This window comes from Pedobacter sp. B4419 (assembly GCF_059693725.1).
Genome location: NZ_JCASSL010000002.1, coordinates 2127632 through 2185302, shown reverse-complemented (window position 1 = coordinate 2185302; position 57671 = coordinate 2127632). Strand labels below are relative to the sequence as shown.

49 protein-coding genes (1 of these 49 cut by a window edge) are annotated in these 57671 nt (G+C 43.3%); 10 read left to right on the top strand and 39 right to left on the bottom strand.

All coding sequences use genetic code 11. The features are described from left to right. The first annotated feature begins 175 nt into the window (after positions 1–175). The 3 genes from AC570H_RS20965 to AC570H_RS20955 all read left to right on the top strand — a co-directional run bounded on the left by AC570H_RS20965 (position 176) and on the right by AC570H_RS20955 (position 3188). Positions 176–1297 (top strand): helix-turn-helix domain-containing protein, encoded by a 1122-nt coding sequence (locus tag AC570H_RS20965; protein ID WP_497358592.1) that lies wholly within the window; start codon positions 176–178, stop codon positions 1295–1297. Positions 1298–1509: 212 nt separating this feature from the next. After that, positions 1510–2517 carry an alpha/beta fold hydrolase gene (locus tag AC570H_RS20960; protein ID WP_497358590.1) on the top strand — a complete coding sequence of 336 codons (1008 nt, stop codon included), beginning with the start codon at positions 1510–1512 and terminating at the stop codon, positions 2515–2517. A gap of 5 nt (positions 2518–2522) precedes the next feature. Next, positions 2523–3188, top strand: a complete 666-nt coding sequence (locus AC570H_RS20955) for a hypothetical protein (RefSeq protein WP_497358588.1) — start codon at positions 2523–2525, stop codon at positions 3186–3188. Positions 3189–3258: 70 nt separating this feature from the next. On the opposite strand, the gene AC570H_RS20950 is transcribed toward AC570H_RS20955, so the two are convergent. From AC570H_RS20950 to AC570H_RS20930, 5 genes are all read right to left on the bottom strand, one after another. Then, positions 3259–5640 (bottom strand): TonB-dependent receptor, encoded by a 2382-nt coding sequence (locus tag AC570H_RS20950; RefSeq protein ID WP_497358586.1) that lies wholly within the window; start codon positions 5638–5640, stop codon positions 3259–3261. Positions 5641–5773: 133 nt separating this feature from the next. Further along, positions 5774–6916 carry a helix-turn-helix domain-containing protein gene (locus tag AC570H_RS20945; protein WP_497358584.1) on the bottom strand — a complete coding sequence of 381 codons (1143 nt, stop codon included), beginning with the start codon at positions 6914–6916 and terminating at the stop codon, positions 5774–5776. Positions 6917–7002: 86 nt separating this feature from the next. Beyond that, entirely contained in the window at positions 7003–7572 is a 570-nt protein-coding gene (locus AC570H_RS20940) for a dihydrofolate reductase family protein (protein ID WP_497358582.1), read from the bottom strand. A gap of 88 nt (positions 7573–7660) precedes the next feature. Continuing rightward, positions 7661–8677 carry a hypothetical protein gene (locus AC570H_RS20935; RefSeq protein WP_497358579.1) on the bottom strand — a complete coding sequence of 339 codons (1017 nt, stop codon included), beginning with the start codon at positions 8675–8677 and terminating at the stop codon, positions 7661–7663. Between the two features lie 448 nt (positions 8678–9125). Further along, positions 9126–9824 (bottom strand): GNAT family N-acetyltransferase, encoded by a 699-nt coding sequence (locus AC570H_RS20930; protein WP_497358578.1) that lies wholly within the window; start codon positions 9822–9824, stop codon positions 9126–9128. A 180-nt stretch (positions 9825–10004) separates the two neighbouring features. Here AC570H_RS20930 and AC570H_RS20925 point away from each other — a divergent pair, with 180 nt between their 5' ends. Genes AC570H_RS20925 through AC570H_RS20915 form a run of 3 tightly spaced genes read left to right on the top strand, consistent with a single transcriptional unit; the run spans position 10005 to position 11611 of the window. Beyond that, positions 10005–10580, top strand: a complete 576-nt coding sequence (locus tag AC570H_RS20925; protein ID WP_497358576.1) for a hypothetical protein — start codon at positions 10005–10007, stop codon at positions 10578–10580. A 45-nt stretch (positions 10581–10625) separates the two neighbouring features. Further along, positions 10626–11129: a GNAT family N-acetyltransferase gene (locus AC570H_RS20920; protein WP_497358574.1), complete on the top strand. Its 504-nt coding sequence runs from the start codon at positions 10626–10628 to the stop codon at positions 11127–11129. Continuing rightward, on the top strand, positions 11126–11611 hold the full coding sequence (locus AC570H_RS20915; RefSeq protein ID WP_497358572.1) for a MarR family winged helix-turn-helix transcriptional regulator: 486 nt from the start codon (positions 11126–11128) through the stop codon (positions 11609–11611). The genes AC570H_RS20920 and AC570H_RS20915 overlap by 4 nt, the downstream gene beginning before the upstream one ends. A 112-nt stretch (positions 11612–11723) precedes the next feature. Here the strand turns inward: AC570H_RS20915 and AC570H_RS20910 are convergent, their stop codons facing one another. The 20 genes from AC570H_RS20910 to AC570H_RS20815 form a co-directional block, all read right to left on the bottom strand. Then, a complete protein-coding gene (locus AC570H_RS20910; RefSeq protein ID WP_497358569.1) occupies positions 11724–12623 on the bottom strand; it encodes a helix-turn-helix domain-containing protein in 900 nt (299 codons plus the stop codon). Positions 12624–12732: 109 nt separating this feature from the next. Next, complete coding sequence (locus tag AC570H_RS20905; protein WP_497358566.1) at positions 12733–13578, bottom strand: oxidoreductase; 846 nt, start codon at positions 13576–13578, stop codon at positions 12733–12735. A 94-nt stretch (positions 13579–13672) separates the two neighbouring features. After that, positions 13673–15265 carry an ABC-F family ATP-binding cassette domain-containing protein gene (locus tag AC570H_RS20900; RefSeq protein WP_497358564.1) on the bottom strand — a complete coding sequence of 531 codons (1593 nt, stop codon included), beginning with the start codon at positions 15263–15265 and terminating at the stop codon, positions 13673–13675. A 159-nt stretch (positions 15266–15424) separates the two neighbouring features. Continuing rightward, a complete protein-coding gene (locus AC570H_RS20895) occupies positions 15425–16318 on the bottom strand; it encodes a hypothetical protein (RefSeq protein ID WP_497358562.1) in 894 nt (297 codons plus the stop codon). Between the two features lie 194 nt (positions 16319–16512). After that, positions 16513–17160, bottom strand: a complete 648-nt coding sequence (locus AC570H_RS20890) for a hypothetical protein (RefSeq protein ID WP_497358560.1) — start codon at positions 17158–17160, stop codon at positions 16513–16515. Between the two features lie 48 nt (positions 17161–17208). Continuing rightward, the gene (locus AC570H_RS20885) at positions 17209–18126 is read right to left on the bottom strand and encodes a helix-turn-helix domain-containing protein (protein WP_497358558.1); all 918 of its coding nucleotides are present in this window, start codon (positions 18124–18126) and stop codon (positions 17209–17211) included. Between the two features lie 80 nt (positions 18127–18206). Next, a complete protein-coding gene (locus AC570H_RS20880) occupies positions 18207–18950 on the bottom strand; it encodes an SDR family oxidoreductase (RefSeq protein WP_497358556.1) in 744 nt (247 codons plus the stop codon). A 186-nt stretch (positions 18951–19136) separates the two neighbouring features. After that, on the bottom strand, positions 19137–19961 hold the full coding sequence (locus AC570H_RS20875) for a hypothetical protein (RefSeq protein ID WP_497358554.1): 825 nt from the start codon (positions 19959–19961) through the stop codon (positions 19137–19139). A 62-nt stretch (positions 19962–20023) separates the two neighbouring features. Beyond that, on the bottom strand, positions 20024–21280 hold the full coding sequence (locus AC570H_RS20870) for a DUF2264 domain-containing protein (RefSeq protein WP_497358552.1): 1257 nt from the start codon (positions 21278–21280) through the stop codon (positions 20024–20026). Between the two features lies 1 nt (position 21281). After that, positions 21282–22472, bottom strand: coding sequence for a glycoside hydrolase family 88 protein (locus AC570H_RS20865; protein WP_497358550.1), 1191 nt, complete (start codon positions 22470–22472; stop codon positions 21282–21284). A gap of 34 nt (positions 22473–22506) precedes the next feature. Continuing rightward, entirely contained in the window at positions 22507–24003 is a 1497-nt protein-coding gene (locus AC570H_RS20860; protein WP_497358548.1) for an alpha-L-fucosidase, read from the bottom strand. A 38-nt stretch (positions 24004–24041) separates the two neighbouring features. Further along, complete coding sequence (locus AC570H_RS20855; protein WP_497358546.1) at positions 24042–26294, bottom strand: glycosyl hydrolase family 95 catalytic domain-containing protein; 2253 nt, start codon at positions 26292–26294, stop codon at positions 24042–24044. Continuing rightward, positions 26294–27898 carry a beta-N-acetylhexosaminidase gene (locus AC570H_RS20850; RefSeq protein ID WP_497358544.1) on the bottom strand — a complete coding sequence of 535 codons (1605 nt, stop codon included), beginning with the start codon at positions 27896–27898 and terminating at the stop codon, positions 26294–26296. The genes AC570H_RS20855 and AC570H_RS20850 overlap by 1 nt, the downstream gene beginning before the upstream one ends. 83 nt (positions 27899–27981) lie before the next feature. Continuing rightward, entirely contained in the window at positions 27982–29415 is a 1434-nt protein-coding gene (locus AC570H_RS20845; protein ID WP_497358542.1) for a hypothetical protein, read from the bottom strand. 88 nt (positions 29416–29503) lie between these two features. Next, the gene (locus AC570H_RS20840) at positions 29504–29965 is read right to left on the bottom strand and encodes a hypothetical protein (protein ID WP_497358540.1); all 462 of its coding nucleotides are present in this window, start codon (positions 29963–29965) and stop codon (positions 29504–29506) included. Positions 29966–30047: 82 nt separating this feature from the next. After that, positions 30048–31874: a RagB/SusD family nutrient uptake outer membrane protein gene (locus tag AC570H_RS20835; RefSeq protein WP_497358538.1), complete on the bottom strand. Its 1827-nt coding sequence runs from the start codon at positions 31872–31874 to the stop codon at positions 30048–30050. 17 nt (positions 31875–31891) lie between these two features. After that, the gene (locus AC570H_RS20830; RefSeq protein ID WP_497358536.1) at positions 31892–35011 is read right to left on the bottom strand and encodes a SusC/RagA family TonB-linked outer membrane protein; all 3120 of its coding nucleotides are present in this window, start codon (positions 35009–35011) and stop codon (positions 31892–31894) included. A 2-nt stretch (positions 35012–35013) separates the two neighbouring features. Beyond that, positions 35014–36765, bottom strand: coding sequence for a RagB/SusD family nutrient uptake outer membrane protein (locus AC570H_RS20825; RefSeq protein ID WP_497358534.1), 1752 nt, complete (start codon positions 36763–36765; stop codon positions 35014–35016). A gap of 10 nt (positions 36766–36775) precedes the next feature. Continuing rightward, entirely contained in the window at positions 36776–39583 is a 2808-nt protein-coding gene (locus tag AC570H_RS20820; RefSeq protein ID WP_497358532.1) for a SusC/RagA family TonB-linked outer membrane protein, read from the bottom strand. 16 nt (positions 39584–39599) lie between these two features. Further along, positions 39600–40097, bottom strand: coding sequence for a CHRD domain-containing protein (locus tag AC570H_RS20815; RefSeq protein WP_497358530.1), 498 nt, complete (start codon positions 40095–40097; stop codon positions 39600–39602). Positions 40098–40369: 272 nt separating this feature from the next. Here AC570H_RS20815 and AC570H_RS20810 point away from each other — a divergent pair, with 272 nt between their 5' ends. Continuing rightward, the gene (locus tag AC570H_RS20810) at positions 40370–44410 is read left to right on the top strand and encodes a hybrid sensor histidine kinase/response regulator (protein ID WP_497358528.1); all 4041 of its coding nucleotides are present in this window, start codon (positions 40370–40372) and stop codon (positions 44408–44410) included. A gap of 525 nt (positions 44411–44935) precedes the next feature. Here AC570H_RS20810 and AC570H_RS20805 read toward each other — a convergent pair. From AC570H_RS20805 to AC570H_RS20770, 8 genes are all read right to left on the bottom strand, one after another. Next, entirely contained in the window at positions 44936–45862 is a 927-nt protein-coding gene (locus AC570H_RS20805; protein WP_497358526.1) for a sugar phosphate isomerase/epimerase family protein, read from the bottom strand. Between the two features lie 383 nt (positions 45863–46245). After that, positions 46246–46950 carry a hypothetical protein gene (locus tag AC570H_RS20800; protein ID WP_497358524.1) on the bottom strand — a complete coding sequence of 235 codons (705 nt, stop codon included), beginning with the start codon at positions 46948–46950 and terminating at the stop codon, positions 46246–46248. 169 nt (positions 46951–47119) lie between these two features. Then, a complete protein-coding gene (locus AC570H_RS20795; protein ID WP_497358522.1) occupies positions 47120–48193 on the bottom strand; it encodes an NAD(P)H-dependent flavin oxidoreductase in 1074 nt (357 codons plus the stop codon). Between the two features lie 10 nt (positions 48194–48203). After that, the gene (locus tag AC570H_RS20790) at positions 48204–48653 is read right to left on the bottom strand and encodes a nuclear transport factor 2 family protein (RefSeq protein WP_497358520.1); all 450 of its coding nucleotides are present in this window, start codon (positions 48651–48653) and stop codon (positions 48204–48206) included. A gap of 1 nt (position 48654) precedes the next feature. Further along, positions 48655–49389, bottom strand: coding sequence for an SDR family NAD(P)-dependent oxidoreductase (locus AC570H_RS20785; RefSeq protein ID WP_497358518.1), 735 nt, complete (start codon positions 49387–49389; stop codon positions 48655–48657). Positions 49390–49720: 331 nt separating this feature from the next. Next, positions 49721–49939: a tautomerase family protein gene (locus tag AC570H_RS20780; RefSeq protein WP_497358516.1), complete on the bottom strand. Its 219-nt coding sequence runs from the start codon at positions 49937–49939 to the stop codon at positions 49721–49723. Positions 49940–49950: 11 nt separating this feature from the next. Then, entirely contained in the window at positions 49951–50472 is a 522-nt protein-coding gene (locus AC570H_RS20775; protein WP_497358514.1) for a YceI family protein, read from the bottom strand. Positions 50473–50574: 102 nt separating this feature from the next. After that, positions 50575–51153, bottom strand: a complete 579-nt coding sequence (locus AC570H_RS20770; protein WP_497358512.1) for a Crp/Fnr family transcriptional regulator — start codon at positions 51151–51153, stop codon at positions 50575–50577. Positions 51154–51255: 102 nt separating this feature from the next. Between AC570H_RS20770 and AC570H_RS20765 the strand changes: the two genes are divergently transcribed. After that, positions 51256–51441: a DUF2188 domain-containing protein gene (locus tag AC570H_RS20765; RefSeq protein ID WP_497358510.1), complete on the top strand. Its 186-nt coding sequence runs from the start codon at positions 51256–51258 to the stop codon at positions 51439–51441. An 80-nt stretch (positions 51442–51521) separates the two neighbouring features. On the opposite strand, the gene AC570H_RS20760 is transcribed toward AC570H_RS20765, so the two are convergent. The 3 genes from AC570H_RS20760 to AC570H_RS20750 form a co-directional block, all read right to left on the bottom strand. Further along, entirely contained in the window at positions 51522–52154 is a 633-nt protein-coding gene (locus tag AC570H_RS20760; protein WP_497358508.1) for a nitroreductase family protein, read from the bottom strand. Between the two features lie 61 nt (positions 52155–52215). Beyond that, positions 52216–53073 (bottom strand): SDR family oxidoreductase, encoded by an 858-nt coding sequence (locus AC570H_RS20755; protein ID WP_497358506.1) that lies wholly within the window; start codon positions 53071–53073, stop codon positions 52216–52218. 96 nt (positions 53074–53169) lie between these two features. After that, the gene (locus tag AC570H_RS20750) at positions 53170–53748 is read right to left on the bottom strand and encodes a Crp/Fnr family transcriptional regulator (RefSeq protein ID WP_497358504.1); all 579 of its coding nucleotides are present in this window, start codon (positions 53746–53748) and stop codon (positions 53170–53172) included. A gap of 309 nt (positions 53749–54057) precedes the next feature. Here AC570H_RS20750 and AC570H_RS20745 point away from each other — a divergent pair, with 309 nt between their 5' ends. Next, positions 54058–54435: a VOC family protein gene (locus AC570H_RS20745; protein WP_497358502.1), complete on the top strand. Its 378-nt coding sequence runs from the start codon at positions 54058–54060 to the stop codon at positions 54433–54435. 66 nt (positions 54436–54501) lie between these two features. Here AC570H_RS20745 and AC570H_RS20740 read toward each other — a convergent pair whose 3' ends face one another. After that, a complete protein-coding gene (locus AC570H_RS20740; protein ID WP_497358500.1) occupies positions 54502–55845 on the bottom strand; it encodes a deoxyguanosinetriphosphate triphosphohydrolase in 1344 nt (447 codons plus the stop codon). A 253-nt stretch (positions 55846–56098) separates the two neighbouring features. On the opposite strand from AC570H_RS20740, the gene AC570H_RS20735 reads away from it, so the two are divergent. Then, entirely contained in the window at positions 56099–56773 is a 675-nt protein-coding gene (locus AC570H_RS20735) for a dihydrofolate reductase family protein (RefSeq protein WP_497358498.1), read from the top strand. An 84-nt stretch (positions 56774–56857) separates the two neighbouring features. Here AC570H_RS20735 and AC570H_RS20730 read toward each other — a convergent pair whose 3' ends face one another. Both AC570H_RS20730 and AC570H_RS20725 read right to left on the bottom strand, forming a co-directional pair. Next, the gene (locus AC570H_RS20730; protein ID WP_497358496.1) at positions 56858–57406 is read right to left on the bottom strand and encodes a hypothetical protein; all 549 of its coding nucleotides are present in this window, start codon (positions 57404–57406) and stop codon (positions 56858–56860) included. Between the two features lie 72 nt (positions 57407–57478). After that, on the bottom strand, positions 57479–57671 hold the final stretch of the coding sequence (locus tag AC570H_RS20725) for a DUF2306 domain-containing protein (RefSeq protein ID WP_497358494.1). It continues 467 nt past the right edge of the window; the window shows 193 of its 660 coding nt (coding positions 468–660); the start codon falls outside the window, past its right edge — the gene reads right to left on this strand; its stop codon occupies positions 57479–57481.

Below are 57671 nucleotides of genomic sequence, written 5' to 3'. Positions count from 1 at the left end.
GGTTTTCAATTTGTCATTCCGAGCTTAACGAGGAATCTATTTCGAGAATAGATGCTTCGCACTGCCCTGCATAACAAACCATTCTTTCACAAGGCTAGGCAAACCAATGACAAATGAACCAATGAATTAATAAATACTATCTTTGACCCAAGATAAGGCGCCAAAACTACCACTTATGATTTACCTGATCGGGATCATCATATCATTTTACCTTTCTATTTTGCTCATCACCAAAAAGGGGAAGGCTTCGTCGGATATTTGCCTAGCCATTTGGCTATTTGTGGTAGGCATCCACATGACATTCTTTTACATCGTGATCACTGGGCGTTACCTCAACACTCCTTATTTCTTGGGATTTGAAATTGCCTTACCGCTTGTTCATGGTCCGTTTTTGTTTCTATATACCGCGTTGCTTACCAATCAGGTTTCCAAAAAACTGAATTGGCTATGGCATTTTTTGCCTTTTGTATTGGCCAATATCGCCATCTCCAAATTTCTTGTAGCACCAACAGCCCATAAAATAGATGTTTACCAGCACAATGGAGCAGGCTATACAGAACTGGTTCTCTATATCAACCTTTGTGTAATTGCTTCAGGTATAGTTTACGTAATGTTATCCCTCTGGTTGCTCAACAAGCATAAAAAGAAAATCACCAACGAATTTTCAGATATAGACCGGATCAACCTGAACTGGTTACGCTACCTCATTTGGGGAATTATTGCGATTTGGATTGTAGTGATCTTCACCGAAGATTACCTGATTTTTAGCGTTGTAACCTTGTTCACTTTCTTTATCGGCTATTTTGGCATCAGGCAGGTAGGCATATTCAACCATGCACCCAAAAACAACAAGTTAACGGTACCAAATTCATTGGCCACTGTAGAGCCTACCGAAGAACTTGTGCCCAAAACAAAATACGAGAAATCGACCTTAACCGAGCTTTCGGCTAAGGAAATCCATTCGAGATTAACCGAACAAATGGAAACGGCAAAGCTGTTTAAAGATCCAGAACTAACCTTGGGCGAGCTTTCTACATTGCTTAATGTACATTCTAATGTATTATCACAGGTTATCAATTCTATTGAAAACAAAAACTTCTACGATTACATCAATCAAAAAAGAGTGGAAGAACTGAGGCGGATAATCACTTTGCCCCAAAATAAAAACTTCACCTTATTATCGCTGGCATTTGATTGCGGCTTCAATTCTAAGACCTCGTTTAACCGCAACTTTAAAAAAGTAACCGGACTTTCTCCTACCGAATACCTCAAACAGCAGCAGTTGACTTTTGCCTAGCTCAATTGACGTTTACAACTCACCAAATAGGCTTAATAATCGTCATTGCAAGCTCGCCAAGCAATCTTACTCGAGACAAGCCTTGTGCAAAGGGCTTTTTCGAAGGATCAAGTCTAGGATGACGAACAGAAATTGGTGCCAACCTACCTATTGGGGCGCTGTACAATAACTACAGGCACATCTTTGTCAAAAAAAATTAAATCAGCACAAAGATGAAACACCTTAAACTAATGGCCTTCGCTGCCATTATTCTTTCTCTGCTCGCATCATGCATGAAAGAAAGATCAATTAACGAACCTGGCAACCTGGTGCCAAAAACGGTAGACCAAGACCTGAGCCTACCAGCAATTACAGTGAACGGTGCCCGTTTACATTCTGAAGCATTTGGCAATCCTAACGATCCCATTATTCTGGTTTTACATGGCGGTCCGGCAGGCGACTACCGTTACCTGCTCAATTGCAAGGAATTTGCCAGCCATGGCTATCGCGTTGTTTTTTACGATCAACGAGGCACTGGTTTATCACAGCGATTCCCTTATTCGCATTACCAGCGCATAGATCAAAGCTATGATGATATTAATGCAATTATCAGCCATTACAAAACCTCGCCCAATCAAAAGGTTTTCTTGTTGGGTCATTCATGGGGAGCGATGTTGGCAGGAGCTTACCTTAACAAATACCCCACCACAGACCCATCACATCCAACGATTAGCGGAGCGGTACTAGGCGAGCCTGGTGGTTTGATTTGGAAAGATGTGGAAGACTATGTAGAAAGATCACGCAAGATGATAATCACCAGCGAGGCACTCAACAATGCCACCTATATGGATCAGTTTATTACGGGCAAACGCGATGAACATGCCATTCTCGATTACAAATATGCATTGCTTACCACTGGCGAAGCATCAAATGTGGGCAACGAAGCTGATTTGCCTTTTTGGAGATCTGGCGCCATTTTACAAGAGGCCTACTTTGATATCGGCGACAGGGAACAACCCAATTGGACTACAAACCTGCGCCAGTACACCACCAAAATATTCTTTATTTATAGTGACAGAAACAAAAGCTATGGCTTGGCGCATGCGCAAAAAGTTTCGTCGGCTTTTCCAAATGTAGCCTTGTTTAAAACCATGGGCGCCGGACACGATATGCTTTCGTTCCCAACGGGATGGCAAAACACATTCCCCGCAATGCTCAATTACTTCAATTCGCTCAAATAATCCCTATGAAAAATACGATCATCGCAATCATTATTGCACTTTTTTTAAATAGCTCTTATACCAAGGCCCAAGTAAATTGGGGCGCCTTAAACAAAGAAACCAGTCACTTGCTTAACGTGAATGTAGGCGTAGAATATGGTCTTATCTATGGCATTGGCTATGGCTACCATTTAAAAACCAAAATGCCCATTTTGTTAAACTTAGAATATTCCTTCCCTTCGGGTAGCAGCCTTACCGACGATTTTAAGACCAAATTTGGTGGACAGATCAACGTATTAGAACTGAACAGCTTTAGGTTCAGCGCCAAAGTTTACGGCATATTTAGGCGTTACCAAAACAATTATGTCCGCATTGCCAATTTTGGCAGCGACATGGCCGTAAATTTCGGACTTTATAAAAAGCGTTGGTTTATTGCAGGCGAGGTTGGTTTTGACAAGGCCATTGTCAGCAATTTCAAACATACCGATCAATTCAAGCAAAATTTTCCATCGGTTCAAGATGGCTGGTACGAGCCAGCAACAGGTGGCAACTTTTACTATGGACTACAAGGCGGCTACTCGCTTAACAAGCACGACATTTACCTTAAAGCAGGAATGGCAACCCAACAAGATTTCAAGACAAAACCTACCGTGCCTTTTATGGTACAATTGGGCTACAATTTGAGGTTTTAAAAGGAAATGCATCAACTGTCCCCTTTGGACATTCCATTGGGGGCAGTTTAATTCACTAATCAGCCAATGGCTAGTTACTCCTTTTACGCTCTTCCTCATTACCGAAAGCCCTGTTTTTTCCTTCCATTTTGTTGTTGCCAAAACTATAGGTTAAAGAAAGCCTAAAGAAACGACTGCTGTTGTTTTCGCTGTACACTTGTTTAATGCCGTTTACTACCGAGGTATAGTCTTTCAGGTAAGCGGTATTGAAAATATCATTGGCCAAAGCCGCTGCTTGCAGTTTGCCTTTAAACAAATCCTGTCTGAGTCCTAAATTCAATCCATAAATGTTGCCTACTTCATACAAGCCTCTTTTTACACGAGAACTGTAAAAGGCATCGGCCTGGAGTTTTAGCGTTTTACCTAAGGAAAAGGTATGGTCAGAAGTTAAATAAAGCTGTACATTGTTAACAGGAACTGCATTGATTCCGTTGGCGAACCTGCTTTTTGAGCCCAAAAGGTAAATCAGGTTTTCGCTCTGCCACCAAGAGGCAATGTCGGCCGAATAATTCTCGCCAATGCCATAATAATATTCTCTAAAATAGTTCTGTCTGCTGATAATTTGGGTGTTGGTTTGAGGGTCTGAGCTAAATATGACACCAAAGCCATCTGTAGTAACATTAAAGAAAATATTGGTTCTCAACTTGCCTTTATACACATAGCTCCAATCAAAATTATCGTTAAACGATGGCCTTAAAAAAGGATTGCCTTCCGAATAGCTGTTGCTGTTGATATAAGAACGGAAAGGATTTAAATTGGCAAAGCTCGGTCTGTTTATTCTTCGGCCATAATTAAACAAAAAGTTATGATTAGCCGTCGCTTTGTAAGCCATATAAAAAGTTGGGAACAGTTTCGGGTAGTTATTGGTATGCTTTTGACCTAAGGTGCTCGAATAGCCTTCGGTTTGAGTGTTTTCTAGCCTTAAGCCCAATTGTAGACTCAATTTTTCATTCAATTGCTTAGTGCCGCTCAAGTAAATAGCCTGATTGTTTTCTTGGTATTCGAAAGCATTTGAACGGTTTGGATCGAGTACCGGATTGCCGCTAACGGTATTAAAGTATTGGATATTGGCATTGCTTTTAATGAAGCTCGCTTTTGCCCCATAAGACAGGTTTGCAAATTTCAAAGGTTGCTCCACATCTACCTTTATACTGGTATTTACGATATGTTGCATCGATGCATTTTTAGCCGCCTGATTCACGTTCAGGAAATGACCATCAGGCAGATAGGTTTTGGCCACAAAGTTGTTATCTACGCCTGACTTGTAGGTAAAATGATCTACATCTACAGACAGCTTTCTGCCTAAGGTATCCAGCTTTGAAAGCAGGTGGGCATTATAGGTATTGCTTCTGTTGTACAAATCATTTTGAGCGGTATTGGTCAGTAGTGAATCGATGCCATGGCCAGCATTATAAATATTGGTTTTGGTGAAGTCGCTGCGATCTGGGCTGTTAAAATTCCCGAGGTACTGAACCCCAATTGTGGTACGATTGGAAAGGTCGTAATCGAAAGCCACACCAGTTGAAGCATTATCCTGCTTTTGTTTTCCGGCAGTCTGCAGCTCCCAATTACCTTTTGGATAATAGGTATCCAGCGTTTCTTTTGACTTTTGATAACCAATCCTTCCGCCTGCATTAACCGAAAACTTAACTTTGTTTTTGTTGTAGAAGAAACTATTGCGCAGGCTTAAAAAACCATAGGCATTTTGATCGTAGGCTAAGTTGCTGGTGTTTTTCCATGAGTTTTGCATTCCTTTCTTCAAAATAATATTGATCAGCCCGCCATCTCCACCGGCTTCGTATTTAGCGGGAGGATTAGCAATCACCTCGATGCTTTTGATATCGCTAGCCGCGATCGAATTGAGGTAACTGATCAGTTCTGTACCGCTAAGCTCCAACAAACGCCCGTTGATCATTATCCTCGAAGTGCCTTTACCCAATAGGCTAATTGATCCATTTTGTACCATTACGCCTGGCGCAACACTTAAAGCATTAAGGGCATTCCCACCTGTTGCAGTTATGTTTCCCTCTACATTAAAGATCAAGCGATCTGCTTTATATTCTATCATTTTTCTTTTGGAAACAATCACTACTTCATTCAATTTGCCTTGTTGTTCTTTGAGCTGAACGACGCCTAAATCGGTATTTTTCTCTAGCTGTATTTCTTTTTCCCAAGTATCAAAACCCAAAAAGCTGATCTTGATTTTATAAAGACCCGGCTTCAATTGCAATTCGAAAGAACCATCTTCTTTAGTTAAGGTGCCCGAAGCAATTTTGCCTTGCTGATCTGATAAAACTACATTAGCCCAGCCAATAGGTGCTTCATTGTTTTTAACGTTTCCCCTTAATTGTACTTGTGCCTTTGCCCAGAATGGAAGCAGGATGAAAAAGGCAATGATTTGAATTCTGTTCATGATGTTGTTGTGATTTGTTGGATCAAAGTTGTCCAAGCGAAACCGCAAAAACGTCCGACAAAAAAAGTCGAACCTTTTTAATGGGTTCGACTTTCTTTTTTACCTCGTACGACTTTTTTCAAGCCATTATCAATCAGCCAGTTCTATATTGTGTTGGTGTTTGATTGGTATATTTTTTAAATGCCGTATTAAAAGAAGATTTGGAGTTAAAACCTACTGCATACAAGATTTCCTGCACATTGAGATTGCGCTTGGCCGGATCTTTTAAGAGTTGCATTGCTTTTTGGATACGGTATTCGTTTACAAAATCGAAAAAATGCTGGTCTTGGTAATGGTTAATCAAAACAGAAAGCTCTTTTACCGGCATCTTCGTTTGATCTGCCAAATCTTGTATGCTTAAAGATGGCGCTAAAAAAGGCTCGTCTCTCTCCATAAATGCTTTAAGCTCGCTAATTTTCCTGCCTATCTCCTGTTGTTCTTCACTTACTTCACGATTAGCGGTGCCGTTTTGAGTTCCCGGCAGGATATCTTTAACCAATTCCAGTTTAGAATCGACGCCCCTAAAAAGCTCAGGATGATACAATGCTTTTAAAACAAACCAGCATAATACGCCAAGGGCAATCACTCCAACCAATAAACTTGCCCAAACAGAAACCTCGGTGTTGGTATAGATAAGCACATTTTTAATAGTTACAATGCTATGGGCGATTACCGAAATCATGGCCAACTGAAAAAGCCACTTGTAGGTGATAATGGTAGGATCGGTATAGTTCTCCTGATAGATTTTCTTGTATTTTTTTAAGGTGAGGAAAATAGCCACGATATAACCAATAAACTGCAGATCATTTAAAATCCGCAAGGCAATATTTTCTAGCTGGCTCATGTAATTTTCGAAAAACTGCGTTTTCGTAGCTACATCTGCAAAATACAAGCCTTTGCTCACTACCATGTTTGCAATAAGGAAAGGAATGATGTGCAGAAGGTGTTTAGGCTTTAGTTTAAAATCAGCATAACAGGCGGCCAGCACATAAAGGTAAAAAAAGGGCATGATCAGCAGGGAAGAGTTGCTCCTCAGCATCTCCCAATTGAGGTGGTTCAGCAAAAAATAGTAGCTAAAGAACCCGCTGATATCTATTGCGCTAAGAATGATAAAAACCGCAAATAGAATGTTGGGCAATTTGTTTTTTGTCTTGACCGTAAGCAGAAAAAGGGACAGGATGAACGATACGAAAACCGTAACAAAACTAATAATCCCTACTAAAATGCCTTTGTCCATTTGCCTGCTGCTTGCTTAGCACGCTAAAATAATACAATTTTCAACGTTGCGCCATATACAAGCCAAATATTGGGCAGAAAATAAGATTAGGCATTTAACACATAGCGAAGCAAGGTGGCCCTACCGTCGAACACCTGGGCATCGATTAGTTTCAGCTCTTTAGGCAGGCCTGCTTCAGGGAAAAAGCGCAAGCCCGTACCTATAACCGAAGGATATACAATGAGATGCAATTCATCTACACATTGTGCATCGAGCAATTGTTGAACGATGGAAAGGCTTCCCCATAAAATGATGTCTCCGCCTGCTTGTCGCTTTAGATTATCCAGTTCAGTTGCCGGATCGTTTTTGCTGATGCTTGCAGGACTTAAATGACCACGTGGAGCCTCACTTAAGGTATTAGAGAAGATGAGCCAAGGTGTTTTTTGGATAGGCATTGCGATAGGCTCTTCTTTCGGATCGGCCTTTGGCCAATAAGGCGCAAACATTTCATAGGTTTTACGGCCCAATATGATCAGGTCTACATTTTCCATTAATTTGCATTGCGCGTGTTCGAGTGGTTGGTTTACGCCCTGCAGTTCCATAAACCTGATGCCTCCATCAAGCGATGCCGCAAATCCGTCAATGGTTACAAACTCCTGTACAATTAGCTTTCTCATGGTTTTAAATTGAACAACTAAGTTCTCGAAAAGTTTAACAAACAAAGCTGTACAAAAGAGACAAATAAGGAGGGTAAACGAGCCGAATCTATTTCAGCTCAATCCCTCTCGCCTTTAACACGCCATTTTTTTTAATCTCCAGCAAATCTTCTGAATAAACCCCAGTTAAAGGATATGCCTTGTTCTTTTCGATCCGGAAATAAGGTGTGGGATATTCTTCTTTAACCACATGGTCATACTCGTCTTCAATGTCAAAAGACAGGTTGTTTTTGAAGGCCAGCTTAACGGTTTTGATGTCCTGTTGCCAATGCCTATCAAAGCGATAGGGATCGCCCGGCCTCGCCCAACGTCCATCTTTTGTAGGGTAAACATCAAAGAACTGATATTTTTCATGATAGAGTTTGCCACAATACTCGCTCAAAAAGAGCATTACGTACTTATAGCTGGCAAACTTTGGTGTTCCATAATGGTCAAATGCCGTAAAATTAATGGTATCTGGCAAAGTGCTGCCATACATGGTTTTGAGCAATTTATATTTTGATACATACTGTCCATCGAAAGGGAAAGACTGATCGCAATAATAAGGATCAATCCGTTTAATGTCTATCTTTTCGGCAATGACCACGTAGTGTTTCGGATTTTTATCCTCGCATTTTTCACGCTCCATACAAACTTCTGGCTCTAAAAGGATATTTATTTTATCCATTTTGATCAAATCTGCCACCGCATATTTTTGGGTAATGTACCTATACGCACTAAAGTAAAGACTGTCTTTCAAATCTGCCTTGATTTGGAATGTCCGGTCGGGTTTTGTTTTCACCACCAAATTGGTATCCCGACTTAGCTGCATAGACTTTTTCATATTCCCATCTATCAGTTTTATAAATTGGGTTGCACTGTCTTTTTTATATTTTTTGCTCAAAGATGAAATCATAGCTGAGTTTGCCTTGTTCCATTTACTAAGCGTATCGTTTAAGATCACCCTCACTGCATTAAATTCGTTATACCTAGCCGAGGTATCGCGTGCGGTTCCCTTGATGAGTACGGTTTGTGAAAAGGAAATATTGAAGCATAGCAACAGTAAAAGCGTAAAGAAAATTTTCATCGCATTAAATTAATGGTTTGGATTGAGGCTTTCAAAATTTTAACAGGTCTTAACAAAAGTAGTTCTAAACTATGATGCGTTTTTCTTGTGAATTGCATACTTGTTATAAAATAATAGATTAGTCCAGCAATCTTAATCGTTTATTTGGGAGCGAAATGCCATTGCCAAAGATTAAGGGCAGTCCAGCTTTTCGTTGTATCTTTTTCGTTTTAACAACGAAAAAGGATGCCGTTGCAATCTGGGCTATTTGACTTGGGGTAGTGTAAGAAACCTTACTTACCTGTTGGCCTTTTTCCCTCTCCTAGCCGGCGGGGCTATGAAACCAAAATAGCGACAGGGCTCCAAGTTCCTTAAACCTGATGGGAGCGGACACGAAGTAAAGCGGACAGCAGGACTGTACCAGCCCAAGAACATTAGACCTTGCTTTTCTAGAAAACAATAAAGTCCACTATTGGTTTGGGCTTGTGGTTTCCTTCCGAATTACATAGGCAAACATATCGCCACGCTTGGTAAAACCCAGTTTTTCGTATAGTTTGATGGCACCAACATTGTCGTTGCGCACATGCAGAAAAGGTGTTTCGCCTTTGGCCAAGATCCTTTTGATCTGTTCGCGGATGAGCATATAGGCATAGCCTTTGCCCAAATGATCGGGATGGGTGCACACGGCACTTACCTCTATGTAGGGCGTAGGATTAAACCGATGCCCGGCCATGGCAACCAGCTGCTTATCGTCGATGATGCCGGTATAATTGCTCAGTTCTATGGTCCTTTCCCTAAATGGTCCGGGCTGGGTCAGTTCTACCAAGGCAATCATTTCGCTTACATGTTCTTTATCCAATTCTGTCAACACCGCATCCTCACCTGCCGGGATAGTTGGATGCTCATAAACGAATTGAAACATGTCAATATGGGCAATCAGTTTCCAGTTTTCGGGAATGGCCAATCTCGTTGGACTAAAAACCACAAAAGTGCTCGCAGCCGGACTGATCTGATAAAGTTCGTTAAATTCTTCTCCGCTGTTCTGCTTGAGGCCGGCAAAAGAAGCCACCTCTTCTTGATAATACTTTACGTTTTCGGTTCCTTTTGCAAAAACGCCATGCGCCGATTTCAGGGCATGGTAGATCGGATTGTCCAACAAGTGTTCCATTACACAAAGATACCGAAAAGCAAGATTTGTTGCCACCCGTTTCTTGCTAGAACTACCAACAAAACGGCACTTGTCTACTAGTCGACCACAAGTCACTTTCTGTCGACGATAAGTCGCTATTCGGCTGTTTACTAAATTTTGCATTCGATTACCTGCTAGTTTTACAGAAAAAGCAAACAGATGAAAACGACCTTAATCGCCCTGATTTTTTCTTTATGGACAAGCGTTCCATTTGATACACCTGATCTAGTTCAAGACACAGACATCCAAACCCGCAAAGAACTCGGAAAAGTGGTGCAGGATTTTATGGACAGCATCAAAGAAAGAGACAGCGTAAAATTTTATGGTCTTTTTTTCGATGGTCCGGTAACGTGGGTTGGCGTTGACAAAGAAAAAAGCTACCAATCGTTTGTAAAAAAGAACAGCAAGGTTAACAAAAACTATTTCAAAAGCAGTCCGCAAAGTTTTATCCGCAGCATTATAGCGGAAGGCGGAGGCGAGGAAGAAAAATTCTACAATGTACGCATGGATGGCGATGAGCGCATGGCTACCATTACCTTCGATTACAGTTATTGGTCAAAAGGTAAAAAGCTGAACTGGGGAGAAGAAAGTTGGGGCCTGATTAGAGCAAACGGACAGTGGAAAATTGCCAGTGTCATCTTCTCTGCCGAGATGGAAAATGTTGCCTCAGAGCCTGCTAGGCAACAGAAAAGCCATAAAAAGTCAACCGAGCTAAAATCAGTCAGAAAAAATTGACAATTTATATTTAAATATACGTAGTTAACTACGTATATTTGGTTCATGAAATTACAGGAACAGATCAAACCCTTAGACAACAGCTTTGTGGATCAGGTTGTTGAACTGATTTTACCCATCCAGCAACTGGAATTTAACGTATCGATAACCGTTAACGATCAGCCCGACCTGCTAGACATCGAAACCTATTACCAGCAACCCGGCGGTAATTTTTGGGGCGCCTTTAGCAACGATGAACTGGTAGGTACCATTGCCCTCCTCTCTATTGGTCATCAGGCCGGTGCCATTCGGAAAATGTTTGTGAAGGAGGAATTTAGGGGCAAGGAAAAAAGCATTGCCCAACAACTGCTCAACAATTTGATCGCTTATTGCGAAGCCGAAAATATTACAGATATTTACCTCGGAACGATAGCACAAATGAATGCGGCCCAGCGTTTTTACGAGCGCAATGGTTTTCAAAAAATCGAGGCCGATCATTTGCCTTCATATTTTCCGAGGATGCAGGTAGATAATCTTTTTTATCACCTGAACTTAAAGAAACAGCAATGAATGTAATAGACGAGGCGGGTATTTTAGCCCTTTCAACAAGGCTCCAGCGGCTGAGCGACCGTATCCGTAAAGACGGTCTGGAAATTTACAAGGAGATGGGCATCAGCTTCGAGCCCAAATGGTTTCCGGTGATTTACGTGTTGCATAAAAAGAATGTGCTGAGCGTTGTAGAAATTGCTGCCGAAATCGGTTATACCCACCCCTCTACCATTACTTTGCTCAAAGAATTGGAGAAAGAAAAAATCATTCGCTCCAAAAAAGACAAAAGCGATGAGCGCAAACGCCTATTGCAACTGAGCAGCAAGGGCCAACAACTGATTGACCAAATGGGTCCTGCCTGGGAAGTGATTACCGAAGCCACCGCCGACCTGATCAACACCCAAAATAACCTGATGCAAGCCATTTTAGAGGTGGAAGAACAACTCAAAATGAAAAGCTTTTTACAAAGGGCGTTGGTGCTGATCAAGGAGAGACAAGGATAGTTTTTACGTAAAATCCCACAAGGCTATTGCCCAATGGGATTTAATCAAGTCTATGTTTTGGCTTTAGTTTTTGATCTGGCGTATTAAATGATGCGCTCTCTTTCGACCTTATTTATACCCTAAATGCCCTTGGGGTTTGCTGGGTATGTTTCCTGAAAAAATTATTGAAATGCGCAGGTGCTTCAAAGCCCAGACAATAACTTATTTCGGCCACGTTCCAGCTCGTATGCTTTAACAAGGCGATGGCTTCGGCCACCAATCGTTCGGCAATGTGTGCCGTAGTGGTTTTTCCGGTAACCAATTTAATGGCCCTGTTGAGATGATTGGTGTGCACATTGAGCTTGCTGGCAAAATCTTTGGCCGATCTTAAGGCAAACTGCTGTGAAGGCGATTCGATAGGAAACTGGCGTTCCAGCAATTCGGTAAAAACACTGGCAATGCGTGCGTTGGCATCGGCATGCTGATACAGTTTTTCAGAAGGTTCTAACTTTAGCGCCCCGTGGATCATCTCCATGATATAATTGCGGATCAAATCGAACTTAAATGCGTAATCAGATTTGATTTCCTCAAGCATTTTCTCGAAGATACTGGCCATCAGCTCATCTTGCTTGGCATTGAGCAAATAGGCGGGTTTGCCCGTCGGAGAATACATGGGCAGTTCTTTTAGGCTTCCGCGGATATGCTCAGTAAAGAAGGCATCCTTAAAAATGCAGAAAAAACCGCTGGCATCTTCAGTCAGTGCCTCAAAGGTATAAGGTGTTTGCGGATTAAAGAACATCAGCGTACTGCCATTAACCTCTAGGGTTTTATCGCCATAATGGTAAAGGTGCCTGCCACGCATAAGCGCGATCTTGTAAAAATCACGCCTGCTGTATTCAACTGGTGGCTTGCCTGGTCCAGCGCAATCTTCCAGCCTAAATACGTTAAAATGGCCCAGATCCGCATTCACATTTTCGTCCTTTAAATTGAACTTGCGTTGGTAAAAATCTTCCAGTGTTTCTACAGTACCCATATTGTAAATTTAAAACATTTTAAACAGAATCTGTCATTCCGAGTGCAACGAGGAATCTCTTTATAATGGATTCTTCGCTGTGCTCAGAATGACAAATTGCTCAAGTCTTTTAATCGCTAAATGAAGTTGAAGTAGCCAATTGGCGGTAAAACTCCATGTCTTTTTGCACAAGTTCTATTTTCTGTTCGGCCGCTTTATAAGCATCTTCGCCAAGGAACAAATGCAAAGGCGCATTTTCTTGATTAGCCACATTGATCATGGCCGCAGCAGCTTTATCTGGATCGCCAGGCTGATTGGCATTGATCTGGTTTTGATGGGCCAATTGTACTTCGCGCACATTTTTATAGGCCTCGATCTCTTGTTTTGGCGCTGCAATAGAACCTTCTCCCAAGAAATTGGTCCTGAAATAGCCCGGCATCACCAAGGTTACATCAATTCCAAAAGGCTTGGCTTCATGGTAAAGCGATTCAGTAAATCCATGAACGGCAAACTTCGATGCGCAGTAGATACCAAATGCCGGAAAACCGCCAGAAAAACCTCCGATTGAAGAAATATTGAAAATATGTCCGCTTTTTTGTGCTCTCAAATACGGCAAAGCCTGACGGATGACATTCAGTGATCCAAAAACGTTCACGTCAAAATTGGCTCTCGATTCGGCGTCGCTCAATTCTTCCAAGCCACCAATCTGGCCATAGCCTGCATTGTTCACCACCACATCGATACTCCCGAAATGTGTAGCTGCTTCTGCTATTTTTTGTTGTACATCTTTTTCATCCAAAAGATCCATTGCCAAAGGCAAGAAATTTTCACTTGTTGTGTTTACGGCTGCTTTTAATCCTTCAACGGTTCTTGAAGTCGCTGCCACTTGATAGCCTTCCTGCAAAAGCCTATTTACCAAAGCCAAGCCTAAACCTTTAGAGGCTCCAGTGATTAACCATGTTTTTTTAGTACTCATCTTTTTGTTTTTTTATGATACAAAGTTGCCGAGTTCATGGATGGCAGCGTTAGCTTGTTTCAAACAGATGATTGCAAAATTCAAACAATGCTCATTATCCTTCCAGCATAAGGGTATCGCTTACGCCTATCTGCTCCAAGAAATATTCATCGTGAGACACGACCAATAGCGTACCCTGATATTCGTTGATGGCCGTAGTTAGGATGGCGATGTGCTGCAAATCGAGGTTATTCGTAGGCTCGTCTAATACGATTAAATCGGGTGCCTGGTTGGCAATGGTTAAAGAACAAAGCATGAGCCGCATTTTCTCGCCTCCGCTTAATGCGCTACAAGGTTTATCCCAATCTGCTTTGCCAAACAAAAACCTGTTGAGCCGGATCTTCACCTCATGTTCTTGCAGGGCGCCGGTATTGAAAAATTGTGCCTGTTCGTACACGCTGAGCTTGTTGTTGATGAGGGTATAATCCTGATCGATGTAAATGGCTTGTACCATTGCCCTTTCCATTGTTCCTTGCGAAGGATCCAATTGGCCCAGCATCATTTTAAGCAAAGTAGTTTTGCCTGAGCCATTTGCGCCTTTAATCGCCCAACGTTCACCGCTACTTAGCTTAAAGCTGACGGGATTCTTCCACAACAAATGATCGCTAAAAGCAAAATTAATTGCATTCGCCTCAATTAACATTTTTCCTTTATGCAGGGAAGCATGGACCAAATCGAGCTTCATTTGGTCGGTTTGAGACCTATGCTGGCGCAACTGTTGCAGTTCTTGTGCAATCGCGCCAACCTTTTCGGCATGTACACCTTTCATTTGGGCCGTACTTCTTTCGGCACTGTTGCGCAAGCTGTTCATTACAATGGTGGGCATCCCGGCCTTTTCTTGTTTTTTCTTGCCCCGGGCATCGAGCTTTTGTTGGCGTTCCAAGGCTTCTTTTTCTATTTCCTTCGCCTTGCGCAAAGCTTTTTCCTTACTTTTAAGATCATTGTTCAAAGCCTCGCTGGCAATTGCCTTTTGTTCGGTATAAAAATCGTAATTGCCACCATATACGGCAATGCCTTGCGGGCTCAATTCGTACACGGTATCGAGCTTATTTAACAATGTCCGATCGTGGCTTACCACCACCAAGGTATTTTTAGTGGTTTGTATATAATCATAAAGCAGCTTTCTGCCTTGGGCATCTAAATGATTGCTGGGCTCATCGAGCAATACAATTTCTGGCCGATGCACCCAAATACCCGCCAAGAAAATCTTTGTTTTTTGTCCCCCGCTTAGGCTTTCCATCGTTTGCGACAATGAAATCCCATCCAGTTTCCAGTGTTCAAAAGCCATTTGGCAACGTTCTTCAATGGCCCAGTCGTTATCGAGCAGGTTCATGTTTTCGTCGCTTGCCTCGCCTGCCAGTATTTGGTTAAGCGCATCAAGTTTGGGCGCAACTCCTAAGGCTGATGCTACAGTGTAATGGTTAAACTGTCCGAAAACCTGAGGTACGAGATAAGGTTCGGCCTCTGTTTGTACCCTTCCACCAAGCGGCATTAAGCGGCCTGCCAAAATTTGCAGCAGAGTAGATTTTCCGCTGCCATTGTTCCCCAACAGGGCAATTTTATCGTGTTTGTTAACGACGAGGTTTAACTCATCGAATAATATATCTTTATTGGGATGTGCATAGACTACATCTTGAAGCGTAAGCATAAATTCCTTTCTTTTAAACGTGAACAAATACAGGCTTGATAGCAGCCTTGTTTATTTTTCGTGAAAGAAATTAAATCCTACATTGATGTTTGCTTTTGTTGGAGGATACAAAAGTAAGAAAAAATCGGCCATGTCACAAAGACCACTTGACAATAAGGGCTATCCGAAGGCATTACCTACAAAGCGGGTGCCGTTAAAAACCAGCTTTCTAACTACTCGTTTTTGTTTTTCTCCTTCTGCACGCTGGATAGGCGTCAAGTCATCAGTCAGGTAAATAAGGGTAAGGGTTTGGGTTTTCGGATCGAAGGCAAAAGTTTCAATGTCTTCAAGCCTTGCTCCCAATGTAAGGCAGGAGCTGTTGTTTTCGCCATAAGAGATCGCATCATCACTAGGGGCATCAAATGCATCGTAGTTAAAGTTTGCCTTGTCTTGTTCCAGCTCAACCACTACCGCCGTTTGAAAAATGCAAGTATTGCAGCCTATACCTGAACCTAAGCACAAGTACAGGTTCTTTTTAGACCTCAGCTTATAAATTTTATCGAACCAAGCGCCTGCAGAAGGAAAAAGATTTCCTTGTTCTGTTCCGATGATATCATCGTAGGCTGCTTTTGCCTGCCCCGATTGTGTTTTATAATGCACCATGCTGATGTTGCTCTTGAAACTGCCACCTGTATTCTCGTACCAGTTAAACAGCCAAAGTTTTTCATCGTCAGAATGGATGATATTTAATCCAGGAGCCTGCAGTAAAGCCTTGAGGTTTTGTCTGGTAATTTCAGGGTCTTGGAGGACAGTTTCTAATGTGGATGCAATGGTGGCGTTAAGGTTGGCGACCCTGTCTACGGTATCGTTTTCGTACATGGGCTGTAGGGTATCTGCAACGGCGAAAAGCTTTTTCAAACTGTCTACTATTACAAAAGACTGGCCCTTAGCTGAGGTAGTTGAGGATGAAGTGGCTGCATTAGAATCCCTAGCTCCCGATTTTGGGTCTGGCGAACAAGCATAGAAGCCCGTTAGCAACAAAAGCATTAGGGGAACCACTTTACAGGACATCATATAGAGAGTTAACGGATGCACGAAGATGGCAAACCTTGTGCAAAAAAAAAAGCCACCAAGCCATTTAAAGGAACTAGGCCCAAAAGACAAAAACGTTTTAGTGCAAATAACTATCGTAACAGCACATATTTACAGCCATTTAAACAAAAAAAGGTGTTTTCTGCACTTTCGTAAATTATTCATTACCATTCAGATCACGGTTGGCTTCTCCACTGTTCTAGGCTAAGCTCCTTGTCGCTTACAGGATCATAAAACCTAATCTCATAGATCGGATAGGTATATACCCTTAAAGAAAAAAGCCTTGATACAATATCTTCCCCTCTTGTTGAAGTTTCTACCTGGTAATAGGGTTTATCGCTACTTGGTTTTGAAACTATGACCACATTGTCTGCATTTTCTTTCACTTCTATCAGGTTTCCAACGTCATGCAGCACTTTCTTATCGCTTACTGGTGCCGCAAAGGGTTTACCGACAATCGTTTTAAAATCGACCATTCGGTTAGCGGTGTACTTGCTATCATTGTCGCCAGCTTCTGTCAGCGTATCTAAGCGCCAACGCACCACGAAGAGCTTGTTGAGCAGTTTATCGGCTACAATATCATCGGCAACCAGTTGAATTGTATCTTTTTTGGCATCTAAAAATACGGCATACCAGTAGTCCATATTGCCATTAAAGTGAATAAACTGCAAGGTATCAGTATTGATTTGAAGTGTTTGTGGCGTTTGCAGAACGGCAACCTGTGTACTGTCTTTAGGTGGTTGATTAGCAAATTCTTTCTTGTGACCAGAACAAGCCACAATAAAAGCAAGGAATACAGCTAGAGCGATATATTGAAGCTTCATTTTTTAGTTTAAAATTCTACAGCAAAATCCTTGCCTCAACCATAGGCATTAGTTAAAAGACCGCTTAAACTGCACTGGCGTAAGATTGGTTTTCTTTTTAAAGATCTTATTGAATGACTGCGGGTGTTCAAAGCCCAATTGATAGGCCACTTCTGCTACCGACAAATTGCCTCTGGTCAGGTAATCTTTTGCCTTGTCGATCAGTTTTTGATGGATATGTTGCTGTGCGTTCATCCCGGTTAGGTTACGGAGGAGATCGCTGAGGTAACTTGCCGACACATTGAGCTCGTTGGCCAAATACTGCACAGTAGGCAGGCCTTTTTGCAGGGCACTTTCATTGTTAAAGTATTGTTCTAGCAATGTCTCCATCTGACTGAGTACATCATTGTTAATGGCCTTATGGGTAATGAACTGCCTGTTATAAAAGCGATTACTGTAATTCAGCAGCAATTCTACCAAACTAAGGGTTACATCTTGGCTAAAATGATCGATCCGTTGCTCTAATTCATCTTGTATGTTTTTAAAAACACCAAAAATGATTTCCTTTTCGTTTTCTGAGAGCTGCAAGGCCTCATTGGCATGATAAGAGAAAAAGCCATAATTTTTAATGTTCTTTGCCAGTGCGTGACCGAGAAAGAAATCGGGATGGATCAACAAGGTAAAGCCTTCACACTCCCCGCTGTTCTCGTCGTTGGCAATCAATTGGTTGGGCGAAATAAACGATAGGCCACCTTCATTAAAGTCATAATAATGCTGTCCGTACCTGATCTTGCCACTGAGGTACTTTTTATAGGAGATTTTATAGAAATCCATCAGCATCCCTTTGGCAATATCAGAAATATCGCCACTAATGTTTTTATAATCGTTGAGCGCAATTAAGGGGTGGGAAGGCGGAGGCATACCCAAGGCCTTGTTCATTTGGGCAATGGAATGAAAAACGTAAGGCTGGTGTGCTGATTTTTTCATGCTACAAAATGTGGTGATGCAATTTACGAAATTGAAGAGGAGAATGTTCAATTAAAACATTCTCCCCTCCCTTAATTGGTTTAAGGCAACTGGGCTGTAGGCCTGATGATCATTTCGTTCACATCTACTTCGGCCGGCTGGCCAATTGCATAGGCTATTGCGCTGGCCATGCTTTCGGCAGGAATGGCCAAGTGCTTAAACGAAGGAACCATAGCCTTAACCTGTTCATCGGTAATGGCATTGGTCAATTCGCTATGGGTAATACCTGGGGAGATGATGGTGGTGCGGATGTTGTAAGGCTTTACTTCTTGGCGCAAACCTTCGCTAATGGCTCTAACGGCAAATTTGGTACCTGAATATACCGCACTTGATGGAGCCACAATGTGTCCAGCTACTGATGATATATTGATAAAATGGCCGCTCATTTGTGCTTTGAAGTGTGGCAAAGCTGCGCCAATTCCATAGAGCACGCCTTTAATATTGATATCGATCATGCTTTCCCACTCTTCATAATGCAGGTTTTCGAGCATTGAGATCGGCATTACACCGGCGTTGTTTATCAAAACATCTATCTTGCCAAATTCGGCTATCGTGTTGTTGATAAGGGCTTCCACTTCTTGGCGTTTGCTTACATCTGTGGCGAACGCCTTGGCTTTACCACCGGTGGCAGTGATTTCGGTCACCAACTGGTCTAATTTTCCTTTGCGTCTGGCCGCTAAACTTACCTGCGCGCCTAACGAAGCCAAATGCTTGGCTGTAGCCAATCCGATGCCACTGCTAGCTCCGGTAATGACCACTACTTTTCCTTTGATCTGAGTTTCCATTTGTATTGAATATTTTTTCAAAACAAAGGTGGCGCATCATGAAATCTTCAAATTAGCCAAACCCAAGAATAGTGTAGCCGAAATGAGCTAAGGGTGGAAGGTTGAAAGTGGAAAGTTAAAAGTTGAAAGTGGAAGGTTAAGGGTTAAATAATTAGCCACAGATTAACAGATTTCTACAAACAAACTTTATAAAGCTTGTTTATTGTAACGCATACGATATATCTTTAGTAATTTACCGAGCGTGATATAGTCCTTATCTAATGTCTCAAGCAACATACTTTCAGAACCATTAGGATGCGAATAAGACAAGGTATAACTAGCACTAACTCCCGAACCTTGGCCTGTAACCTTTTCATTCTTTATGTATTTCCATTCAAAAAAATCTGTATTTACTGTTTGTATACCTTTTTCATTGAGGACAATTTGTGGTTGGGTATTTCTAAGTTCTTTGATTTTTTTAACAATCCAATATATATTGCCTGCTAGCAAAAAAAAACCTAAAATATAGCGGTTATCCATAAATAAATAAACTATCCCAGGTATAAAAATCAGCACTAGCAAAAGCTCAAGAATCGTTCTCTTTTTTGAAAAGAAAACTTTTGTTTCATTTGGTATGGCGAAATCATCGAAGAACACATCTTCTTGATCAAATTTGAGCTGTAATTCTCTCCATTTCACCTTAGCCGTTATGTTACGAATTTCGGTGTTTTCAAAGGGGCTATTATCTGGCCAAATGAGTTTTTCTTCAATAGCTCTTTTCTTTAGTTCGTGAACATTTCTTACATTTTCAAAGGCCCAAACTCTCCATTTGGTAATCATAATGCTCCAACAAAGCCAGCTAAGAGCAAATCCAAATATTAAAGAAGTTGCTATAATCCAAAAAGATGTAATTCCTAAAAATGCTAGACAAATGCAGAGACCAAATGTTACAAAAATAATAAGCAACACAGGATAGTTTACCATTCGTCTTCCTTTGGCTAAAGCCTCATCAACAGTTACCGTTTCCTTCATCAGTTTTGTTCAAACAACAAATATACAATACTAAGTATCTGTTAACCTGTGGCTAAAAAACATTAATATTCTACATGGTAATCTTTAGGAAAATGTTCGCCTTTCCAGGCTTTTTTGGAAGTCCAATCGGCTGCAGGATCTGCCCAGAATGAATCTGAAGCTGGCAAGCCTAGGGGCAGGAACGATAAGGTAGCCATGTACAAGCTACCCGTTGAGGTATAATAATCGGCAATGGCCGGATCGTTGCCGCAAAAGCCCAACTGTAGCCAACCCTTGCTGTCGAAAGTACCTTTGGTTTCGTACATGTTCTGTTTTACCTTGGTAAGGGCCGATCGCACCTGTGCGGGGGTGACACCTTCGGGCAGTTTTTTCATCAGTGCCAGTTGAGCCAATGCCTGAAAACTCCCGGTTCTGTAGGTAATGGAACGGCCAATTGGCGGAAAAGTTCCCTCTGGCGAAATCATTCTTTCCTGTCCTACGCCATATCGTTGCATTCTTTTCAGTGCCAAATCGTATTGTGCCTGCGTAGCTAGTCCATGTTGCAACATCACGGCAACCGTATCTACCATCATCGGGTGGATCACAAAAGAATTGTAATAATCGAAAGCCAGGTTTGGACCATCGCCATACCAACCATCGCCTTTGTACCATTCGTTCAACTTGGTTACGCCCTGCTTTAAACGGGCATCGTCATGCTGTTCGCCAATGTGCAACAAAAAAGCTTCGGTAATGGATCCAAACAAGAGCCAGTTATTGGTAAAGGGTTTTCTGTTTCGTAACGATTTAAAAGCGGCCACAATGGCTTGTTTGGTAGCCGGTTTTAAAGGTTTCCATAAGGCTTCGGGCGCGCGCAAAAAGGTTTGTGCCAAATAAGCCGAATCAACGATGGGCTGATAGTCTTTTTCAAAATTGAGCTGATCGGGGCTATTCGGCGCAAAGCAGCTATCCAAACCCTGAACTGCCAAGTCGCGGAGTTTTTTGCGGAGCTTGCCTTCTGCCGTATCATCGTCTGGCAAAGCCAACCAAGGCGCAATGCCCGCATAGGTACGGCCCACTGCTTCAAGATAGGTCACGCTTGCCGATCGCGAATCGAAAGTAGGCGATTTGACTACCACCATATTTTGTTTCAGTTTGCCCTCGGCTAGGTTAGCTACTACCGGATAGGCCATTTTGTAGAGCAGCTGATACCAATAGGCCCGATCGTCGGCAGGTTTAAGGTTCTTTTTCTTAACCGGGGCTTCGGTGGCCATTAACTTCGGACTAATCATTGCCAATAATCCCGAAAACGAGAGTGCTCCTATAAAATTTCTTCTTTCCATATTATAAATACCAGTTCTTATATCTTAACAATGCTTCCAAATAATAGTAATCTGCATAGGTTAAAGGTACATCTACTTCCGATTTTAACGGCAATGCACCCACGCTATGTTTCAACAAAAAGCCACCATTGGTGCCAGCCTTGGCCGTATATTCTTCGCCAGAAAGCGACACCAACATGGTTTTGGCTTCCGAGATGTAATAATCCTTGTCTTTTTTGTTGCTGTATTGTCCCAATTCCAGCAAAGCCGAAGCAATTACCGAGGCTGCTGAGGCATCGCGATAGGTATTCGGGATATTCGGCGCATCAAAATCCCAATAAGGAATGCCGTCTTTAGGCAAGGCTGGATTTTTAAGGATAAATTTCGCAATATGCTGCGCCTGTTCCAAATAGCGCTTGTCTTTGGTAAAGCGATACATCATGGTATAGCCATACAAAGCCCAAGCCTGTCCGCGTGCCCAAGCCGATTCATCACCTGCGCCTTGAGCCGTAGCTTTTTTTACGACATTGCCATTGGTCAAATCATAATCTACTACGTGGTAAGAACTGTAGTCTTTGCGAAAATGGTTTTTGAGTGTCGCATCGGCATGATTAAGGGCAATTTGCCAAAACTTTTTATCGCCTCCGTTTTGGGCTACCCACAGCAACAGTTCCAGGTTCATCATGTTATCGATAATAACAGGACCTTTCCAGGTTTTGCTGGCATTCCACGATTGGATGATTTTGGCATCCGGTCTGTACCTGGTAACCAGCGAAGCCGCAGCCGTATCAATGGTTGGTTTGTAAATTGGATTTTTGGTAATCCGGTAGGCATTGCCGAAGCTGCAGTACATCATAAAGCCCAAGTCGTGGTTGCCTGTGTAGTGTTTTTCCTTTTCCAATATGGCCAATCTCTTTTTGGCCTCGCTAAAGGTAGCGGTGTCTTTGGTGTACTCGTAAATATAGAGCAGGCTTCCCGGGTAAAAACCGCTGCACCACCATTGCGTATCGCTGCTCTCCCATTTGTTTTTAGCGGCATAATAAGTTTTGGGCATGCGCGTGGCAGGTGTGTTTTTGGCTAACAGCTGGTATTGTTGTTGTGCCAGTTTAAATTGCCTGTCTATCAGCTGCGCCATGGATTTGTCCTTCTCCTGTGCAAAACTTGGCACCAAACCAGCAAGCAACAGGAGCATTATCGATATTCTTTTGTTCATTTTTGTAGTACTATATTAAAATTGGGTATAAAATCTAGGTTTTTGCATCGCCGAAAGTGCTTTGCTTTTTGTTGCTTTTTTCAATATCGATGGTGATGACAAATGGCTGCGTTGCATTGAAACTATCGGGCAGGGTAACATCGTAGTAGAGATTCTTATCCCTATCCATACCCATGTCTATCCGCTTAACCGGCAAGCTTTTGCCTCCTAGCGTTACTTGCTTAGGTTCATCGGCATAATCGCGCGGAATAGCCAACCGCAGTACCTTGTTTACAGGCTGGTTAAACACAGTTAAGAAGAGCTGCTGGCCTTTTTTGGTATAAAATCCATATTCGGGCTTAGGCAAACCGGCATAACGTACACCGTAAATCGCTTCTCCAGTTTTATTCACCCATTGCCCCAATTGTTGGGCGATGTTTGCCTCTTCAGGCCTGATATTGCCTTTCCCATCGGGACCAAAATTGATTACCAGGTTACCGTTCAGCGATACGGCCTGCATCAGCATTTGACTCAAATCGGAAGCGGTTTTCACATAAGATGATTTCCAGTCTGAATTGTAGCCCCATTGGTTTGGCGGAATGGTCATTACACAATCCCAATCCTTACCTCCTAATTGCTCATAGTTAGCCGGTAATTTACGTTCCCAGCCCTGTTCGTAATCGCCCATCAGCTTGTTGTTGCTATCAAAGTGTCGTTTGCCATTTTCATCGGCCCTAAAACGGCTGCCAATGATCAATCCCGGATGGAGTTTTCTCAGTTCTTTTTCCAAGGCATCGGTAAAACCAGCTTGTTTAATCCAGGCCTGATCCCAGGTGCCATCAAACCAAAAGCCTTTGGTAGTAGGATATCTCTCGAGCAATTCGAGTAATTGGTTTTTGGTGAATTTTTTAAAGTCTTCGTAGGCCAAACTGTCTTTTTCGGTTTTTGGCGCTGCGCTGCGGTAGCCCGGATGGTTCCAATCGATGATCGAAAAGTAAAGGTAAACATCAATTCCTTCGGCATTGTAGGCATCTACCACCTGCTTTACGATGTCTTTTTTGTAAGGCGTATTTTTAATGTTGTATTCGGTGTATTTGCTTGGCCACAAACAGAAACCATCATGGTGCTTGGTGGTAAAGATGAGGTATTTTGCTCCCATGTCTTTGGCTTGCCTGGCCCATTTCTTGGCATCGAAGTCGGTTGGATTAAACTGTTTATACAAATTATCATAGGTTTCTTTCCAATTAGCAGGGGCGCTATTGCCCGACCACGACCTGATCCATTCGGCAGCACCATTATAGCTTTTGCCTTCCCAATGTCCGCCAGGAATAGCATATACGCCCCAGTGGATAAATTGGCCTAGGCCATAATCGCGCCAGCGCTCCATTGCGGCATCGTTCCTGTTGCCCGTACGATGGGCGCCATATTTAAGGGGAATGGTATCGGTTTTTACCGTGGCCGTTTGCTGTGCCATGGCTGTGCCACCTCCCACTGCCGCGATCAAAAGAAACGTTAATTTCAGTTTTCGAATTCGATGTGTTGTTGTTTTCATTTGTATGTATAATTGATATGATGTCTTGTTTTATTTGCTTATTTCCCCTTGCCCTTGGTTAAACCCCAGCTCCAATCTTTATAAACTTCGTACACTACGGGCATCATCTTTTTATTGGTGTCTTTAGAAGCCAGTAATTCAATTGTTTGGCCAGGCTCCGTTTGAAAAGAAAGCAGTTGTTTGCCTTCAAATTGCGTTTGCTTAAAAGCAATCGCTTTACCTTCGCTGTCTTTTACCATAGCGGGAATTAAAGTGGTTTGCAGGGTACAAGGCCCGCCAATTTTGCTCTTGATTTTGATGTAGGTGGTGTTTCCGTTTTCTAATTTGGCCGATACCTCAAAAGCCCCAACGGCCAGCAATTGATCAAATACGGCATTTTTCCAAACCGAGGGAATGGCAGGAAAAACACGGATCTTTCCACCCCACGATTGCAATAACATCTCTTGCATTGAAGTCAAGGCTGACAATGGTGTTTCTATTACCGGTCCCGATTCTTCATAAAGTGTATTTGGCTTAATATATTTATCAAACAATTGGTTGAGCATGCTGTAAGCCAAATCGCCTTTGCCCATGCTAGCATACATGGAGGCTGCACCCGTAAAAGTATAACCTTGCAAAGCTCCTTTTAGCGAAAGCCAATGCTCTATTGATTTTTCTATTACTGCACGGTCTTGAGGTCTATCCCAGTTCACCAGGTGATAGGGATAGATCATCAGCAGGTGCGAATAGTGGCGATGCGAGCTTTCAAGCGCCACATCTTTCCCAATCATAAAACCAGTTTCGTTTTGCGGATAAGGAGTTAAGTTAGTACTGATTTCTTTCCACTTACTGGCTTCCTTGTCTTTTAAACCGAGCTCGTTGTTAATACTCATCAATGTATTTAAAGCCCACTTCAGCGAAGCTAAGCCATAGTTGGCATCTACAGCGCTTTTATATTCGGGCGAATACGATAAGCGTAAATGATAGATACCATAACGGTCTTTTTGCAAAAGGTGGATCAGAAAATTTGTCGATCTTTTTAAGAGCGGAAAAATCTTGTTTTTGAGCGTTGCTTTATCGCCGGTGTACAAATAATATTGATAATAATAAAAGAGCGTCCAGGTGAGATTTGCCGATTCAAAATCGCCTTTCAGGATTTCTGCCTCGCTGATTTTGCTCACCAAATTGTATGACGACGATCGACCGATGGCTGCCGCATCTTTTTGCCAAAACTTGGGTACATTGGCAATGAGGTTGTCTTGATGATGGTTCAAGGCCTCGAACAAGGGCGCCGTAAGTTCTACATGATTGGAGGTGAACAATGGCGAGTACGTGAGCTGCGTATTCAGGTTCCACCAAATGGCTGGCCAAGGCGTTGGGTTGGTCCAAGGCCCCATCAAATCAATCATGGGTTTGGCTGGACGCGTTAAACAGGCCAATTTGTAGAGTTGTGCCCAATAAAAGGTTTCCATGCGCTTGTCAGGTACAGAAACAAAGCTTTTTGGGTAATAATTACGCCACCAGTTTTCGTGTTCGGCCAAATGAACATTGCTTTTTTGGAAGGCACTTATATTTTGTTGAGCCAAGGCAACCTCATCCCTGCTGTTGTCTTCATCATAGCTAATACTGATCATTGTTTGAGCATGTTGGTTATCGGAAATAGTTTTATAAACAGTTGCATAGCCGCCACCATTCAGCAAGCGTTGCTGATAAATGGTGAAATCGCCAGTTGTTGTTTTTTCGATAGGTGGATTTGATGCAAAACCTGAAGGCTTGTCTTTTGGGTAGCTTTGGAGCATGCGGGGGCTGATGCTTTGGTCTGGAACAAATTCCAATTGTGGCACTTGTTCTTTGCCGCTCCCCTGCAATTCAATACGGATCACTTCTTTTATCGCCGATACGTAGGCACTAAAGTTAATCTCGCCCGAATCGGTGGTCAATTTTCCGCTGGCTTTTGCCCGGTAGAGATCGAGCATGAGGGAGGATGACAAAATACGGCCTTTGGTTATCAGCTTAAAATAACCAATGGGTAAACGGGCCTGCGTGTACAATTTGCTCACTTCTGGATAAAGTGCTGTACGGTTATCTGTTACATCGGTACGGCCAATGGCAAAACGGACAGCCTCTTTTTCGGGCTGATAAATGTTAAGGCCCAACAAGCCGTTGCCCAAAAGCGCGCCGCTGTAATAATTTTTGCCCAATGCATCCCAATGCATGGCCTGCTGTTCCATAAACGAAGACCAGTTAAGACGTTGCGCCTTCGCTACAACACCACTCGCCGATAAACAGATCAAAAACAGCCAGCTCCTCATTAGTCTTTATAATTTAATGGTAATCTCTTTTTACTGGCTGGCTCTGGGCTTTGTACAGGGTTAAAGGGATTGTAAAAATTCAAGCCTGCCTGTTTATACCAATCCAGATGGATTTTCACTTGGTTAATGAACTGCTCGTCGTTTCTTGCCGTCGGGGCTGCCCAGGCTGCGGCCGCTAATGCGGCTATACGAGGAAACACCAAATAATCGAATCTTTGCTCGTTCTGTACGGTTTCCGTCCAGAGGTTGGCCTGTAGCCCTAAAACAGCTGTAGTTGCTTTGCTGGTAAGCAGACCTACATCAAAATGATACACCGAGAGCAAGTCGTTGAATTTGCCATCCCACTTGCGCCCGTATTGATGGCTTTTGTCTTGCACAAAATCAAAGTACAAAGGCAACCTCGGACAAAGCACGGTTGGATAGCCCTTGCTCAATGCCTGCTCCAATTGTGCAGGTTTATCGTGTCGCCACCAAAAAATAACCGTATTTTCAATCGGCAGGCCGGCCTCCACCATTTCGTCCCAAACAGCTACCTTACCATTCATGGCAAACACAGAATCCGCCATGCGTTTCATAAAATAACGTTCTACGGCAAGGTTGTTGGCCAAACCAAGTCTTTGCTTCAAAGCGGTTATTCCGGTATCGGCATTCCACTTTTCGTTGCCAAAGCTTACCTCATCTCCACCTAAATGGATCAGGTTTGAGGGGAACAACAGTTGCGTTTCTTGAAGGATATTGGCCAAATAGCAATAGGTTTTTTCCTGGCCAGGGTTAAAGGTAAATTCCGGATGGTCTTTTGAGCCTCCACCGGTATAGGCCGGATAGGCCCTATTGGCCGCGGTTGCATGCCCCGGCATATCGATTTCGGGAATCACCTCGATAAAGCGTTCGGCTGCATAAGCGATAATTTCTTTAATGTCCTCTTGACTATAATATTGTGCAGGTTCGTTGGGATCGGTATAATTGCCAATCCCTCCTACCAAAGTAAGCAAGGGATATTTTCTGATGGCCAAGCGCCAGGCCGGCTCATCGGTAAGGTGCCAGTGAAAGCGGTTGAGCTTGTACAGCGCCATCCAATCCAGCAGGGATTTTACTTTCTTCTTGCCAAAAAAATGTCTTGATTCATCGAGCATAAACCCACGCCATTGGTACAGGGGTTCATCCTTGATTTTAACCACAGGTATTTTGATACTGCTTTTGAGCTCTCCCGCACCTCGCAGCAGCTGCAGCAAAGATTGGATGCCGTTAAACACGCCATTGGGCGTAGGCGCTTCGATCACAATCTGTGAAGGATTTACCGTAAGCTGATAAGCGCCTTTCACCGTTGCTTTGCCTGCGATTTTTAAAATGATGGAAGCTTTTTTATCCTTGCCCTGATAAAAATTGATGCCATACAAAGAAAAGAGACTTTGCCTCAAATAGTTTTGTTGAGCTTCGAGCTCGCTATCTACCGCATAAACCGTAGTTTTTTGGCCGAAGCTAAAAGCACCTGTTTGCACCTCCACCTGTTTGGGGTAAGGAATAATTGCAATTGGTGTTTGGGCCTTTAGCGCGATGGCTAAACCCAGCAGGCAAAATAATAGTGTCGTTTTCTTATTGTTCATGGTCAATTCCTTATCAGTTAAGCTAAGGTTAAATATACTATTTGCAATCCCGAGTACCATTTGGGCACTCGGGATATTTGTTGTTAAAGTGCAATCACCTTGATAGATGAAGCCTTGTCGTTAAAAGTAGAGGTGTAACTGCTAGACGAAGTCAATTCAAGGCTGCTACCCGTAAAATTGTCGCCATCATACATAATCACTTTTATGCCCACGCCCACATTAACCGAGGATACGTCGTTATTACTGATCCCCAAACTGATCAAATCGGCAGCGGTATAATTGCCAACCGGCAACGATACGCCATAACCTCCATAACTGGCATTTTGGTAAAACTTGGCCGATCCATTGGCTCCAATCTGTGGTACGCCAGCCAAAAACGAGAAGGAATAGGCTTTAGAGATGGTAGCCCCATTATTAAGCAATAGTTTCACCCTGAGTTCATAAGGTTCGTTGTTTTTGTAATAAAGGTCGTTGAGTGCCATCGTTCCCGTTAAGGTATTGCTCGATCCGGGATTAAACCTCCAGGTTACCGCATTGTAATCGGCATCGCTGCTGCTCGTTTTCGGATCTAAATAAACCAAGATGTCGCTCACGGTTTTGTCGCTGGTAAAATTGCCCAGCAGGCTAAAAGTTTGCGTAGTGCTGTTGTAGCTCATGTTCGCGTTGATGGTTGTGGTTGCGCTGGCATAAGGTGTTTCGCTTGGGGTTGGATCTTGAAATACCTCGTTCCTATTCAATATCGCAGCATCAACCGGTGTCAAGAACGTGGGTTGCCCCTTGCTAAAAGTAACATTGCCATCAGACATTAACGAGGTGCCTAAACTAGGCTGTTCAGTGGTATACTTGCCATGATCGTGTGGCAGATTAAGTCCATGGCCCAATTCGTGCAACATACCACCAATGTAATTCGAACTCGGATTAGGAATTTTGTTCACGGCCATATTGCTGTTATCTAATGCAAAACAGTATTTGCCATAGCCGTAAAATGGCTGTCCATCACTACTTGCATCGGTACGCTGAGGCAATAAAATCAGCATGTGCTGCGAATTTGAAAACTCGCTGGCATGCGTAGCCTTGTAGGCATTTACCTCGTTGATGATCTTATTGGCCGAGATGCTCGAACTGTAAGGATAATCGGCCTGTGGTCCTTGGGCTGGAATTTCGATAAATTTAACCAGTCCGCTGGTATCCAATGCCAATCCCATATACTTATCATAGCCATAACGCGTCATTTCGGTATGCAGCCAATTTTGAAAATGTACCATCAGTTCGGTTAAACGGGTTTTGTAATCACTCAATGCCGGATTGTCTGTAGGCACAAACATTACGATGTTCAAGTTCTTGGGGTTGGTTACAAATGTGGGTGTAGTACCGCTTGTACCAAGCTTTGCTTTTGCCTTTAATTCTTTATCATTTGCTTGGGCAGCTGTTACTGGTGCCTTTTCGCAGGCGCTCCAAAGTGCAGCGCCGAGTAGTAACGTGGCTAAAAATAGCTGACTTGTTTTTCTTGTTTTCATAATTTAGAAATGGTTTTGGTGAATAAATAGTCAACAAACTGTTCCTTGCTGTTTAGATGAAAAGCTGGCAGAATAAGAGACGCTAGTTTTAACGTTGGGTAACGGTATAAGGCTGACCCGAAACGGAACCTGTGGCACTGATGATTTCAACGCGGAGCAGGTCATTGTCTACATAATATTGGCCCATGTTAAACAGGTCTAAAGTACCTTTGTTAGGTGGCGAGCCCGGTGCCGGATTATTCGAATCCATCGTCGAGAAAATGCCGCTTACACTCTCACGGGTAATGTTGTCTGAAGATACGGTTGGATAGTCTTTATGGTAGATGCGGTACACTACGATTACCGATTCGCCATTGATGGCATCAGCTACTTCGTAGGTATCGTCGGTGGCCAATAGCCAGGCATAATCGCCATAGGGCGGAAATCCGGTATCGATAAAAAAGTTAAAGGTAGGGTGCGGGTTGTAATACACGGTTTGGGCCTGTACTTTGCTGTTTGTACCAATGAGCAGCAATAAAGCCGCAACAGTGGCGAGGATGATTTTTTTCATGGTTTTTAGTTTTTTTTTAGGTTAAGATTGGTTAAAGCGCACAAGTGAATATTCACTCGCGCGCCGTTTATATAGCGTTATTCTACCATCCTGGATTTTGAAGCAACTTGTCTTTCGACTTTAATATTTCGGTTAATGGAATAGGAACGAAATACATTGCAGGGGCGATAAATCTTGTAGACAAATGATTTTCGATCTGATATTTAAACGGATAGGTACTGCCTGCAGGATTTTGGGTGGCACGGATCAGCTGCAGTCCGTTATTTTCGGTTTGCTCGGCTGTTTTCCACCTGCGGGTATCGTAATACCAATGGCCTTCTCCATAAAACTCTACACGGTATTCATTTCTGATCAAGGTGCGCAGGCTTTCTTTGCTGATCCCTGCCGGGATGCCATAACGGCTATCTGCTCCGGCTGTTATTCCGCCACGGCTCCTGATTTTGTTTAACTCCGTTACCGCAGCTTCGGTTTGCCCCAGTTCATTTAAGGCTTCCGCATAGCCCAAAATCATTTCGGCCAAGCGCATCACTGGCAACGAACGATCAACCGTTAAACTGTTATAGGGAATCCTGTCGTTGCACATTTTACGGGTATAGTAGCCAGTTTTGGTGTAGTAGGCCTGTATGCCATCGCCAACGCGTGTACCTGCAGCATCTGAGTAAATATTGATGGCGACCTGCGCTGTAGTGGTCTTGCTGGTCATGGTAGCTTGGTTGTAGATAATCGAATAATAAAAACGTGGTTCTCGGTTTTTGTAAGGGTCTAAGGCGTTAAAGCCCGAACCGTTTTCGCCGATCAACTTACCGTTGGCCATACCAAAAGCCTCGGTCAAATTCTGACTCGGGTTCATATAAGTTTGGCCACCATTGTTGCTGATCGATCTCGGGAACCAAGCCCTCTCCAGGTTGCCATTGTTTTCGAGAAAACTTCCACTTGTAGCTGCACCTAAAGCAATGTTATAGGCATAAATGAATTCCGAATTTTTACGGCCACTGGTAAACAGTTTCCAGAAGCCATAGCCCGGCTGGGTAGCATTATCCACCACTAAAGCATAATCTGGCAAGTCTATTACTGCTTTGCAGGCATCGGCCGCTTTTTGCCATAAAGTGGCGTCATAATTAGCAGCGTAGCTAATTAAAGGCAACAAATTGCCATCGGTAGTGGCTGGACTGCCGTTAAACAGCGGGCTTGCAGCCGTGAGCAACAAACGGGCTTTAAAGGCTTTGCAGGCACCAGAAGTTGCCCTGCCATAGTTGATGGCTTCTAAAGCTGAGGCCGAAGGCAGATCGGCAGCTGCTTTATCGTATTCGCTAGCCACATAATCTACACATTCCTTGTAGCTGTTGCGTTTATACTCATAGGTCGGAAACTCGTCGCTTACATCATCGCCCACCAATTGCACACCCCCATAAAAACGGATCAGCATTTGGTAATAGAAGGCCCTTAAAAAACGAGCCTCGGCCATCAGTGTTTTTTTGCGATTGGCCGAAATTGGCGACTTAGGCACATTGCCCATGAACTTATTGGCGGCCCTTACTTTTTTGTACAATAAGGTCCACATGGCCAACAAAGGATGCGAACTTGAGTTAGACGTGCCCCTTAAAAAAGCATCTTGTCCGGAGTAGCCACTGGCCGCATTTGTCGTCAAGGTTTCGAAAGCGTCGTTCCAATCGCTGCTGCCCGGCCCGGTACCTGTTGCACCGCCTATGGTGTTTCGGTAAGGGTGGATATCCAATCCGGTATTCCAATAAATATTGTTGAGGAAGTTAAAAGTCATTGCGCTATCGGCAAATACTTTTTCTTCGGTTAGTGGCTCTACCTTAGGATCTAACGAGCCCCCTTTTTTGCAAGAAAAAACCAATAGGGTAACCGAAACGGCCAGTGCTATTGCTAATATTTTACTTTTCATTTTTTTTATTTTTAAGGTTATAGCCCAAACTGGATCCCGAAATTGAATACCCTTTGTTGCGGGTACTCGCCAACCGAAGAAGACAAGGCCGATTCTGGATCGACAAACGATGGAACTTTGCTATACACCAAGCCCATGTTGTAGCCATTGGCATATATCCTGATATTGTTTACATGTAATTTCTTGCTAAAAGCGGTTGAGAAACGGTAGCCCACCTCAAACTGCTTCCAACGGATGTAATCGCCGGGAACATACCAGAAGGTAGAAAGGTTGGCCCCATCGAAACCATTTTGTGCGCCAGCCAAATCGGGGAAAGAGGCATAATCGGCTGTAATCGGAGTCCATCTGGTGGCATTCCAAGGTACTGATACGCGGTCTGGCCTGCCATAGCCCAAGGCACCACGGTACATGCTGATGATGTATTTGAACGAGCCCTGAAACAAAGTAGAAACATCAAAGCCTTTGTAAGAGAAACCGATGCTCAAGCCTCCGGTAAAGTTCGGGTTGTTATCGCCAATGTAGCCTTTATCGTTGGCATCGATAATACCATCTCCATTCAGGTCTTTAAACTTTACCGAGCCCAAGTTGATGGAACTTAAAGGCGTTGACGAAACCAGCCTTGGCGAAGTGTATAAATCTTTTAGGCTCTCGTAAAAACCATCAAAAGTATATTGGAAAGTTGCGCCAACCGGTTTGCCAGTAGAAGCCAGCCACGGATACAAGTAGTTTGGCTCATCTCTGTACTGTACTATGTTTTTGGCATAGGTTACGTTGCTGTTTACAAAAAACGTAAAGTCTTTGCCAATTTTGTCGCGATAAGTAACGTCTAGCTCATAGCCTTTATTAGCTACCTTGCCCAAGTTGTAAGGTGGCAGCGAGGCCCCGAAAGTACTGGCAATAAGACCCGGTGTGGTTAAGATATCCTTGGTAATCTTTTTAAAATAATCAGCCGTGATGGATAGCCTAGAGCCGAAAAGCTTCAGGTCTATACCGGCATCAAAATCTTGGGTGGTCATCCAGGTAATGTTGGCATTGCCCAAGGTAGGCTCAACAATGCCACCATAGCTTTGTGGCGTTTCGCCAAAGATAATGCCGCTGGCTCCAGTACCATAGGTTTTTTGGTAAACATAGGTGCTGGTACCGATGTTGTCGTTACCGGTTAAGCCGTACGATGCCCTCAGCTTTAAGAAATCGATGAATTTGAAATTGTCTTTAATGAATTTTTCTTCGCTTACATTCCAGCCAATACTTGCCGCCGGAAACCATTGAAAGCGCTTGCTCGATTCGAAACGATCGGAGCCATTGTAAGCCGCCGTAAAATCGAACAAGTATTTTTGGTTAAAGGCATAAGTCAGCTTTCCGGTAAAGCCTTTAATGTTGTAAGGATCGGAAGCAATGGTACCTGATGGATCGGCATTGTAGGTAGTTTGGTTATACAAAGCCAATGCACCAATGTTATGCATGCCAAAAGTACGGTTGTAATTTAAGCTTGCCCTTAAGTTAAGCGTACGGTTGGTGCCCGAGTTAGAAGAGCTTCGTGTTAACGCACCCATGCGATACAGATTAGCCGTTACCGGATCGTACTTACCGGTGCTGGCGTTATAGGTATAGGCCAAAATCTCCGACGAGCTTCTGGTCAGGTTTCTGCTAAAGCCATAATCGCTGGCAAAAGACAACAAGCCATTTGCCGAAAGTCCTTCGGTAATGAAATCAAGCAGCTGGTTGGCGCTGGCTACCGCCGCAATGTTGTTAGTGTACGAACGGTTATAGCCAGAGTACATTAAATTAGCTACCGGATTGGGTTTGGTTAATGAAGAAGCCGAACTCGCAATTAATCCGTTCTGCCAATAAATAGGATATAAAAAGCCCGACAGCTCTCCGTTCCACAAATATTGGAAGGTAGAACCGCCATTATTCCAAGGCTTATCGTTAGGCTCGTTGGTTACCCCAAACCTGCCCGATAGATCCAACTTGATTTTTAAGGTTTTGTTGGGGGTAATGTCTACGTTAGACCTGAAGTTGTAACGGTTGTACATGTAGTTAGACTGATAGCCCTGACCATCAGAAAAATCCTTGAATAAGCCTCCTTGGTATAAATAACCCAGGTTGACAAAGTACTTTACGGTATTGGTACCACCAGAAATATCAAAGTTGATCCGGTTTTGGATACTCACTTTTTTCATTACCTCATCCCACCAGTTTACATTCGGAAAATTGTAAGGATCGTTGTTCAAACGGTAATGCTCCAAGTTGTTTCCGGCAAAAAAGTTCGAATAAGAATTTAACGGATTGGTATATTGGCCAGCCAAACGCTCTCTAAAAAGGCTCAAAGTGGTATAGCCATCGTTTACATCGGGACGTTGCGTTGGCACCTGCAAACCGGTTTCATTTTTAAAGGTTAAAGCGGGTTTGCCTGCACTGCCTCGGCGGGTAGTGATGATGATAACGCCGTTTGCTCCTCTTACCCCGTATACTGCCGTGGTTGAAGCATCTTTTAAAATGGTTACGTTTTCTACTTCGTTCGGATCAATTTGGCTCACCTGATCGGATGTAAACTCCACATCATCTACAATAATGAGTGGCGTGGTACCCCCGGCATAGGTGTTAATCCCCCTGATTTGAAAAGCTGCGCCGTCTTTGCCCGGCTGCCCGCCCCTTTGCTGCGAGAAAAAACCTGGCAAACGACCAGCCAAGGTATTTTGCAAACTGGCCGAAGGACTTTGCCTGATTTCCTTTCCAGAAATTGAACTTACAGAACCAGTGAGTGTTACCTTTTTAGTGGTTTGGCCCACACCCAATACCACTACTTCTTCGAGGCCTTTGGTATCGCCCTGCAGTTTGATCTGGATATCGGATTTGGTGCTCACATCAATTTCCTGAGAAAGAAAACCGATCGATTTCACGATAACAATCCCTAGCTTACCCTTTAATTTGAGCGTAAACTTTCCCGTTTCATCGGTCTGGGTACCGTTTGTATTGAATTCCTTTTCGAAAATGGAAGCTGCCGGAATTGGGCCCTGCCCATCAGACACGGTTCCATTGATTACTTTTCCTGTTTGTGCAAATGTGCTTTCTGTTATAAGAAACGACAGCATCAAACAAATACAGGCTATGCTAAATTTTATATATGTCTTCATATCTACCAATTGGGATTTTGAACCATCGATTTGTTTGATACCAGTTCGTTGAATGGAATTGGAAACAGGTACATTTTGCTGGCATCGAATTTTACATCGGCTACATCAACCTGGTTATAGGTAGTGGTGGTGCCTGCAATGCCCTGTACGCCATGGAGTTTTCCGTTTAATACGGTCTCGGCAATTTTCCATCTCCTAATGTCCCAGAACCTGTGTTCTTCAAAGGCGAACTCTACCCTGCGCTCGTGCCTAATGCGCAAACGCATCTCGTCTTGGCTGAGGCCTGTTGGCAAATTGGGCATGCCTACCCTAGCCCTAATGGCATTTACCGCATTGTACACCGAGTTATCTGGTCCTACCGCCTCGTTTTGTGCTTCGGCATAGTTCAATAAAATCTCGGCATAACGAATAATCGGAAATACGTGCGGATAGTTGGAATAAGAGGTAGCACTGCTGTTGCTGGTCATGAACTTGCGCAAATAATAACCGGTACGGGTTTCGCCCTTGGTTACCCTGCCATAGCCAAATGGCCTGTCTAAGCCACCATCGGTAGTTTGCACTTTTCTAGTTAGCCAATACAAGCCATCGAACATAATCGTAGCCGGAAAACGGGGATCGCGGTTATAGTAAGGATTAGTGATGCTGTAGCCCGAACCGTTTTCTCCAATCATCTTGCCATTGGTCATCTCGTATTCATTAACCAATTCTTGTGTTGGGTTTGTTTTGCCGGCAGTTGATGCTACACGCGTATAACCAACCGGGTCGTTCGCTGCCTCCACCGTACTATTGGTGGTAGCCATGTAAGGCAGAATGATCTCGTTGTTGCTGTTGGTGGTAAACGTACTCAAGAACTTGTTCACGTTGGTTACGTAAGCCGAAATTGTTCCTGCCGGCCCTACACCTGCCAAAGTGGTAGTGGTATAATGTGCCGTAGTGGCCGCATCATTCAACTTATAGATAAATTTATTAGCGGTTACGCTATCCATTACAGCTTTTGCTGCCGCAGCGGCATCGGCCCATTTGGTTAAATTGTTACTTGGGTTATTCAACGGACTTGCGGCATACAGCAACAGCCTCGATTTTAAGGCCATGGCTGCGCCTCTACCAAAACGGCCATAATAATTGGCTGCAAAAGTACCGTTTACCGATGCATTGGCAGTCAGCAGGTAAGGCATAGCCGCATTGAGCTCGGCTATGATGTAATCCACACATTGTTGGTAAGTGTTGCGTGGCACGGCTATGGTTTCGTTGGTTTCAAAAACCTTGTCGCCAATTAAAGGCACGCCACCCCAGCGCTTAATCAGTTCGAAATAACTCATCGCCCGCAAACACCTGGCTTCCGCCTTCCAGCGGTCTTTAAGTCCGGCAATATTTAAGGGTACCACGTTAATGTTGGCCAAAAAGATGTTTACCTTTCTGATGTTTGTATAATTTTTGGCCCAAACGTTATCCACTACATTGGTTGGACTAATTCCGCCGTTGCTAAAGAATTGCACGGCATCTCCAGTGGCATTTGGAATGGCATCGTCGGTACCAGCATCGAGCATGTTGTTGCTAATGCGGTTAAAGCCATTAGGCAGGCCCGAGTAAATATTGTTCAGAAAGCGTTCGGCATTTACGCCTAAAGAGTCTTTCGAATCGAAAATCAAATCTTTTTCTATCAGTTCAAGCGGTTCGTTTTCGGTCATCTTTTTACAGCCCAACGTTCCAGCTAAACAAATGGCAACAATGGCTGCTATTACATATTTTTTCATAAGGTTGTTGCTATAAGGTTAAGGATAGGCCTCCGTTAATTACCCTTTGGTTAGGGAAGCCGCTCACATACGATTCTGGATCGAAATCGAGCTTGCTCGTGGTAAAGAGGTTATAACTGTTTACAAATACCCTGAGCTTGGCCACACGCATTTTGCGCACCAGGCTTCCTGGCAGGCTATAGCCCAATTCGAGGTTCTTCAAACGCAAATAATTGGCATTTCTTAACCAAAAGCTAGAAGCCGCATTATTGTTGATGTTCGTACCCAAGGTAAGGCGTGGCAAGGTTGCATTTTCCTGGTTTTGAGGTGTCCATCTGTTTTCGGTGGTATAATCCAAAACATAGCCTGTATTGTTATTTAGCGCCAGCATTGATGATTGGCTCAAGTGGATTTCACGATTCAAAACACCTTGAAACAAACCGCTTAAATCAAAACCCTTATAGTTGAAAGCAAAGTTTAAACCACCGAAAATAAAAGGCCTATCGGCAGTAATGCGTTTTTGGTCTAAGGTGCTAATGATGCCATCGCCATTCAAATCTTTGTATTTGATGTCGCCTGGTGCGGGCGTATAACCCAAAATAGTAGGCGTATTGCCTGCATTTTCTCCGGTTTTGTAAAAGCCAATGGCTTCGTAGCCTCTAATGGCACCTACCGGATTACCTGCGTTATACATCCAGCTATAAGGCAAAGTTGGTTCGCCAGCATTGATTACGCTGCTTTTTTGGAAACTCGCATTGATGCCAAATTTATAGCCAAAATCGCCTGCCTTGCCTGTATAATCGGCTGTTAGTTCCAAACCCGAATACCTGTTTTTGCCGATGTTCTGGTTAGGATAAGTTTGTCCGATGATGCTGCTGGCATAGGCAGGTGCCTGCAACAAGTCATAATAACGGTTATGGTAATAAGTAAGTCCAACATTTAGTTTTTGGTTCAGCAATGCGATATCAGCACCCGCTTCAAACTTCAAGGCTTTTTCCGGACCAACATCGGTAGTGGCGATCCCGCTTTCGGCTGCACCGCTTACACTGGTTAAAGCCGTACCAAAAACGTAGCCTGTGGTGCTGTTGCTAAAGCGTTGGATATACGAATAGTAATCGGTTACATCGGCATTGGCCGTTAACCCGATTGTACCTCTCAGTTTTAGGAAATTAATGACATCGGAGTTGAACCAGCTTTCCTTGCTCACTACCCAACCCAAGCCTAACGAAGGCAGGTAAATCCACTTGTTGGCATCGATATAGCGGTTATAGCTGCCATAAGAACTACCCAGTTCTGCAAAATATTTTTCTCCGTAATTGTAGTTGATGGACAAACCTGCCGTACGGAAAATCTGGTTCAGCTGATTGTAGGTGGCCATGCGGTTATCGCCATTGTAGGTAGCCAATACATCCAAATGATGTTTGCCCACCTCCTTATTATAGCCTACCATAAAATTATAATAGGTTTGTTTCAGCTGCGAAGAGATAGATGCTGCGCCAGTTCCTGCCGACACATTACCATCGGCACCAGATTTGACATAGGTGGTGGTACCGCCCGATACCGTTGGATACCAAATGGCAAAAGCCTTGCTTCGGTTTACGGTTTGATTATAAAAATTATTGATAGACAAGCCTGCTTTTGCCCATAGGCCTTTGGTAATGTCGTCCAATTTGTATTTCAAGGCCACGTCGGCATTAATCGACCTGCTGTTATCCCTAATGTAGCCCGAATTAATCGTATTGGCCAAAATGTTATTGGTCAAGGCAGCGGTGCCTCCATAAGTACCATCCGGATTTTTCACGGCATAGGCCAATGGCGATGTGCTGTACACCAAGCCCATAATATCGGTGGCATTGCCACCCGGCTGATTATTGTTTTCGATAGAGCCAAAAACGTTCAGCTGCAAAGAAATATCTTCGTTAAAATTGATTTCGGCATTGGTACGCATATTGTACCTTTTGTAGAAGTTGTTGGTATTGTAGGCGTTTTTGCTGTCGGTTACAAAATTGCCATCTGAACTGAAATGCTCTAAACTGGCATAATACCTGTAATTGCTCGAATTGCCCGAAACGCCCAAATTATAGCGCTGTTGGGCACTGTTCTTTTTGTAAATCAGGTCGTACCAGTTATTGTTGGGTTGCGAAAACGGATTATTGGTTCCGTTCTGGTAAGCCGAAATCAAGGCATCGCTGTACAATGGCGTACTGCCTGGCGATGTATTTTGTTGTGCCTCATTATAGATTTTCGCATAATTGGCTCCGGTTATAAAATTAGGCGTAAAGAGGTTTTCGAGATGGCCATATTCCGCGCCAAACTTAATCTCGAAAGGCTTGTAGGCCGATTGTTGCTTGGTAGTAATATACACCACCCCACCCGACGAGCGCATACCATACATCGAAGTAGACAATGCATCCTTTAATACGGTAATGCTTTCAATATCATCAGGATTAAAACCGGTGAACGTACGCACTACGCCATCAATTACGATAATAGGCGATTGCCCCCTTAAGGTCAGTGCCGTACCATCAAATCCGGTACGGGCCGATGATTGTAAGGTATATAATCCAGGCAACCTGCCGGCTACTACGTTGGTAATATCGGCTACCGGCGTGGTGTTTACATCCTCCGCATAAATAGTCGACGAACCTGCCACCTGATCGGCTTTTTTAACGAGACCATTCCATCGGTCTATGTTTTTTTGCAGGTAATTTTTTGGGTCAAATTTCTTGATCAGTGTGCTGTCTGCCACTTGCTCTGGCTTGGTTTGTGCCAACACCATTGCAGGAAGCATGCCCAACAAGCCCACCACCCCAAAGAGTTTATATTTTTTGGTCATCATGTTTAGGTTTGTTTGGTTAGTATGATTGCATAATACCCCTCACCAATCCGTTAGGTTGCTGCGTAGAGGCGATTTGCAAATAATTTGCCTTGGTGTTCAAATCGTTAATCATTGTGCTCGAAAGCGCTATCGATCCTTTTACTTCTCTGGTGCTTCCAAATGAAGCATTGTTCAGGTCGATCAACACCGTACCATTGCTGCCATTGGCACCCGTATAAACAATAGCTTTTGTTGGCGCATCGCTGTTGTTTAGGGGCTGATCAAAGAAAAGGTAGTAGTACAGTTTGTTGTCGGTCATCAGATAGAACACGGCAACGGCATGGTCGGTTCGGCCACTTATTGCCGGAACAACGTCGTTGGGGCTTAGGTTTACCTTCCACTGCCTAAGGGTGTACACATCGGAAGTCTTCATTTCCTTTTTACAGGAGAAAAAAACCAACGATAGCAAGCCACACCAAAAGAGCAACTTCAAGTTCCACTGTCGGGGATTACAAATGCGTAATTTTTTTTTCATAATTTATTTGGTTAGTTGATGGTTTCAATAGGAGACGAGCTGGCACTCTCTTCTACTGCTTGGTTAGTTTTGGTTTCGAAAAGTGGCGGATAATCACTTTTCGCGCTAACACAAAGCTGATGGATTGAGAACTTAAAAAAGACGAAGATTCGATCAGAAAAGGTAGAAAAATCGGCAAACAAGCCTAAAACACTACCTGTACACAACATTAGGCAGGCCAAAGCCTTGGATATTTTCCTATATTTAGCTTGCTAACCGATTTTGCTTGTTGAATGTATCCATCCCTCAAATTCATACGGGTTTTATTACTTACGTTTTTAATTGCTTCGAATGCTGCTGTTGCGCAACGCCGTTTGTCTTTTACCAACCTTACGGTAGAAAATGGGCTCTCGCAAAATTCGGTAATGGCTATTGCGCAAGACAGCACGGGCCTCATTTGGCTGGGTACCAGACAAGGGGTTAACCGTTACGATGGCTACCGTTTTAAAATTTATAAAAACGAAGAAAAAAACAATGCCGAACTGCCGGCAGGCGAAACCACTGCTTTGCTTACCGATGCCGATGGCACACTGTGGGCAGGTACCTCCAAAGGTTTTGCAGCCTATAATGGCCAAAAAGATATTTTCGAACCTATTAACGGATTAAGCAGCAACAAGGTAGAAAGCATGTACCTCGACCGGCAAAAACGGGTATGGGTAGGCACTTTAGGCGGGCTTAATCTCTTGGCAGACAAAAACCACAGGCTTTTTGAATCCTTTTACTTCAGCAAAAAACATAAAGATGCTGTTAATAGCATTTATTGCATTTACCAAGACGAAACGGGCTTGTATTGGATCGGAACGGGTGGCGGATTAATCACCATGCGTTACAGCAAGCATAAAATTACCTATCAGAAAGTAGCGTTGCCCAATAACATGGCCGATGGCTACATTACCGCAGTTACCGGCGACAAACAGCACATTTGGGTAGGTTCTTCTAATGGCCTTTACCAGCTTGCTCCAAACGGAAAAGTCCTCAAATTCTTTGTGCATAGCGACAACAATCCGAATTCGATCGTCCACAACGATATCAGGGAAATAATGACAGATAGGAAAGGCTTAATTTGGATAGGCACACAAAATGGATTAAGTATCCTCGATCCCGCCAAAGGCTTATTCACCAATTACCAGCACGATCCCGAAAAGCCCTACAGCATAAGTCAAAACTCCATCCACAACCTATTTAACGACAGGGACGGCAACATTTGGGTAGGCACCTATTTTGGCGGGGTAAACATCTCCTATCCTACCCTCACTAATTTTAAGGTTTACCGCAACAGCAAACAGCAGAATAGCTTGAGCAATAATGTGGTGAGTTCTGTTGTAGAAGCCAACGATGGATTTTGGATAGGTACAGAGGGTGGTGGATTGAATTATTTTAATCCGGCAAGCAATACTTTTAAGAGCTACAAGAATAATCCTGCAGATGCGAACACCATCAGCTCGAACTTGGTAAAAATTATAGAAAAGGAAAGCGATCACAGCAACAAGCTATTTATTGGCACACATCGGGGCGGCCTCAATCTTTTCGATCCAGCCACTGGTCAGTTTCGGCACATTGCCAATGTAAGAGATACTGCTGGCACTGTAGGAACGGCCGAAATCATCGCTTTGGAGATGGACAGTCGGGGTGTGCTTTGGGCGGGTTCGGTAGAAGGTTTGACCATTTTGGAAAAGCAGCACAACGAGTATCCCAATCAAACCAGCAGAAGTCCCTTAGAAAAGCAACTCAAAGGCAAGACCATTAACTGCCTTTTCGAAGACAGTAAACATAACCTGTGGATTGGCACCAATATCGGACTTTACCGTTACGACTATAGCCAAAAAAAGCTGCATAGCTTTACCAAAGATGAAAGCGATAAGCTAAAGTTGCCTTCAAATTTTATCAACTGCATTAGCGAAAGCCACGATGGGCATATTCTTGTGGGCAACATGGCGGGTTTGAGCCTTTACGATCCGGCGAAAGGTGCTTTTAAAACCTATACCGAAGCCAATGGTTTAGTGAACAACAATGTGGTAGGGATTATTGAAGACAGTGCACACAATTTATGGCTCAGTACTTCAAATGGCATTTCTGAGCTGAACACTGCCACCAATCGTTTCAGAAACTATAACAAGAGCGATGGCTTGGCCGGCAACGAGTTTAACGTAAGGTCTTATTTTAAAGACCGCAAAGGGCAGTTGTTTTTTGGTGGATTTAATGGGCTTACCGCTTTCTATCCGCAAGAAATTGAACTGAATAATTTTGTATCGCCCTTGGTTTTTACCGATCTTAAACTGTTTAACCAATCCTTAAAAGTTGATGGGGCCGATGAAATACTTGCCCAGCAAATCAATTTAATAGACAAGCTTGATTTTAACCATGACCAGAACCAGTTTACGCTTGAGTTTTCGCTGCTCAACTACCTCAAATCCGACAAGAACAAATATTTCTACAAATTGGATGGCTATGATAAAGACTGGATTGCCACGGTAACGCCTAGTGCCAGCTATACCAATCTACCCGCCGGCAATTACCATTTTATGCTCAAGGCCGTAAACAACGACGGCATTCCCGGCAAGCCTATCCGCAGCATCCAGATCCATGTAAGTCCGGCGCCATGGGCAAGTTGGTGGGCCTATTTGATTTACCTGATCGTATTTGCTACTATTTTGTTGGTTACGGTTCGTTATTTCTTTGTGCGCGCCTTATTGAAGCGTACCGAAGATATACAACAGATGAAGCTTCAGTTTTTCACTCAGGTTTCGCATGAGATCAGAACCCCGCTTACCTTGATTTTGGCACCGCTCGAAGCCCTGTTTAAAAACACCAAAAAACTGCCCGAAGTGAACAGGCAGGTACAGAGCATTAAGAACAATGCCGATCGCCTGCACCTTTTGGTTACCGAACTGCTCGATTTTAGAAAAACAGAAACGGGCCACTTAAAGCTCAAATTTGCACTACAGGAAGTGGTTCCGTTTATCCAGCAGGTTTTTCAGGCCTTTGAGCACTTGGCCGAAAGCAGAAATATTACCTATACCTTGAATTATGAACAGGCAGACATTACCATTTGGTTCGACAAGTTCCAACTGGAAAAGGTTTTCTTTAACCTGCTTTCCAATGCCTTTAAGTTCACCAATGATTATGGCACCATTAGTGTAAACATTAGCAGCAGCGATCAACAGGTGGCTATTGCCGTAAGAGATAATGGCTTGGGTATACCAGAGGAAAGTCGCGACAAGCTTTTCAGCGAATTTTTCCAGGTAGAAAGAGAAAGTTCAACCCATATTGGCTCAGGTATTGGCTTGGCGTTCTCCAAAAGCATTGTAACTGCCCATGGCGGACAGCTTTTATTGGAAAGCAGGGCCGAAACCGAATCTGTTGCTGGCGATACCTGTTTTACGGTTTTGCTTAAAAAAGAGCGACCAAACACAGCTACTTCTACCAATCAGGAAACAAATGCCGACAATTGGGATTCTGTCACTCCATTGCCCCTACCGATCCTTGCCGAAACAAGTACCAAGCAGGATAACCAAAACGAGACCGTACTCATTGTGGAGGATAATTGGGAAATCAGGCAATTGCTCCGCGATTTTCTGGAAAGCCGTTACCATATTGTAGAATGCGAAAACGGACAGGAAGGTTGGGAAACAGCCGTTGCTACGATCCCCGATTTGATTATTTGCGATGTAATGATGCCGGTAATGAATGGTACCGAAATGTGTCATTTACTTAAAACCGACGAGCGGACTTCACACATCCCAGTCATCATTTTAACGGCTATGGATTCGCACGCCCAACAGGTTGATGGCTTGGCCACCGGAGCTGATAGTTACATTACCAAACCTTTTAGCATGGAGTTGCTCAGCCTCAACGTACGCAACTTGTTACAGTCGCGAAAGATCATGCGCAGAAAATTTAGTGGCAATGTAGATGAGCTGCCTCAGGAGGTCATGAATTCGGTTGATCAGCAGTTTATAGAAAAGGTGATTCTGCGTATCGAAGCGCGCCTTTCCGATCAGACTTTTGGGGTGCCCGAACTGGCCAAGGATATCGGGATGACGAGCCCAGTGCTGTACAAAAAAATACGGGCGGTAACGGATTTGACCGTCAACGATTTTATCAAATCCATCCGTCTCAAAAAGGCAGAAGCCCTGCTTAAGGAAGGCATTCACAATGTAGCCGAGGTGGCTTATTTGGTTGGCTTTAACGATCCGAAATACTTTAGCCGCGAGTTTAAAAAACAATATGGCATCAATGCCAAGAATTACCAGTTGGGCGGAGATAAGGATTGAGGAAGATTACATCATCCCGGACTTGATCCGGGATCTACCTCTAGCTAGTCAAAAAGACATTAGTCATTCCGAGGCACGAGGAATCTATTTTGAGTAATTCTCCTTGTTAGATCCTTCGCTTTGCTCTGGATGACAAAATCTTTGACGTTTTTGGGCATGGCTAGAAGAATCAAAACCTGTTAATCCGTGGCTATCCCCATTGCTCTCGGCTTATTATATTTTTGAAAAACAAAGGCCACTGCTCATGGCAAATTCAGCCCTGCTGTCTGCTTTACTTCGTGTCCGCTTCCATCAGGTTTAATAAACTGCCGTTTGTGCAATTTCACGTTCCATTTAAATGTCGTCCCAGACTTGATCTCGGATCTATTTCGAGCTAGTCAAAAAGACATTTGTCATTCCGAGGCACGAGGAATCTATTTGAGTAATTCTCCTTGTTAGATCCTTCGCTTTGCTCTGGATGACAAAATCCTCTACATAGAGGAAATCATAACCTGTTAATCTTTGGCTATATCTAAACGTTTTGTGCTACAAATACCTTTTCCTCCAAACCTGCATCATGTACACATTAATATCCCATTGGTTGGCTACTGGTTGGTTGGTGAATGGAATGGTCGGCATATAGCTCGGTGGACCGAACTCGGTTAGCATAGTCAGTGGTTGGCCTTGCTGTTTCTTCATGGCCACAATCTTGTCCCACCAGGCAAAATGCACATCGACGGCACGTTTCCATTCGGGTGCCCTTGGATCGCTCACCTGAGGCCCTTCTTCGTGCCCCACTCGCGAGTGTACATGATCAGTACGCGAAATGGCCAAATCTACCGTAGCTGGTTGGTCTTCGAGCAGGCTCTCGCTCACATTACACCAATGCGAAATGTCTAAGGTTAGCCTCAAGCCCGAATTTTCCTTCAGGTAGTGCAAGGAGGCCGGAGCCGAATAGAGCATACGCGACCGATGTGTTTCGTGATAGATCGGTACGCCCGTTTCTTTGGCATATTGGATGGTAAAATCTATAAATTGTTTGTTCTCCTCATAGGTAAAGAAATCCTTCCCAGAATGGACATTGATATACAAAGGCTTTTGGTAGGGATTGTTTATCGCCTCGTTCAATACCTTCTTAAAAGTAGCCATATGAGGTGCGAATGAAGGTTCGTCGCCACGACAAAGAAAGCCTACCTCCAATTGATGTTCTTTTAAAGCAGCAAAAAGTTCTTTGGCCACCGTAGGCATCCACAAAATCTCTATACCATCGTAGCCATCCTTCTTTGCTTTTTTGCAAAAATCGCTCACCGAACCATCAAAGCCCCAGTAAGGCGCCATGATTTTGAGCGAAAACCCCGCTGCCGGTTTCACTAGCGAAGGGCTAGGCATAGCGAAGCCCTCCATCGAGCTTAAGAATAAAGCGCTTGTGACTAATGCGCTATCGGTAATAAAATTTCGTCTGTTGTATTTCATGGTTTTGATGTTTCAATAAAACTACTAATTATCCTTAATAGTTGTACAAGCACATCATTGTGTAAAGGAAATCCGATTTTATAACATAGCCTAATCTCTTGTTCTCCATTCTATATGATCCAAATCAAAAGATTTTTTATGCGGGTTAAATACAAAGTTTAAAGTATTTCCTTTTAAACAATGTTTCATTTATGAAAAGATACGAAAAAAGTACAGCTTCTCTTTAAAATTGGTAGTTTCGAATCTTAAGCTAAGCAAGCTTTATATAAAAGCAATAGGAAGGGTTCGTCTTCCGTCTTTTAGTGGCGTTGGCTAGTCCGTTTGTCTTGAAACAAAAGTGACCAAACCGAGCTTGCGAGCTCATAAATACCGTTGAAAAACACTCAAAATCTGCAAGCTAAAACGTGAGCTTCTGATTTGTCAAAGTATTCTGCACTCCAAAAATGCCTATCGTCAACATTCCGGTAGCCAATATTTTCATTCTTATAAGTACCAATAAACGGTTTCTCTAGAAAAACCATAATGGTTTCGTCTTTTGGCCAACCTTTTGAGGTTTCGACAATTTGATTTCCAAGTTTGATTTCGGAATCCAAAATTGCTTTTAAAAACGGATCCAAAGTGTCTATATGTTCTTGTGTTACTATAAGATTCATTTCCTGATAAAGTTTTTTAAGTTCGTCGCTAGTTTCCCAGCCTCCACTTTCTGTCATGGCAATGATAAGATACTTCCTCAATTTTGCCAAAGAGGTTGTTGTCCCGGTAATTTTCGCAAAAGGCCAGGGTTGCTTAGCAGGCGCTACTGAATACTCGATATAATATTCGATATTTTCTTCATCCGATATTGTTCCAAGTCCTTTAAGGGTAACAAACCACGAGCCCAAATAACTATCGATGTTGAGGAGTACTAGGTGTGAGAGTGAGGTCAGTCCATAAATTACCGTTTCCTTAAAAGTATCATTAATGAGCTGAAGCACATTGAGCATGGGTGTACCGAGATCAATAGCGGTACCACTCTTGTTTGGAATAAGGTCTTTATAGAACTCTTCTAGCGATTGACTTTTTTGATCGGAACAACGAACTATAGGCATTTATTTTTATCTATTTAAATGAGACATTAAAGTTAGCTTTTACTTTTTCAAAAATATAGATAAAGAAGATCCGTTCTTCGTCTAGCCGGCGATGTCTAGTTGTTTTTCTCAATTACTTAAATGAGATGCCTATGCATGTTTGTATAAATCTGTTAATCTGTGGCTAAACCTACGAACCAAAATGTAAAGAAGTTTCTTCAATCAGCGATTGCATCAGCTCCTTTGCTTTGGTGTGCTTTAAAATAGGTGCAATCTGTCCGCCCCAGAATAAGATCATGTCCCATTTTTCTTGCTCCAATGCGGCCTTACGCAACGAAGACATCATGGTGGTTTGCAAAGGAAAAGGCAATATACTGGCCTCTTGATGGATCATTTCTTGCGCCACCCGACTGGTAATCCCCCTACCCAGCCGGCCTGTAAATGCCCGAGATAAGGTAGTGTATTTCGCCGCATCTGAAAACAGCATTTGGCGGTGTATCGGCAAAGCATTGGATTCATCGGTTGCCAGAAAAGCCGTACCCACCTGAGCCGCATCGGCACCCAAAGTGAGCGCAGCCGCAATTCCTTTGCCGGTAGCAATGCCACCCGCAGCAATAACAGGTGTTTTAACTTTCTCTTTGATCAATTGCAACAGCACAAATGTTCCGGTGGTAGACGATTCAGCCGATGCCAAAAACGAAGGCCTGTGGCCCCCGGCTTCAAAACCCGAAGCAATAATCAAGTCTACGCCAGCATTTTCTAAAAAGAGTGCTTCATCTAAAGTAGTTGCGGCACCCACGGTTACCATGCCCAACCTGCGGCATTGCTCCAAAATAGTCTCCGATGGCACGCCAAACATAAAGCTGAACACTTTGGGCTTAAGATCCAATACTACTTCTACCTGGTTTTCAAAACGGGTTTGGAAAGGAGCCGGCTTTGCTGGAAAAGCTATTCCCAACTCGTCAAAGTAGGGCTTGAATTGTTTTTTCACCAGTTCAAACTTTGCATCAGTTGCAGTGCCGTTAGCATCGCTATCCGAAACCCATAAATTGAGGTTATAGGGCTTGTTGGTTGCCAACTTGATCTGGCGGTCTACCTCGATAATTTCTTGCGGACTTAACGTATAGGCACCGTATCCACCCAGTCCGCCAGCATTAGAAACCGTAGCTACCAACTCTACCGAAGATAAATTCCCTCCAAAAGGCCCCTGCAAAATCGGATATTGGATGCCCAACAATTGAGCTGCTTTAGTATTGTACCACATGGCTTTAATTTTATGGATTAACGTCTGAAATCATTTTATTAACGATGAACCATTGGCCCTCTATTTTGTGGAAGGAAAGAAATTCATCATAATTAAACTCGTACATTTTTACATGTACCTTGGCCACCGCTATTGAGTTAATCAAATTTATAGAAATAATAGCTCCCTTAAATGGCTTGCCCGAATCTTTTGGGCTTTGGCGATGCGCTACGCCGTCTAGGTATTCGGCCAAGGTTTTGGCATAGGGTTGTCCCTTTACATCGCCAAACAACAAGGTTCGCCGATTGTACAGCTTGGCTAAGGCTGGTACATTTCCTTCGTAGATGCCTTTAAAATAGCGCTCCAACAATTGTGAAATGGCTATTTGATCATTATTTTGAGTTTCCATTTTGATCTTGCTTTGTGCTTTCGCCACCAGCAGATTGCAAGCGAAGAAAGCACCTAAAAAAAGTGTTTTCATCTTAATTCAGGTTGTGTCCGGCAGCAAAACCTCCATCTACATTGATAATGGCGCCACTTATAAAATTGCTTTTGGCCACGGTATAAACCATTTGTGCAATGTCTTCTACTTCGCCCACCCGGTTTAGCAAATGCAAGCCGGCACTTTGATCGGCATCCTCACCATGCATTGGTGTGCGGATAACGCCCGGGGCAACCGTATTAACCCTGATGTTATGTTTGCCAAACTCTGCAGCCAACTGTACGGTTAACGAATGGATGGCACCTTTCGAGCTGATTGGCGCCGTTGTTGGCGCGCCACCCAAGGCATGGTTAACCAATGGCGTACCGATGTTGATCACTACACCATTTTGTTGTTTCAGCATTTGCGGAATTACTGCCTGTGTAGTAAAGAAAGTGCCTTTCAAATTGGTGTCTAAAAAGCGGTCGAGGTAGGCCTCGTTTACTTCCAAAAACGGTTTGGTTTCGAAAATGCCTGCATTGTTGATCAATACATCGGCCGAGCCAAATCTTTCGATGGCTGTTGCTACTAATTTTTCGCCAGTTGCCTTATTGCTTACATTGCCGACTACCAGAGCCAAGTTGGCTCCTGCGCCCAATTCCTGATAGGCCAGTTCCAATTTATCCTGCGAGGCAGAATTGATTACTACGTTATCGCCCTTGGCTAAAAAGTAATGGGCTATTTCTTTACCTATGCCAGACGATGCGCCGGTTATGATGATGGTTTGCTTTTTCATTTGAATATTTTTTAAATGATGATGTTTTTCTATTTTGATCTTTAGGCTCGGACCTTATCCCTCAGCCTTTAGCTTAGTTATGTTTAAGAAAACAATGTAAGTGCTCTCGCCAATTTTTGCCCTTCTCTGCACTTTACTCCATTGCATTCTGTGTCCGCTCCGATAAGGTTTAATTAACAAAGGGTTGTGGTTCTTTTGCTAACCACCTCTCCCTTTGGGCACTCCTCCAGAGGATAATGGATTTATCTTCTGCCTCTGGTCTGGAAGCTCGGAGCATAGTCGACAATCCCATCTTCCATCTCACCTCTTCCATTTTACCTTTAGCCTTTCTTTATTTCTTATCAGCGGTAATGCCTCTTTCTCTTAGTAACGAAACCTGTTCGCCTGCATAGCCCCAATCGTCGAGTTCAATTTCTTGAATCACGACATGCGTTAAATGTGGGTCTTTGTTCAGTATGCTACCCATTAAATCGGTTACGCCTTTAATGAGCTGTTGTTTTTGTTCGCGGGTCACCCCTTCGCGGGTGAGTTCTATTTTAATATAAGGCATGGCTATAAAATTTAGGCAATTGCTTTTGCAGTTAAACTTACATTAAGGTCAAAATCGTTGTAGATGAGGGTATCGCCCAAGTTGGTAAAGAAGTTGCCCGAACGAAATTTCATGTCGTATTTGGTACGGTCGACAACCAGTTTGGCCGAGGCAGTCAAGGTATTGCCGTTGGCCACAACAGCTCCATCAAAGCTGATGGGATGGGTAATGCCTTTAATCGTTAAATCGCCAGTTACATGCTGGTCAGTTACGGAAGTGATGTTGAGTGTAGCCTCTGGGAATTTTTCGCTAGAAAAGAAGTCGGCCGAAGCCAAGTGGCCTGCAAACTGTGCATTGGTAGCCGGATCGCTTACATCTAATATTTGGATGGCAGTGGTGTCGATGGTGATTTTGCCACCAGTTAATTTGCCATTATTCAAGAGCAGCGAACCGTTTTTAATGGCGATGGTGCCATTGTGGGCGCCGGTTACTTTTTTGCCCACCCAATCGATAGTGCTCTGTGCCTGATCGATTTCGAATTGTTGAGTTTCCATTATTTTTATGTTTTGATTACAACACAAAATTCAGCAGGAAAAACGGATTAGCTATGTGACCTAGATCACATTCAGCACAACTGAAAACTTATGTGACATAGGTCACTTTTCGCGTTGGTACAAGCGGCTCAAGGTTTCTCTCGAAACGCCTAAATAAGCGGCGATGAGTTGCTTGGGAACAATATTATACAATTCTGGATAGAGCTTGAGGAGTTCTTCGTAGCGGTGCTTGGCATCGTTGTTCATAAAAGACAATAGCCTTTTCTGCGCTGCCACATAGCCTTTGTTGGTTCGCCAGCGAAAAAAATGTTCTACCTGATGCAGCTTGCGGCATATTTTTTCGCGGTCGCTGTTGCTGAGGCAAAGTACTTCGGCATCGGTAATGCAATCGAGGTTAATGGTCGCTTTGGTTTCGCTGTAAAGCGCATTGAAATCAGATGCCCACCAAGTTGGCATGGCAAACTGCAGGATATACATCTTCAGATCGTCGTTGATGTAAAAACTTTTGAGGCAGCCTGAAAGCACAAAATATTCGCAGTTTACCATATCGCCAGCCGAAATGATGGCTTGGCCCTTTTTGTAGGCCTGGTATTTAAAATGCGAAAACACATAGGCATGCTCTTCATCGCTTAGGGATGCGGTTTTGGCAATGTGGTTTTTTAGGATTTCTTCGGCCTGCATAACCAAAGCTAATTAAAATCCTTTTAGCTACCACCAAAGTCTGTGATGCAATAAATAAAACCAAATCCATTTTGGACTTGTTAAGCCATAAAAAAGAAGCTTATGCCTTGGCCAAAAGGAGAATATCCGCCATCTTACAAAAACCTGCCTGTAAAACTGCGCAACAAGGCAGTAGAGATTGCCAATGCCATTCTGGAAGAAACCGGCGATGAAGGTCTTGCCATCGCCACCGGGCTCAAACGGGCGAGGGAAGTTCAAGAAAAGCCAAAAGAAAAAAGCAAGAACTAAGCATATTTACATCAAATGCAAAGTACTGCCTCCGGTCATTGAGAGAGCAAATACATCGTTTTCAAATCATCATTTGCCAATTAGGGCAAGGCTGTTATAAATTCAGCTAGAGGTTTTCTTACTTTCTGTAGTTTAAAGTTCCAATCAACTGCTTCATCCCTGTAGCCTAGGGCAAGCAACATCGAACTACGCAATCCCTTTTCGGCCAAGCCTAAAAACCTATCTAAAGCTTCAGGATCAAATCCTTCCATGGGTGTTGCGTCAACTTGGTGCAAAGCCGCAGTTGCCAAAGCAAGGCCCAAGGCAATGTTAGCTTGTTTGGCAGCATGATGAAAATTTTCTTCTTGGGTCATTTTTCCAAAAAACTGCTTTGCAAAATTTCGTTGCCGCTCAACTATCGCGCTACTTGTATTTCGAACCAAATTTAAATGATCAAAAACCTTATCAATTCTATCATGCGAATAGTTGTCCCAAGCAGCAAACACCAATAAATGCGACGATTCGACTACCTGTGGCTGGTTCATTGCGATTGGCAACAACTGCTCTTTGAGCTCCTGATTATCAATCACAAAAATTTCATACGGTTGTAGGCCAATGCCCGAAGGTGCCAAATGGGCAGCTTTGATGATAGCTGCTATTTTTTCTTGCGGTACGCGTTCACCAGTCATTCTTTTGGTGGCATAACGCCATTCCAATGCTTTTATAATGTCCATTTTGATTCTGTTGTAGATAAAAAAGCGCCGATACCATTATGGCACCAGCGCTTTCAGAGGATTAACTGGTATATTTAGCTACCCATTTTGCTTTGAGCTCGGCTCGGGCGTTGATAAATTCGATATCCGTTCCCTGTGCAATCGCATCCAAGGGGTAACGCAATGGACGAGTGCCGTTTTCCATGTTGATCAGGTTCAACACGCCATCTGCAATCACCTGCGGATCCATCTTAAATTCGGCCATTTTACCAAACAAACCGGCTCCAATGGCATTGAACATTTCGGTAGCCACAGGATCATAAGCCTTGGCCACTTCTGGTTTATCTGCTGGCAAACCTGCTTTGCTTCCTGTATTCATTTCTGTTGGATATACCCCAGGCTGGATGGTTACGTTTTCGATATTAAACTGCGCCAATTCATCCTGAATGGCTTCGGTAATGGCTTCTACGCTAAATTTAGAGGCTAAATATGGACCCATAAACGGCAGAGCGTGCCCACTGGCACCCGAAGTCAAGTTAATGATCAGTCCCGATTTCGCCTTGCGCATACTTGGCAACACCGCTTGATAGGTGCGGATCACGCCATAAAAATTAACTTCAAAAAGTTGTTTGATCTGGTCTATGCCATAAGCTTCTACCAAACCAAAACCCGCCACGCCTGCATTGTTAACCAATACATCTATTTTGCCGTGTTTGGCCAATGCCGTTTCAAATGCCTGATTTACCGATGCATCGTTGGTGATGTCAATTTCTGCTACTTCTACGTTTGGCAATGCCGAAAGTTCTTTGGCTACCGCTTCGTTTTTACCGGCAGTGCCACGCATGCCTGCAATTACGGTATGACCCGCTTTGGCTAGGGTAATGGTCATTAATTTACCAAAGCCAGTACTTGTTCCTGTTATGAAAACTATTTTGCTCATTTCTTTATCTTTAAATAATGAACCAAAATTACGGACAGCAGGAGCCTGCCACCATTGACATTTAAACGAAAAAAGCATTGACAATTATCAATGGATTTACTTCTTGGCGGCCTGGCTTCTGATGCGGCTCAGGGTTTCGGGTGAGACACCCAGATAGGCGGCAATCATATGTTGCGGAACACGGTTGGCCAGCAAAGGATAGCGGCGGAGAAAGCTTTCGTATTTCTCTTCTATTGTCATGCTGATATTGGCATGGATCCGCTTTTGCGAAGCGATAAAGCTCTTGTGCAAAATCCTGTTTACCAATTGTTGCAGTTGGGGTATTTGCTCACAGATATGATCGAAATCATCTTTTTTAATGAGGAGAACCTCTGAATTTTCTAAGGCCGTGATGTTGAACTGGGATGGATTTCCTGTGGCCAAACTCTCCCTATCGCCGGCCCAATGGTTTTCGGGCGAAAAGTTCATGATGTGCTCATGGCCTTTATCATCTATCGAAAATGTTTTGACCAAGCCCTTGCAGATAAAAGCATTGTATTTCCACACATCGCCTTCCTGCAACAGGTATTGATGTTTGCGCAGGCTTTTAAGGATGCATACGCTTTTGATCAGTGCGGTTTCCTCCTCTGTAAGCGTAATTTGGGCGGTTAAATAGCTTTTAAAAATATCGAACATTCAGCTGATCAAAATAAGCGCTTAAAGATAAATTTAAAATACCGGTTTTTAGCTTATGCTGGGCTTTTATGAGATATTGCTGAGCATTAAAAATGGGCTTGGCAATTGAAATTAATCTCAAATTGCCTTGCAAAAATATTTTATTTGTTTGGCGAGCGCTGTATATTTAACTGTTGATGCAACAAGTGCATCAGCCCCAAACACGCTAGCAAAATGAAAAGGACATTATTCATCGTTTTAGTGATTACGGCATCCTTTCTTTCAGGTTTCGCATTCAAGACAATAGTTTCAAAACAAAATCAAGCAAAAATGAAAAAAGTAACAGGCATAGGCGGCATTTTCTTCAAATGCAAAGATCCAAAAAAAATGACCGAGTGGTACCAAAAGCACCTTGGCTTAGACACCAACCCTTATGGAGCAACCTTTGAGTGGTACGAAGGCGCCGATAGCACCAAAAAAGCGCAAACGCAATGGTCGCCCTTTGCCGAAAACACCAAATACTTTGAACCATCTACAAAGGATTTCATGATCAATTACAGGGTAGAAAATTTGGAAGCCCTTGTAGAAGAGCTCAAAAAAGAAGGCGTAACCATTGTAGACAAAGTTGAGACTTACGATTATGGCAAGTTCGTACACATTCTCGATGCCGAAGGCAATAAAGTTGAATTGTGGGAGCCTATAGATTAAACCTATACCAAAAAACAAACCCGCCAACAATTAAATTGCTGGCGGGTTTTTATTATCCATATTTCTTTAGCTGATCGAAGGAAACGAAATCCCCTTGATTTTTCTAAACAGTTCAACCGCATAGATATCAGTCATGCCCGAAACAAAATCGAGCACGGTCTGTATTTTCGAATAGGCATCGGTTTCTTTTGTTAAAAACTGTTTTGGGATCAGTTCTACCAGTTTCTTGTAGTATTTTGAGTTGTTGTTGAGGTAGGCTGGTACAAACTCTTCCAGCAATCCGGCCATTACCTTGTAGCCCGCTACTTCGATCTGCACTACCGAACCATAATTATAGATCCGTTTTATCGAAAGGCTCTCAATGTTTTTCATGATGCCAAGAAACGGTTCATCAATTTGATCGACCAGCGAATGGTTAAATGTACCGGCCAAAATCGACTCCTGCTCCCGATAAAACACGGCTGAGCATTGCCATATTAGCGTATTGATGGCTTTGGCCCTTAAAAAGGCAACCTTGGCATCGTGGTCTTCTATTTCAGCAAGTCGCTTTGCCATTTTTTCGTCGTTGGCCAATGGCAGCAAGAGGTCTTCTACTTCTTGGTAAGATAAAATCTTCAGGCGATGAGCGTCCTCCAAATCGATAATGTTATAACAGATATCATCGGCTGCCTCTACCAAATATACCAAAGGGTGGCGTTTATAAATCAATGGGGTTTCCAACACATGCACCATCCCCAACTCATTGGCTATTTTTTTAAAATCATCTTTTTCAGACTGGAAAAAGCCATATTTTTTTCGGTGCAGCTCAGTCTTGATGCCTCCGGCCGACGATTCGCAAGGATATTTGGCTATGGCCGCAATTGTACTGTAGGTTAAGGCATAACTTCCGTAGCCTTTGCCGGCATAGGGATGCGTAAGGATGCGCAGGGCATTGGCGTTGCCTTCGAAATTCGTCAGGTCATTCCATTGTTCCTTGCTCACCAAATCGTGGTATTTCGCGCCTTCACCATCTGTAAAATAAGCCGAAATGGCCGATTCGCCCGAATGACCGAATGCCGGGTTGCCCAAATCGTGCGCCAAACAAGCCGCTGCTACGATATTTCCGATTTCGCCCAGCATAGGCAATGTAGTGTCTATCGTAGGGTCTTGGCTTTTCAGTTTGTTGTAAAAAATCCTGCCCATCGATCTTCCAACACTCGCCACCTCAAGGCTATGGGTAAGCCTATTGTGCACAAATATGCTGCCCGGCAAAGGGAATACCTGCGTTTTGTTTTGCAGCCTCCTGAAAGAAGAAGAGAAAATGATCCGATCATAATCTCTCTGAAATTCAGAACGTGCATCAATCTGATCTTCAAGGTAGCTTGCTTCATTTCCCCAGCGCTTGGCCGATAGTAGTTGTTTCCAGTTCATATATACTTTATAGGCTAATGCACCGCACTTCATCCTTTGTTCTTCTGGCAAGCCAGAAAAAGCAGCCTAAATTACTTAATTCTTAAATATATTGGCTTAACTGCCTGCATTAATCGTAAACGAAACCTATTGGCCTTTTGTAATGTTTATCAATTAGGGAACGCTTGTCGCAAGTTACCTTGTTATTGTCGCGCAACCACCCCTTAATGCTTGCCAAAGGCATTTAGCTTTGGATAAACTTAAATACAAGACCATGAGAAAGATTATTGTAACCACATTTCTAACAATGGACGGCATATTGCAGGCACCGGGTGGCCCTCAAGAAGACCCAACAAACGGATTCAAATGGGGAGGTTGGCAATTTGGGTATCCCGATGAACTGACGAACAATGCACTGGAAAAGATCATGTCGACCCCTTTCGATCTGTTGCTGGGTCGCCGTACCTACGAAATATTTGCAGCACATTGGCCGTACCAGAACGATGAGATTGCCGAAAAGTTTAACCACATTAACAAATATGTGGTGGCGACCACGCCTATTGACACTTCTTGGAAAAACTCCATCTTGATTAATAAAAACGTGGTAGAAGAACTGAAAACCCTAAAGGCACAAGATGGACCAGATCTATTGGTACACGGGAGCAGCATATTGGTGCAGACTTTGTTTGCCAACCACTTGGTAGATGTTTTGCATACCTGGATCTACCCGATAACCTTGGGCAAGGGAAAAAAATTGTTTGGCGAAAGTGTACCTGCCCAAGAATGGAAACTGAGCGAATCAGCCATTTCGAAAAACGGAATTATAGTGGCTACTTACCAGCCTAACGGCGAGGTAAAACTGGGTTCTTTTAAGGCAGTTGGCCCAAGTGATGCCGAACTTGAAAGAAGAAAGAAATGGCAAAAGGAAGAACAGCAAAATAAGGATTAAACAACCTGCTACCTATCCTAAAAAGCACTATCAAAATAGATTGGTGCTTTTTCTGTTGCTGTATACCCTATCTTTTCATGGGCTTTATTTCTTTTTTTGGTAATAGCTTTTAAAATCCTTCCGTTCTATAATCTTCCAATTGTCTTTGGTAAAACTAACCATGGCACCTTCATTTGTTTTCCCATCCACCTGCAATTCATAAAAATCGCAACCCCATTGCCTGTTCATCATGGTAAAATGTGGCCTGACCAAATACTTAAATCCAAAAACTTTTTTAACTGGCTCGTTTTTGATTTTAAAGAATACTGTATCTGTAAGGAAGATGTCGTGCCTCAGCAAATAATAGCGCACATGCCTCAATGAGTCTGAAATAAGGTCGGGGATTTTATCTTTTGCATTGTAGATGAATTTATCTTTTCTTTTGATGCTGATGTTTACCGAATCGGCATCTTTGGGAAAGTAGCCAAAAAAGCTAACGTTCAAAGCATCAATGCTGGTTTTGGCTTCGCATTCCTTAGTTACTTTGGCTATTTTTTCTTCATCGCTTTCGCAGGCAAATAAGAACAGGGCCAAGAAAAATAAAATCCCGTTTCGAGTTGCCGTCTTTTTGATGAGCTGAGGTCTGTTTTCCATGGTATGGGTTTGGGGTTTGCAACAAAAGCTCAATATAAGAAACTTGCCCGTAATTGGTTTCAACCTGTGTATTTATGATGCTTTTCCCTTATTGCTTTTTATGATCTCGTAGATGTACAAGGGCACTGCCCAACCCATCCAAAACAGGGAGGGAGAAATTTCTTCGAAACTGCCTAATTGCTTTACTATTGGCAGTTTTAGCGCAAGACCCGAAATAACAAATGCCAAGGTTACGATATAGCTTCTGACCATCCATTCTTGATGA

Excerpts from the sequence above, each read along its gene's own strand:
- AC570H_RS20965 (WP_497358592.1), top strand. The coding sequence starts at position 176 with ATGATTTACCTGATCGGGATCATCATATCATTTTACCTTTCTATTTTG.
- AC570H_RS20960 (WP_497358590.1), top strand. The coding sequence starts at position 1,510 with ATGAAACACCTTAAACTAATGGCCTTCGCTGCCATTATTCTTTCTCTG.
- AC570H_RS20955 (WP_497358588.1), top strand. The coding sequence starts at position 2,523 with ATGAAAAATACGATCATCGCAATCATTATTGCACTTTTTTTAAATAGC.
- AC570H_RS20950 (WP_497358586.1), bottom strand. The coding sequence starts at position 5,640 with ATGAACAGAATTCAAATCATTGCCTTTTTCATCCTGCTTCCATTCTGG.
- AC570H_RS20945 (WP_497358584.1), bottom strand. The coding sequence starts at position 6,916 with ATGGACAAAGGCATTTTAGTAGGGATTATTAGTTTTGTTACGGTTTTC.
- AC570H_RS20940 (WP_497358582.1), bottom strand. The coding sequence starts at position 7,572 with ATGAGAAAGCTAATTGTACAGGAGTTTGTAACCATTGACGGATTTGCG.
- AC570H_RS20935 (WP_497358579.1), bottom strand. The coding sequence starts at position 8,677 with ATGAAAATTTTCTTTACGCTTTTACTGTTGCTATGCTTCAATATTTCC.
- AC570H_RS20930 (WP_497358578.1), bottom strand. The coding sequence starts at position 9,824 with ATGGAACACTTGTTGGACAATCCGATCTACCATGCCCTGAAATCGGCG.
- AC570H_RS20925 (WP_497358576.1), top strand. The coding sequence starts at position 10,005 with ATGAAAACGACCTTAATCGCCCTGATTTTTTCTTTATGGACAAGCGTT.
- AC570H_RS20920 (WP_497358574.1), top strand. The coding sequence starts at position 10,626 with ATGAAATTACAGGAACAGATCAAACCCTTAGACAACAGCTTTGTGGAT.
- AC570H_RS20915 (WP_497358572.1), top strand. The coding sequence starts at position 11,126 with ATGAATGTAATAGACGAGGCGGGTATTTTAGCCCTTTCAACAAGGCTC.
- AC570H_RS20910 (WP_497358569.1), bottom strand. The coding sequence starts at position 12,623 with ATGGGTACTGTAGAAACACTGGAAGATTTTTACCAACGCAAGTTCAAT.
- AC570H_RS20905 (WP_497358566.1), bottom strand. The coding sequence starts at position 13,578 with ATGAGTACTAAAAAAACATGGTTAATCACTGGAGCCTCTAAAGGTTTA.
- AC570H_RS20900 (WP_497358564.1), bottom strand. The coding sequence starts at position 15,265 with ATGCTTACGCTTCAAGATGTAGTCTATGCACATCCCAATAAAGATATA.
- AC570H_RS20895 (WP_497358562.1), bottom strand. The coding sequence starts at position 16,318 with ATGATGTCCTGTAAAGTGGTTCCCCTAATGCTTTTGTTGCTAACGGGC.
- AC570H_RS20890 (WP_497358560.1), bottom strand. The coding sequence starts at position 17,160 with ATGAAGCTTCAATATATCGCTCTAGCTGTATTCCTTGCTTTTATTGTG.
- AC570H_RS20885 (WP_497358558.1), bottom strand. The coding sequence starts at position 18,126 with ATGAAAAAATCAGCACACCAGCCTTACGTTTTTCATTCCATTGCCCAA.
- AC570H_RS20880 (WP_497358556.1), bottom strand. The coding sequence starts at position 18,950 with ATGGAAACTCAGATCAAAGGAAAAGTAGTGGTCATTACCGGAGCTAGC.
- AC570H_RS20875 (WP_497358554.1), bottom strand. The coding sequence starts at position 19,961 with ATGAAGGAAACGGTAACTGTTGATGAGGCTTTAGCCAAAGGAAGACGA.
- AC570H_RS20870 (WP_497358552.1), bottom strand. The coding sequence starts at position 21,280 with ATGGAAAGAAGAAATTTTATAGGAGCACTCTCGTTTTCGGGATTATTG.
- AC570H_RS20865 (WP_497358550.1), bottom strand. The coding sequence starts at position 22,472 with ATGAACAAAAGAATATCGATAATGCTCCTGTTGCTTGCTGGTTTGGTG.
- AC570H_RS20860 (WP_497358548.1), bottom strand. The coding sequence starts at position 24,003 with ATGAAAACAACAACACATCGAATTCGAAAACTGAAATTAACGTTTCTT.
- AC570H_RS20855 (WP_497358546.1), bottom strand. The coding sequence starts at position 26,294 with ATGAGGAGCTGGCTGTTTTTGATCTGTTTATCGGCGAGTGGTGTTGTA.
- AC570H_RS20850 (WP_497358544.1), bottom strand. The coding sequence starts at position 27,898 with ATGAACAATAAGAAAACGACACTATTATTTTGCCTGCTGGGTTTAGCC.
- AC570H_RS20845 (WP_497358542.1), bottom strand. The coding sequence starts at position 29,415 with ATGAAAACAAGAAAAACAAGTCAGCTATTTTTAGCCACGTTACTACTC.
- AC570H_RS20840 (WP_497358540.1), bottom strand. The coding sequence starts at position 29,965 with ATGAAAAAAATCATCCTCGCCACTGTTGCGGCTTTATTGCTGCTCATT.
- AC570H_RS20835 (WP_497358538.1), bottom strand. The coding sequence starts at position 31,874 with ATGAAAAGTAAAATATTAGCAATAGCACTGGCCGTTTCGGTTACCCTA.
- AC570H_RS20830 (WP_497358536.1), bottom strand. The coding sequence starts at position 35,011 with ATGAAGACATATATAAAATTTAGCATAGCCTGTATTTGTTTGATGCTG.
- AC570H_RS20825 (WP_497358534.1), bottom strand. The coding sequence starts at position 36,765 with ATGAAAAAATATGTAATAGCAGCCATTGTTGCCATTTGTTTAGCTGGA.
- AC570H_RS20820 (WP_497358532.1), bottom strand. The coding sequence starts at position 39,583 with ATGATGACCAAAAAATATAAACTCTTTGGGGTGGTGGGCTTGTTGGGC.
- AC570H_RS20815 (WP_497358530.1), bottom strand. The coding sequence starts at position 40,097 with ATGAAAAAAAAATTACGCATTTGTAATCCCCGACAGTGGAACTTGAAG.
- AC570H_RS20810 (WP_497358528.1), top strand. The coding sequence starts at position 40,370 with ATGTATCCATCCCTCAAATTCATACGGGTTTTATTACTTACGTTTTTA.
- AC570H_RS20805 (WP_497358526.1), bottom strand. The coding sequence starts at position 45,862 with ATGAAATACAACAGACGAAATTTTATTACCGATAGCGCATTAGTCACA.
- AC570H_RS20800 (WP_497358524.1), bottom strand. The coding sequence starts at position 46,950 with ATGCCTATAGTTCGTTGTTCCGATCAAAAAAGTCAATCGCTAGAAGAG.
- AC570H_RS20795 (WP_497358522.1), bottom strand. The coding sequence starts at position 48,193 with ATGTGGTACAATACTAAAGCAGCTCAATTGTTGGGCATCCAATATCCG.
- AC570H_RS20790 (WP_497358520.1), bottom strand. The coding sequence starts at position 48,653 with ATGAAAACACTTTTTTTAGGTGCTTTCTTCGCTTGCAATCTGCTGGTG.
- AC570H_RS20785 (WP_497358518.1), bottom strand. The coding sequence starts at position 49,389 with ATGAAAAAGCAAACCATCATCATAACCGGCGCATCGTCTGGCATAGGT.
- AC570H_RS20780 (WP_497358516.1), bottom strand. The coding sequence starts at position 49,939 with ATGCCTTATATTAAAATAGAACTCACCCGCGAAGGGGTGACCCGCGAA.
- AC570H_RS20775 (WP_497358514.1), bottom strand. The coding sequence starts at position 50,472 with ATGGAAACTCAACAATTCGAAATCGATCAGGCACAGAGCACTATCGAT.
- AC570H_RS20770 (WP_497358512.1), bottom strand. The coding sequence starts at position 51,153 with ATGCAGGCCGAAGAAATCCTAAAAAACCACATTGCCAAAACCGCATCC.
- AC570H_RS20765 (WP_497358510.1), top strand. The coding sequence starts at position 51,256 with ATGCCTTGGCCAAAAGGAGAATATCCGCCATCTTACAAAAACCTGCCT.
- AC570H_RS20760 (WP_497358508.1), bottom strand. The coding sequence starts at position 52,154 with ATGGACATTATAAAAGCATTGGAATGGCGTTATGCCACCAAAAGAATG.
- AC570H_RS20755 (WP_497358506.1), bottom strand. The coding sequence starts at position 53,073 with ATGAGCAAAATAGTTTTCATAACAGGAACAAGTACTGGCTTTGGTAAA.
- AC570H_RS20750 (WP_497358504.1), bottom strand. The coding sequence starts at position 53,748 with ATGTTCGATATTTTTAAAAGCTATTTAACCGCCCAAATTACGCTTACA.
- AC570H_RS20745 (WP_497358502.1), top strand. The coding sequence starts at position 54,058 with ATGAAAAAAGTAACAGGCATAGGCGGCATTTTCTTCAAATGCAAAGAT.
- AC570H_RS20740 (WP_497358500.1), bottom strand. The coding sequence starts at position 55,845 with ATGAACTGGAAACAACTACTATCGGCCAAGCGCTGGGGAAATGAAGCA.
- AC570H_RS20735 (WP_497358498.1), top strand. The coding sequence starts at position 56,099 with ATGAGAAAGATTATTGTAACCACATTTCTAACAATGGACGGCATATTG.
- AC570H_RS20730 (WP_497358496.1), bottom strand. The coding sequence starts at position 57,406 with ATGGAAAACAGACCTCAGCTCATCAAAAAGACGGCAACTCGAAACGGG.